Source organism: Streptomyces longisporus, assembly GCF_039532765.1.
GTDB lineage: Bacteria > Actinomycetota > Actinomycetes > Streptomycetales > Streptomycetaceae > Streptomyces > Streptomyces longisporus.
Map to the genome: position 1 here is coordinate 1 of NZ_BAAASG010000004.1, position 55,684 is coordinate 55,684.

General features: G+C 71.0%; 55 protein-coding genes and 4 pseudogenes (1 of these 59 cut by a window edge). 33 read left to right on the forward strand and 26 right to left on the reverse strand.

Annotation, left to right across the window (positions count from 1 at the left end):
* Positions 1–57: 57 nt before the first annotated feature.
* Both ABD355_RS06750 and ABD355_RS06755 read right to left on the reverse strand, forming a co-directional pair.
* A pseudogene (locus tag ABD355_RS06750) lies at positions 58–180 on the reverse strand (DUF5999 family protein); the annotation flags it as partial.
* A gap of 385 nt (positions 181–565) precedes the next feature.
* Positions 566–1,150 (reverse strand): hypothetical protein, encoded by a 585-nt coding sequence (locus ABD355_RS06755; protein ID WP_344399170.1) that lies wholly within the window; start codon positions 1,148–1,150, stop codon positions 566–568.
* A gap of 553 nt (positions 1,151–1,703) precedes the next feature.
* Between ABD355_RS06755 and ABD355_RS06760 the strand changes: the two genes are divergently transcribed.
* Positions 1,704–3,221 (forward strand): glutamate-cysteine ligase family protein, encoded by a 1,518-nt coding sequence (locus tag ABD355_RS06760; protein WP_344399171.1) that lies wholly within the window; start codon positions 1,704–1,706, stop codon positions 3,219–3,221.
* A 113-nt stretch (positions 3,222–3,334) separates the two neighbouring features.
* Here the strand turns inward: ABD355_RS06760 and ABD355_RS06765 are convergent.
* Positions 3,335–3,949, reverse strand: a pseudogene (locus ABD355_RS06765) (VWA domain-containing protein); the annotation flags it as partial.
* A gap of 314 nt (positions 3,950–4,263) precedes the next feature.
* Here ABD355_RS06765 and ABD355_RS06770 point away from each other — a divergent pair.
* Positions 4,264–5,064, forward strand: a complete 801-nt coding sequence (locus ABD355_RS06770; RefSeq protein ID WP_344399172.1) for a CPBP family intramembrane glutamic endopeptidase — start codon at positions 4,264–4,266, stop codon at positions 5,062–5,064.
* Positions 5,065–5,083: 19 nt separating this feature from the next.
* On the opposite strand, the gene ABD355_RS06775 is transcribed toward ABD355_RS06770, so the two are convergent.
* Positions 5,084–5,893 (reverse strand): PhzF family phenazine biosynthesis protein, encoded by an 810-nt coding sequence (locus ABD355_RS06775; RefSeq protein WP_344399173.1) that lies wholly within the window; start codon positions 5,891–5,893, stop codon positions 5,084–5,086.
* 144 nt (positions 5,894–6,037) lie between these two features.
* Here ABD355_RS06775 and ABD355_RS06780 point away from each other — a divergent pair, with 144 nt between their 5' ends.
* Positions 6,038–6,823 carry a cyclase family protein gene (locus ABD355_RS06780; protein WP_344399174.1) on the forward strand — a complete coding sequence of 262 codons (786 nt, stop codon included), beginning with the start codon at positions 6,038–6,040 and terminating at the stop codon, positions 6,821–6,823.
* Positions 6,820–8,460, forward strand: coding sequence for a thiamine pyrophosphate-binding protein (locus ABD355_RS06785; protein ID WP_344399175.1), 1,641 nt, complete (start codon positions 6,820–6,822; stop codon positions 8,458–8,460). The genes ABD355_RS06780 and ABD355_RS06785 overlap by 4 nt, the downstream gene beginning before the upstream one ends.
* A gap of 59 nt (positions 8,461–8,519) precedes the next feature.
* On the opposite strand, the gene ABD355_RS06790 is transcribed toward ABD355_RS06785, so the two are convergent.
* Positions 8,520–9,416 carry an aminoglycoside phosphotransferase family protein gene (locus ABD355_RS06790; protein WP_344399176.1) on the reverse strand — a complete coding sequence of 299 codons (897 nt, stop codon included), beginning with the start codon at positions 9,414–9,416 and terminating at the stop codon, positions 8,520–8,522.
* Positions 9,417–9,561: 145 nt separating this feature from the next.
* Here ABD355_RS06790 and ABD355_RS06795 point away from each other — a divergent pair, with 145 nt between their 5' ends.
* On the forward strand, positions 9,562–10,197 hold the full coding sequence (locus ABD355_RS06795) for a PadR family transcriptional regulator (protein WP_344399177.1): 636 nt from the start codon (positions 9,562–9,564) through the stop codon (positions 10,195–10,197).
* Positions 10,198–10,278: 81 nt separating this feature from the next.
* Here the strand turns inward: ABD355_RS06795 and ABD355_RS06800 are convergent, their stop codons facing one another.
* Together ABD355_RS06800 and ABD355_RS06805 are read right to left on the reverse strand one after the other, a co-directional pair.
* Positions 10,279–10,707, reverse strand: coding sequence for a type II toxin-antitoxin system Rv0910 family toxin (locus ABD355_RS06800; protein ID WP_344399178.1), 429 nt, complete (start codon positions 10,705–10,707; stop codon positions 10,279–10,281).
* A gap of 116 nt (positions 10,708–10,823) precedes the next feature.
* Complete coding sequence (locus ABD355_RS06805; protein ID WP_344399179.1) at positions 10,824–11,012, reverse strand: hypothetical protein; 189 nt, start codon at positions 11,010–11,012, stop codon at positions 10,824–10,826.
* A gap of 198 nt (positions 11,013–11,210) precedes the next feature.
* Between ABD355_RS06805 and ABD355_RS06810 the strand changes: the two genes are divergently transcribed.
* From ABD355_RS06810 to ABD355_RS06820, 3 genes and pseudogenes are all read left to right on the forward strand, one after another.
* Complete coding sequence (locus ABD355_RS06810) at positions 11,211–11,756, forward strand: Clp protease N-terminal domain-containing protein (RefSeq protein ID WP_344399180.1); 546 nt, start codon at positions 11,211–11,213, stop codon at positions 11,754–11,756.
* Between the two features lie 52 nt (positions 11,757–11,808).
* Positions 11,809–12,808: pseudogene (locus tag ABD355_RS06815) on the forward strand (EamA family transporter).
* Between the two features lie 169 nt (positions 12,809–12,977).
* Positions 12,978–13,925, forward strand: a complete 948-nt coding sequence (locus ABD355_RS06820) for a DMT family transporter (RefSeq protein ID WP_344399181.1) — start codon at positions 12,978–12,980, stop codon at positions 13,923–13,925.
* A 60-nt stretch (positions 13,926–13,985) separates the two neighbouring features.
* Here ABD355_RS06820 and ABD355_RS06825 read toward each other — a convergent pair whose 3' ends face one another.
* Complete coding sequence (locus tag ABD355_RS06825) at positions 13,986–14,633, reverse strand: FMN-binding negative transcriptional regulator (protein ID WP_344399182.1); 648 nt, start codon at positions 14,631–14,633, stop codon at positions 13,986–13,988.
* Positions 14,633–15,319, reverse strand: coding sequence for a pyridoxamine 5'-phosphate oxidase family protein (locus tag ABD355_RS06830; protein WP_344399434.1), 687 nt, complete (start codon positions 15,317–15,319; stop codon positions 14,633–14,635). Before ABD355_RS06830 ends, ABD355_RS06825 begins: the two co-directional genes overlap by 1 nt.
* Before the next feature lie 35 nt (positions 15,320–15,354).
* Here ABD355_RS06830 and ABD355_RS06835 point away from each other — a divergent pair, with 35 nt between their 5' ends.
* A complete protein-coding gene (locus ABD355_RS06835) occupies positions 15,355–16,686 on the forward strand; it encodes an aminotransferase class I/II-fold pyridoxal phosphate-dependent enzyme (RefSeq protein ID WP_344399183.1) in 1,332 nt (443 codons plus the stop codon).
* Positions 16,687–16,708: 22 nt separating this feature from the next.
* Here ABD355_RS06835 and ABD355_RS06840 read toward each other — a convergent pair whose 3' ends face one another.
* Entirely contained in the window at positions 16,709–17,692 is a 984-nt protein-coding gene (locus ABD355_RS06840) for a DMT family transporter (protein ID WP_344399184.1), read from the reverse strand.
* A 74-nt stretch (positions 17,693–17,766) separates the two neighbouring features.
* Between ABD355_RS06840 and ABD355_RS06845 the strand changes: the two genes are divergently transcribed.
* The gene (locus tag ABD355_RS06845; RefSeq protein ID WP_344399185.1) at positions 17,767–18,669 is read left to right on the forward strand and encodes a LysR family transcriptional regulator; all 903 of its coding nucleotides are present in this window, start codon (positions 17,767–17,769) and stop codon (positions 18,667–18,669) included.
* On the opposite strand, the gene ABD355_RS06850 is transcribed toward ABD355_RS06845, so the two are convergent.
* Positions 18,666–19,133: a pyridoxamine 5'-phosphate oxidase family protein gene (locus ABD355_RS06850; RefSeq protein WP_344399186.1), complete on the reverse strand. Its 468-nt coding sequence runs from the start codon at positions 19,131–19,133 to the stop codon at positions 18,666–18,668. The genes ABD355_RS06845 and ABD355_RS06850 overlap by 4 nt on opposite strands.
* Before the next feature lie 143 nt (positions 19,134–19,276).
* On the opposite strand from ABD355_RS06850, the gene ABD355_RS06855 reads away from it, so the two are divergent.
* Entirely contained in the window at positions 19,277–19,933 is a 657-nt protein-coding gene (locus ABD355_RS06855; RefSeq protein ID WP_344399187.1) for a cysteine hydrolase family protein, read from the forward strand.
* Here ABD355_RS06855 and ABD355_RS06860 read toward each other — a convergent pair.
* Complete coding sequence (locus ABD355_RS06860) at positions 19,920–20,402, reverse strand: Rieske (2Fe-2S) protein (RefSeq protein WP_344399188.1); 483 nt, start codon at positions 20,400–20,402, stop codon at positions 19,920–19,922. The genes ABD355_RS06855 and ABD355_RS06860 overlap by 14 nt on opposite strands.
* 155 nt (positions 20,403–20,557) lie before the next feature.
* Here ABD355_RS06860 and ABD355_RS06865 point away from each other — a divergent pair, with 155 nt between their 5' ends.
* The 7 genes from ABD355_RS06865 to ABD355_RS06895 all read left to right on the forward strand — a co-directional run bounded on the left by ABD355_RS06865 (position 20,558) and on the right by ABD355_RS06895 (position 26,689).
* Complete coding sequence (locus ABD355_RS06865) at positions 20,558–21,322, forward strand: HipA family kinase (RefSeq protein WP_344399189.1); 765 nt, start codon at positions 20,558–20,560, stop codon at positions 21,320–21,322.
* Positions 21,319–21,768, forward strand: a complete 450-nt coding sequence (locus ABD355_RS06870; RefSeq protein WP_344399190.1) for a DUF3037 domain-containing protein — start codon at positions 21,319–21,321, stop codon at positions 21,766–21,768. The genes ABD355_RS06865 and ABD355_RS06870 overlap by 4 nt, the downstream gene beginning before the upstream one ends.
* Before the next feature lie 156 nt (positions 21,769–21,924).
* Positions 21,925–22,686 (forward strand): 3-oxoacyl-ACP reductase FabG, encoded by a 762-nt coding sequence (gene fabG / locus ABD355_RS06875; protein ID WP_344399191.1) that lies wholly within the window; start codon positions 21,925–21,927, stop codon positions 22,684–22,686.
* Positions 22,687–22,699: 13 nt separating this feature from the next.
* On the forward strand, positions 22,700–23,461 hold the full coding sequence (locus tag ABD355_RS06880; protein ID WP_344399192.1) for an SDR family oxidoreductase: 762 nt from the start codon (positions 22,700–22,702) through the stop codon (positions 23,459–23,461).
* 212 nt (positions 23,462–23,673) lie between these two features.
* On the forward strand, positions 23,674–25,257 hold the full coding sequence (locus ABD355_RS06885) for an ABC transporter substrate-binding protein (protein WP_344399193.1): 1,584 nt from the start codon (positions 23,674–23,676) through the stop codon (positions 25,255–25,257).
* 104 nt (positions 25,258–25,361) lie between these two features.
* Complete coding sequence (gene ung / locus ABD355_RS06890; RefSeq protein ID WP_344399194.1) at positions 25,362–26,045, forward strand: uracil-DNA glycosylase; 684 nt, start codon at positions 25,362–25,364, stop codon at positions 26,043–26,045.
* Positions 26,046–26,167: 122 nt separating this feature from the next.
* Positions 26,168–26,689 (forward strand): hypothetical protein, encoded by a 522-nt coding sequence (locus ABD355_RS06895; protein ID WP_344399195.1) that lies wholly within the window; start codon positions 26,168–26,170, stop codon positions 26,687–26,689.
* A gap of 27 nt (positions 26,690–26,716) precedes the next feature.
* Here the strand turns inward: ABD355_RS06895 and ABD355_RS06900 are convergent, their stop codons facing one another.
* On the reverse strand, positions 26,717–27,190 hold the full coding sequence (locus ABD355_RS06900; RefSeq protein ID WP_344399196.1) for a hypothetical protein: 474 nt from the start codon (positions 27,188–27,190) through the stop codon (positions 26,717–26,719).
* A gap of 112 nt (positions 27,191–27,302) precedes the next feature.
* The gene (locus ABD355_RS06905; RefSeq protein WP_344399197.1) at positions 27,303–27,815 is read right to left on the reverse strand and encodes a DinB family protein; all 513 of its coding nucleotides are present in this window, start codon (positions 27,813–27,815) and stop codon (positions 27,303–27,305) included.
* A gap of 252 nt (positions 27,816–28,067) precedes the next feature.
* Here ABD355_RS06905 and ABD355_RS06910 point away from each other — a divergent pair, with 252 nt between their 5' ends.
* Positions 28,068–28,973 (forward strand): Gfo/Idh/MocA family protein, encoded by a 906-nt coding sequence (locus ABD355_RS06910; RefSeq protein WP_344399199.1) that lies wholly within the window; start codon positions 28,068–28,070, stop codon positions 28,971–28,973.
* On the opposite strand, the gene lnt is transcribed toward ABD355_RS06910, so the two are convergent.
* Together lnt and ABD355_RS06920 are read right to left on the reverse strand one after the other, a co-directional pair.
* The gene (lnt, locus tag ABD355_RS06915) at positions 28,897–30,486 is read right to left on the reverse strand and encodes an apolipoprotein N-acyltransferase (protein WP_344399201.1); all 1,590 of its coding nucleotides are present in this window, start codon (positions 30,484–30,486) and stop codon (positions 28,897–28,899) included. The two genes, ABD355_RS06910 and lnt, sit on opposite strands and share 77 nt — an antisense overlap.
* 70 nt (positions 30,487–30,556) lie before the next feature.
* The gene (locus ABD355_RS06920; protein WP_344399202.1) at positions 30,557–31,042 is read right to left on the reverse strand and encodes a nuclear transport factor 2 family protein; all 486 of its coding nucleotides are present in this window, start codon (positions 31,040–31,042) and stop codon (positions 30,557–30,559) included.
* 152 nt (positions 31,043–31,194) lie between these two features.
* Between ABD355_RS06920 and ABD355_RS06925 the strand changes: the two genes are divergently transcribed.
* Complete coding sequence (locus ABD355_RS06925) at positions 31,195–32,175, forward strand: LLM class flavin-dependent oxidoreductase (protein WP_344399203.1); 981 nt, start codon at positions 31,195–31,197, stop codon at positions 32,173–32,175.
* A 24-nt stretch (positions 32,176–32,199) separates the two neighbouring features.
* Here the strand turns inward: ABD355_RS06925 and ABD355_RS06930 are convergent, their stop codons facing one another.
* The gene (locus ABD355_RS06930; RefSeq protein ID WP_232655352.1) at positions 32,200–32,379 is read right to left on the reverse strand and encodes a hypothetical protein; all 180 of its coding nucleotides are present in this window, start codon (positions 32,377–32,379) and stop codon (positions 32,200–32,202) included.
* 160 nt (positions 32,380–32,539) lie between these two features.
* On the reverse strand, positions 32,540–33,415 hold the full coding sequence (locus ABD355_RS06935; RefSeq protein WP_344399204.1) for an undecaprenyl-diphosphate phosphatase: 876 nt from the start codon (positions 33,413–33,415) through the stop codon (positions 32,540–32,542).
* 264 nt (positions 33,416–33,679) lie between these two features.
* On the opposite strand from ABD355_RS06935, the gene ABD355_RS06940 reads away from it, so the two are divergent.
* The 3 genes from ABD355_RS06940 to ABD355_RS06950 are packed head-to-tail and all read left to right on the forward strand — an operon-like array spanning position 33,680 to position 36,503.
* A complete protein-coding gene (locus ABD355_RS06940; protein ID WP_344399205.1) occupies positions 33,680–34,867 on the forward strand; it encodes a Gfo/Idh/MocA family protein in 1,188 nt (395 codons plus the stop codon).
* Positions 34,864–35,790 (forward strand): DUF6807 domain-containing protein, encoded by a 927-nt coding sequence (locus tag ABD355_RS06945; RefSeq protein ID WP_344399206.1) that lies wholly within the window; start codon positions 34,864–34,866, stop codon positions 35,788–35,790. Before ABD355_RS06940 ends, ABD355_RS06945 begins: the two co-directional genes overlap by 4 nt.
* Complete coding sequence (locus tag ABD355_RS06950; RefSeq protein WP_344399207.1) at positions 35,784–36,503, forward strand: cupin domain-containing protein; 720 nt, start codon at positions 35,784–35,786, stop codon at positions 36,501–36,503. The genes ABD355_RS06945 and ABD355_RS06950 overlap by 7 nt, the downstream gene beginning before the upstream one ends.
* Before the next feature lie 19 nt (positions 36,504–36,522).
* Here ABD355_RS06950 and ABD355_RS06955 read toward each other — a convergent pair whose 3' ends face one another.
* Entirely contained in the window at positions 36,523–37,107 is a 585-nt protein-coding gene (locus ABD355_RS06955; protein ID WP_344399208.1) for a DUF4328 domain-containing protein, read from the reverse strand.
* A 193-nt stretch (positions 37,108–37,300) separates the two neighbouring features.
* Entirely contained in the window at positions 37,301–37,771 is a 471-nt protein-coding gene (locus ABD355_RS06960; RefSeq protein WP_344399209.1) for a winged helix-turn-helix transcriptional regulator, read from the reverse strand.
* 107 nt (positions 37,772–37,878) lie between these two features.
* On the opposite strand from ABD355_RS06960, the gene ABD355_RS06965 reads away from it, so the two are divergent.
* Positions 37,879–39,048 (forward strand): thiolase family protein, encoded by a 1,170-nt coding sequence (locus ABD355_RS06965; RefSeq protein WP_344399210.1) that lies wholly within the window; start codon positions 37,879–37,881, stop codon positions 39,046–39,048.
* A 57-nt stretch (positions 39,049–39,105) separates the two neighbouring features.
* Here ABD355_RS06965 and ABD355_RS06970 read toward each other — a convergent pair.
* Positions 39,106–40,135, reverse strand: a pseudogene (locus tag ABD355_RS06970) (RNA-guided endonuclease InsQ/TnpB family protein).
* Between the two features lie 111 nt (positions 40,136–40,246).
* On the reverse strand, positions 40,247–41,017 hold the full coding sequence (locus ABD355_RS06975) for a TVP38/TMEM64 family protein (protein ID WP_344399211.1): 771 nt from the start codon (positions 41,015–41,017) through the stop codon (positions 40,247–40,249).
* Positions 41,018–41,066: 49 nt separating this feature from the next.
* Between ABD355_RS06975 and ABD355_RS06980 the strand changes: the two genes are divergently transcribed.
* The 5 genes from ABD355_RS06980 (at position 41,067) to ABD355_RS07000 (ending at position 45,947) form a co-directional block, all read left to right on the forward strand.
* Positions 41,067–41,789 (forward strand): DNA alkylation repair protein, encoded by a 723-nt coding sequence (locus tag ABD355_RS06980; RefSeq protein WP_344399212.1) that lies wholly within the window; start codon positions 41,067–41,069, stop codon positions 41,787–41,789.
* A 272-nt stretch (positions 41,790–42,061) separates the two neighbouring features.
* Positions 42,062–43,231, forward strand: a complete 1,170-nt coding sequence (tuf, locus tag ABD355_RS06985; protein WP_344399213.1) for an elongation factor Tu — start codon at positions 42,062–42,064, stop codon at positions 43,229–43,231.
* A 127-nt stretch (positions 43,232–43,358) separates the two neighbouring features.
* On the forward strand, positions 43,359–44,198 hold the full coding sequence (locus tag ABD355_RS06990) for a patatin-like phospholipase family protein (RefSeq protein WP_344399214.1): 840 nt from the start codon (positions 43,359–43,361) through the stop codon (positions 44,196–44,198).
* Positions 44,199–44,252: 54 nt separating this feature from the next.
* Positions 44,253–45,098 (forward strand): spermidine synthase, encoded by an 846-nt coding sequence (locus ABD355_RS06995; protein ID WP_344399215.1) that lies wholly within the window; start codon positions 44,253–44,255, stop codon positions 45,096–45,098.
* A 396-nt stretch (positions 45,099–45,494) separates the two neighbouring features.
* Positions 45,495–45,947, forward strand: a complete 453-nt coding sequence (locus ABD355_RS07000; RefSeq protein ID WP_344399216.1) for a DUF4442 domain-containing protein — start codon at positions 45,495–45,497, stop codon at positions 45,945–45,947.
* Positions 45,948–46,058: 111 nt separating this feature from the next.
* On the opposite strand, the gene galU is transcribed toward ABD355_RS07000, so the two are convergent.
* Positions 46,059–46,997 carry a UTP--glucose-1-phosphate uridylyltransferase GalU gene (gene galU / locus ABD355_RS07005; RefSeq protein WP_344399217.1) on the reverse strand — a complete coding sequence of 313 codons (939 nt, stop codon included), beginning with the start codon at positions 46,995–46,997 and terminating at the stop codon, positions 46,059–46,061.
* 361 nt (positions 46,998–47,358) lie between these two features.
* Between galU and ABD355_RS07010 the strand changes: the two genes are divergently transcribed.
* The 4 genes from ABD355_RS07010 (at position 47,359) to ABD355_RS07025 (ending at position 54,172) form a co-directional block, all read left to right on the forward strand.
* Positions 47,359–49,143 carry a ricin-type beta-trefoil lectin domain protein gene (locus tag ABD355_RS07010; protein ID WP_344399218.1) on the forward strand — a complete coding sequence of 595 codons (1,785 nt, stop codon included), beginning with the start codon at positions 47,359–47,361 and terminating at the stop codon, positions 49,141–49,143.
* Positions 49,144–49,422: 279 nt separating this feature from the next.
* The gene (locus ABD355_RS07015) at positions 49,423–51,888 is read left to right on the forward strand and encodes a beta-glucosidase family protein (RefSeq protein WP_344399219.1); all 2,466 of its coding nucleotides are present in this window, start codon (positions 49,423–49,425) and stop codon (positions 51,886–51,888) included.
* A complete protein-coding gene (locus tag ABD355_RS07020) occupies positions 51,885–53,441 on the forward strand; it encodes a carboxylesterase/lipase family protein (RefSeq protein WP_344399220.1) in 1,557 nt (518 codons plus the stop codon). The genes ABD355_RS07015 and ABD355_RS07020 overlap by 4 nt, the downstream gene beginning before the upstream one ends.
* Before the next feature lie 86 nt (positions 53,442–53,527).
* Positions 53,528–54,172 (forward strand): DedA family protein, encoded by a 645-nt coding sequence (locus tag ABD355_RS07025; protein WP_344399221.1) that lies wholly within the window; start codon positions 53,528–53,530, stop codon positions 54,170–54,172.
* A 23-nt stretch (positions 54,173–54,195) separates the two neighbouring features.
* Here ABD355_RS07025 and ABD355_RS07030 read toward each other — a convergent pair whose 3' ends face one another.
* The 3 genes from ABD355_RS07030 to ABD355_RS07040 form a co-directional block, all read right to left on the reverse strand.
* The gene (locus ABD355_RS07030; RefSeq protein ID WP_344399222.1) at positions 54,196–54,726 is read right to left on the reverse strand and encodes a gamma carbonic anhydrase family protein; all 531 of its coding nucleotides are present in this window, start codon (positions 54,724–54,726) and stop codon (positions 54,196–54,198) included.
* Between the two features lie 115 nt (positions 54,727–54,841).
* Complete coding sequence (locus ABD355_RS07035; protein ID WP_344399223.1) at positions 54,842–55,285, reverse strand: RDD family protein; 444 nt, start codon at positions 55,283–55,285, stop codon at positions 54,842–54,844.
* On the reverse strand, positions 55,282–55,684 hold the 3' portion of the coding sequence (locus ABD355_RS07040; protein WP_344399225.1) for a hypothetical protein. Its footprint extends 209 nt past the window's final position; 403 of the gene's 612 nt are visible here — the last part of the coding sequence; its start codon lies off the right edge, out of view; the stop codon is at positions 55,282–55,284. Before ABD355_RS07040 ends, ABD355_RS07035 begins: the two co-directional genes overlap by 4 nt.

The window sequence follows — 55,684 nt, forward strand, 5'->3', positions numbered from 1 at the left end:
TCCATCTCGTGAACTACCAGCTCACAGGTGCCGAGAGGCATCAGAGATCGACATAACGTCGAAGAGCAGAACGCCGTTGCACAGCAGGCTCCATCCCTGCTCCGGGTGGTGCGCCACGAGTCGGGCGGATTCCCGGTCGGCGGAGTGGGCTGTCGGACACGGTGGCTGGTGCTGGCACATTGATGGGATCTTTCGCTCTGTCGTGATGTGTGAGATGGCTGTCTTGTCTGTCCCGCGGCTTGAAGCTCCGTTCATGGCCGCCCCCCGTAGTGATAAGTCGGTCCAGTCCCAGTGTTGCCCTACGGACGTCAATCCGCAGGGATTTCGCAGCACCGCTTCTCACAGGTTGAGGACGCATCCCCCGCGTGGACGGTTCAGTCCAACTGCACTGTCACTTCGGGTGGTTCTCGGTGGCCGGATGGGGCTAGTCCTTCCAGGTCGGGCGCCCTTCATGGCTCGTACGAGCAATTTGCTGCTCGTACGAGCGAATTGCCGGACGGAAAAGCGTCGTACCCCGCCCCGGAATTCCGGGGCGGGGTACGAGGGGTGGGGCGACGGGAGGCGGTCAGGCGGGCGAGCCCAAGAGCGGGACGGGAGTCACCCGATGGGTCAGCACCGGGAGCAGTTCGGCGACGCGGTGCGGGCGGTGGGCGGCGATGCCGGGTGGCGCCGGCGCCAGCGGGACCAGCAGGTCCGTGGCGGCGGGGTGGCCGGTGGCGCCGTCCGCGGTGCAGTCGCCGTGCAGCCACAGTGTGAGCATGTACAGGCTGGGTACCGAGAGGAGGCGTGGCTGGTAGGGCTGGCTCATCGTCTCGGCCTGGCGCAGGGCGCGCTCGGTGGAGGCGATGTAGGGGCCCTCGAAGAAGTGCGAGAAGGCCCAGCCGTCGGGGGTCAGCATGGTGTCGGCGGCGGCCACCGAGCGCTCGCCGCAGCGGATCAGGAAGCGCCACCCGGCCAGCCTGGTGGCGGACACGCCCGCGGGGCTGAGTTCATCGAGTACGTGTACGGGCAGCGGGAGTTCGGGGGTGGCGGGGCCCTGGGAGCGCAGCAGGGAGGGAGTTCGGGCCTCGCGGACCGCGGTGGGGGAACCGAGCGCGGTCAGGACGGTACGAAGGGCGGGCGCGGGAGCCGGGGGGACATGCAGCGGCATGGTGGGTCGCCTCTCATTCGACAGGCACGGTGGCGCGAGGGCGGGGGCGGACGGCGCTGTCTGCTCACGGGGCCAGAGGGGCGGGGGCCGGGGCCTGGGAACGAGGAGTGTGGCTGAGGCCTGCCGCACGTCACCTCGACGGCAGGTTCCATGGCCGCGGGCGCCGACTCTCTGTCTTGTTCGCGGAGTTTATACGACATGTGTTCAGACCGTGTTTCATCTAGCCGTTTCCGGTGCACTCGGCAAGGGTGTATCCGGTCGGCGATACGCAGGAATCATCCCGATTCCGCTCCCACCTTACGCCGGTGACCTCGGGAAATAGCTGGGGAGCGGTCGGCCAATTCTCGTCGGCGTTTTTCACGAGTTCGTCGCCGACCCGAAACTGCGCTGTGCCCCATGCCCGGTGAATGTGCCAACGGTCACGCGCATCAGAGTAGCGGGCGACGTCCGTGCACGGGGACGTTATCGATCGTCGCGGCTGGGCATCATCCCACGTGACCCCGACACCGGGCGGCCGGATCTTCGGGCCGCCCACGCGAGGAGGGACGCTTCGATGGGGGAGAAGGTCGTGGCAGGCCGGTTCGACCTGTCCGATCGGCAGCACTACCGCGACAAGCTCCGCAGGTGTCTGGCGGGGCTGGAGCGGCTCCTGGACGAGAAGCGGTTCGATCGCCCGAAGAACCTCATGGGGCTGGAGATCGAACTGAATCTTGCCGGTGGCGACGGCATGCCGAAAATGCTCAATGCGCAGGTTCTCGAGCGGATCGCAAGCCGTGATTTCCAAACAGAACTCGCCATGTTCAATCTGGAAGTCAACATTGCCCCACATCGATTGGGCGGGCGGGTATTCGACCGGCTCGCCGAGGAACTCACAACCTCGCTGGCATATGCCCACCGAAAAGCGGGGGAGCTCGACGCCGGAATCGTGATGATCGGCATTCTGCCGACCCTCGACCGGGACGACCTGGTCTCCTCCAACCTCTCCGACGTCGACCGCTATGCCCTGCTCAACGAGCAGATCGTGGCCGCCCGCGGCGAGGACTTCGTCCTCGACATCGACGGCGTGGAGCGCCTCACCTGCACCTCGAAGTCGATAGCGCCGGAGGCCGCGTGCACCTCCGTGCAACTGCACCTCCAGGTCACCCCGGGCCGCTTCGCCGACGTCTGGAACGCCGCGCAGGCCGTCGCCGCCGCGCAGATCGCCGTCGGTGCCAACTCGCCCTTCCTGTTCGGCCGCGAACTGTGGCGCGAGTCCAGGCCCCCGCTGTTCCAGCAGTCCACCGACACCCGGCCGCCGGAGCTGCAGGCGCAGGGCGTTCGCCCGCGCACCTGGTTCGGGGAGCGCTGGATCTCCTCGGCGTACGACCTGTTCGAGGAGAACGTGCGGTTCTTCCCGGCCCTGCTGCCGATCTCGGACGAGGAGGACCCGCTGCAGGTCCTCGACGAAGGCGGCGTTCCCAAGCTCGCCGAACTCGTCCTGCACAACGGCACGGTGTACCGCTGGAACCGCCCGGTCTACGGCATCGCCGACGGCGTCCCGCATCTGCGCGTCGAGAACCGCGTCCTGCCCGCCGGGCCCACCGTCACCGACGTCATCGCCAACGCGGCCTTCTACTACGGCCTGGTCCGCGCCCTCGCCGAGGAGTCGCGGCCCGTGTGGACCCGGCTGCCCTTCGAGGCGGCCGCCGCGAACTTCGACGCCGCCTGCAAGCACGGCATCGACGCGCGCCTGGAGTGGCCGCGGCGGGGCCGGTACGGCGGCACCGTGCAGGTCGACGCGGTGAGCCTCGTACGCGACGAGCTGCTGCCGCTCGCCGAGGCGGGGCTGGACGCCTGGGGGGTCGAACGCGCCGACCGGGAGCGCTACCTGGGCGTCATCGACGAGCGCTGCCGACGCCGGGTGAACGGTGCGACGTGGCAGGCGGCGACCTTCCATCGGGCCCTGGAGGCGGGGCTGTCGCGGGATGCCGCGCTGGCGGCGACGACTCGGAGGTACAGCGAGCTGATGCGGGTGGGGGAGCCGGTGCATACCTGGCCCGTGGGGCTGCCGGAGCCTGTGCCGCTGGGCTGAGCTACCGCTCGGGTTGCGTCGTTTTCCGGGTGCGGCGCCGTCGTGGTTGGTCGCGCAGTTCCCCGCGCCCCTTTCGGGCGCAGCGGCACCGCACCGCATTTTTGCGACGCCTGCTAGTCGTCCCCTCGGGACCCCGCCGCCACGATCGCCTTCAGCATGACCGACTGGATCTGTGACGGGTTGCTGACCGACTGGCCGGAGCCGCCCGTCGCCTCCGCTATCTGTTCGGCCTCCTGGCGGTCGGCGTCGGGGCCCACGGCGATCATGATGAGTGGTACCGGGCGGGCGGGGTCGGTGAGCTTCTGGAGTTGGGTGAGGAGTTCGGAGCGGGAGATGCTGCCGGGGTCCTGGTTGACGCCGTCGGTCAGGACGACCAGCGCGTTGAACTTTCCCCTGGCGTAGGACGAGGTCGCCGCCTTGTATGCGGCGAGCGTGGTGTCGTAGAGGCCGGTCGCCCCGTGCGGGACCGGTTCGAGGGCGTTGAAGGCCGCCGAGAGGCGGTCCCGCTGGGTGCCGCCGGCCTTCTGGTCGCCGAGGCGCTCGGTCGGCACCAGGATGCGGTAGTCCTTGGCGCCGTCCAGCTTCGTGGAGAACTCCCACAGGCCGATCTCGTCCTCGGGCGTGAAGGTGGCGAGGGCCCGCAGCAGGGAGCCCTTGGTGACGTCCATGCGGGACTGCCCGGTCCCGGGCACCGGCTCCGCCATGGACGAGGAGGCGTCCACGACCGCGCCCGCCGCGCCGCCCGCGACGGCGAGGACGAGTACCGTCGCCACGGCCACCGTGCGGAGCCGTGCCCGTGGACGGGGGGCGCTGGCGCCCGCCCCATACTGATCGGGCAAGCTGTGACGTCCCATGACGGTGGTGCCCCTCCCTGTTGAACCTCGTGCCGGACCGCGGCCGTATGGCAGGGAAAAGGGGGAGGTACGCCCCGTACGGCGTCCGTCCCCCCCTGACGGCCCAGCGCACGATCCTCGTAAGTTCTTTCGAGACCCTAGCGGGGTGGCGGTGGGGCTGAGGCTGGATTACTCAACTGGAGGCAGGTGTGCAGGCAGAGGCGGGCCCGGTGGCCGATTCCTTTCCGCCGGAACGGCCCTCGCGACGGATTCTCCGTGACGAGACGCTGCTCGTTCTGGGGCTTTCACTCGGTGCGAGTGGTGTGTCCGCCCTGATCAGCTTTGTGGGATCGGTCACGAAACCGGGAGGGCTCAAGGAGCAGGCGGCCACCCTCAACGCCTCGGCCGCGCCGGGCCGCCCCTGGCTGGATCTGGCCTGGCAGCTGTTCGGGATCACCACGGCCCTGGTGCCCGTCGCGCTGGTCGCGCACCTCCTGCTGCGCGAGGGCAAGAGCCTGCGCACCCTCGGCTTCGACCGCACCCGGCCGTGGCCCGACCTCGGCCGCGGCGCCGGGATCGCGGCGGTGATCGGCAGCACCGGAATCGCCTTCTACCTGGCCGCACGCGGGCTCGGCTTCAACCTCACGGTGGTGCCGGAGGCGCTGCCCGACGTGTGGTGGAAGTACCCCGTGCTGGTCCTGTCGGCGATGCAGAACGCGATCCTCGAAGAGGTCATCGTCGTCGGCTATCTGCTGCGGCGGCTCGGGCAGTTGGGCTGGACACCGGGGACCGCGCTGGTGGCCAGTTCCGTACTGCGCGGCTCGTACCACCTCTACCAGGGCATCGGCGGCTTCGTCGGCAACATGGTGATGGGCGTGGTGTTCGTGTATCTGTACCGGCGCTGGGGGCGGGTGGGCCCCCTGGTGGTGGCGCATTCCCTGCTCGACATCGGGGCGTTCGTGGGATACGCGCTGCTGGCCGGGAAGGTGGGCTGGCTGCCGACGGCGTGAGCGCCGGCAGCCCGGCCCGTTACGCGAGCAGCTCGCCCTCGATGACCGTGACCGCGCGTCCGCTGAGCAGCGTGCGGTCGCCGCGCAGCTGCGTCCGGACCCGGCCGGAGCGGGGCGAGGCCTGCAGGCCGGTGAGGTCGGTGCTGCCGAGCCGCTCGGACCAGAACGGCGCGAGGGCGGTGTGGGCGCTGCCGGTGACCGGGTCCTCGTCGATGCCGGCGTTGGGGAAGAAGCAGCGGGAGACGAAGTCGTAGCCCCGGGTGGGGTCCTCGGCGCGGGCGGTGGCGATGATGCCGCGCTCGGAGTAGGCGCCGAGCGCCTTGTGGTCCGGGGCGAGGGCGTGGACCGTCTTCTCGTCGGCGAGTGCGAGGAGCAGGTCGCCGACGTTCGGGCCGGTGTCGAAGGCGGAGCGCGGCTCCGCGCCGAGCGCTTCGGCGACACCGTCCGGGACCTCGACCGGTGTGAGCGGCGCCGTCGGGAAGTCCAGGGTGATCGAGCCGTCCTCCTGGGGTGTGGCGATGAGGACGCCGCTGCGGGTGGCGAACCGCACCGTACCTTCGTGGGCGCCGGTCGAGTGCAGCACATGGGCCGTGGCCAGCGTCGCGTGCCCGCACATGGTGACCTCGGTCGCGGGTGTGAACCAGCGCAGCGCCCAGTCGGCGTCCCCGCCCTCGGGCAGCCGGTGTGCGAACGCGGTCTCGGCGTGGTTGACCTCCAGGGCGATCTTCTGGAGCCGGTCGTCGTCGGGGAAGTCGTCGAGAAGCAGGACGCCGGCGGGGTTGCCGGCGAAGGGGCGGTCGGTGAAGGCGTCGACGATTCGGATGCGCATGGCTTCGACGCTAGGGGGGAGTGGAGCCTTCCACCAAGGCCAATCCGGGGCCGGTGGACCGATTTCCGGGCCGCGTGCCTTAGCGAAGCGGCCCTCGGCTGACACCCTGTCGTTGACCGTCCAGCCCGTGCCCAGGAGGCCGTCATGTCACAGCCGTCCGTGCTCGCCGCCCTGCTCGCCGGGGTGCAGGGGGGATCGATCGAAGTCGTCGACCTCACCTCGCCGCTGTCGTCGACCACACCGGTGATCCAGCTGCCGCCCCAGTTCGGCCAGACCCAGGTCTTCGAGCTGGAGGAGATCAGCCGGTACGACGACCGGGGACCGGCCTGGTACTGGAACAACTTCCGCAGTGGTGAGCACACCGGCACCCACTTCGACGCACCCGTCCACTGGGTCACCGGGAAGGACCTCGCCGATGTCGCCTCGGTACCGGTGGACCGGCTGATCGCCCCCGCGGTCGTGCTCGACTTCTCCGAGCACGCCGCCAAGGACCCCGACTTCCTGGTCGAGGTGGACCACATCAAGGCCTGGGAGGCCGACAACGGGCCCTTGCCCCAAGGGGGTTGGCTGTTGCTGCGCACCGGCTGGGACGCCCGCTCGCAGTCGCAGGAGGCGTTCCTCAACGCCGACGAGAACGGCCCGCACACCCCCGGCCTGTCCGCGGAGTGCGCCCGCTGGGTCGCCGAGGAGTCACCGGTGCTCGGCCTCGGCACGGAGACGGTGGGCACGGACGCGGGACGGGCGCACTCCTTCGACCCGGCCTTCCCCTGTCACTCCTACCTCCTGGGCGCCGACAAGTACGGGCTGACCCAACTGCAGAACCTCGGCTCCCTGCCCCCGACCGGCGCCGTCGTCATCGCGGGACCGCTGCCGATCGTGTCGGGCTCCGGATCACCCGCACGCGTCCTCGCCCTGGTGGAGGGGTCGTGAAGGTCGCCGAAGCCGTCGGGCGGGCCCTGGTGGCGTCGGGGATCGACCATGTCTTCGGCGTGGTCGGCTCGGGCAACTTCCATCTGACCAACGCCATGGTGGCGGCGGGCGCGCGGTTCGTCGCCGCACGGCACGAGGGCGGCGCGGCGACCATGGCCGACGCGTACGCCCGCACGAGCGGGACGGTCGCCGCGCTCAGCGTCCACCAGGGCCCCGGCCTGACCAACGCCCTGACCGGCATCACCGAGGCCGCCAAGAGCCGTACCCCGCTGCTGGTGCTGGCCGCCGAGGCGACCGCGCAGCGCTCCAACTTCCGTATCGACCAGGCCGTGTTGGCGCACTCCGTCGGTGCCGTCACCGCGCGTGTGACGACCGCGCACGACGCCGTCGAGCAGGCCCGCGCGGCCCTCCGGAGGGCCCGGCACGAGCGGCGCACGGTCCTGTTGAACCTGCCGCTGGAGGTGCAGGCGCTCGACGTGCCCGACGCGGCCCTCCTGGACGCCCGCCCCATGCCCGTACGGGAACCGGTCGAGCCGTCCGAGACCGGGGTGGCGGAGCTGGTACGGGCCCTGGAAGGGGCCCGGCGGCCGGTCTTCGTCGCCGGCCGGGGCGCGCGCACCACCGGCAGCCGCGACGCGCTCCGCGCCCTGGCCGACCGGTACGGCGCTCTCCTGGCGACCTCGGCCGTGGCCCGCGGCCTGTTCCACGAGAGCCCGTTCTCGCTGGACGTCTCCGGCGGCTTCGCCTCGCCCCTCGCGGTAGAACTGATCCAGGGCGCCGACCTGATCGTCGGCTGGGGCTGCGCGCTGAACATGTGGACCATGCGGCACGGCAGTCTGATCGGCCCGGACGCGACCGTCGTCCAGGTCGACGACGACCCGGAGGCGCTCGGAGCGCACAGGGAGATCGCCCTGGGCGTCACCGGCGACGTGGAACGCACGGCCCGACGGGCACTGGAGGCCCGCGGCGAGAGCCGCACCGGCTACCGGACGCCCGACGTCACCGAGGCCCTCGCCGCACGGGTCCGGTGGCGGGATGTGCCCTACGAGGACGAGGGCACCCGGGAGCGGATCGACCCGCGCACGCTGAGCATCGCGCTCGACGACATCCTCCCCGCCGAGCGGGTCGTCGGCGTCGACTCCGGCAACTTCATGGGCCACCCGAGCGCGTATCTCTCGGTGCCGGACCACAACGGGTTCTGCTTCACCCAGGCCTTCCAGTCCATCGGCCTGGGGCTCGCGACCACGATCGGCGCGGCCCTCGCCCAGCCGGGCCGGCTCCCCGTGGCCGCTCTCGGCGACGGAGGCGCGCTGATGAGCGCCGTGGAACTCGACACCGTGCGCCGGCTCGGGCTGCCGATGGTGGTCGTCGTCTACAACGACGAGGCCTACGGAGCGGAGGTGCACCACTTCGGCCCCGACGGCTTCCCGCTGGACACGGTCACCTTTCCGGAGACCGACATCGCCGCCGTGGCCCGCGGCTACGGCTTCGAGGCGGTCACCGTCCGCACGCCCGCCGACCTCAAGGCCGTACAGGACTGGGTCGCCGGACCGCGCTCGGCACCCCTGCTGATCGACGCCAAGGTGACCCGCGAGCACGGTTCCTGGTGGCTGGAGGAGGCGTTCCGCGGCCACTGAGCGCCGTATGGTTCCGCACGGGCCCGCCCTGACCTGGGGCCGGGCGTACGACTGGGGTGTCAGTCCATCGACTCCAGAATGCGGTCGAGCGTCCGGCGCCCCAGTCTGCTCATCGCCGGATTGCTCTCGGCGTAGTACCAGACCAGACCCATCGCCTGTTCGAACGCCCATGCCTTGCCGCGCTCCCACTCCAGGTCGTCACAGCCCAGTGTCCGCCGCAGCACTTCCCGCGGACCCGGCTGCAACAGGTGCCAGGCACTGACCAGATCCAGTGCGGGGTCGGCGGGGCCGAAGCCGCCGGTGTCGAGTACGCCGCTGAGCCGGTTTCCCGCGACCAGTACATTGCCGGGGATCAGGTCACCGTGGCTCATCACGTCCGCACCCGTGCGTGGCAACTCCCGAAAGTGTCTCCACACCTTGCGCAGCCGGGGCACGTTGAGCAGCCCCTCACTCTCCTCGAAGCACGTCGCCATCCACTCGTCGTGGTGAGCGAGAACGCCGCCGCGATTGTCGCCGCTGAAGAGCCGCCCCCGCGTGTCGGCCTTCCGCAGGGTCGCGATGAAGGCCGCGAGATCCTCGGCAAAAGCGTCCGACCCACTCGGGTCGGCATCGGAGGCGACCGTTCCCGGCAACCAGGTCTGGACCGACCACGGCATGGGGTAACCCGCTCCGGGCTTCCCCAGGGCGACGGGCTCCGGGGCGGGGAACCGGGACACCCGCGCCAGCTCCGCGCTCGCCCGGGCTTCCTGTTCCAGAACCGCCAGCGCCTCGGCGGCATCCGCCACCCGCAGGGGGAAACGCGCAGAGAGATCGTTCCCGATGCGGAAGATGGCGTTGACCGTCCCCGTCGACGACAGGGGCTGGACCACCTCGCCACTCCACTGAGGGAACTGTTCGCGGACCAAGGCCGCCACGATGTCGGTGGTCACGTCGACCTGGTCGGCATGCATGGTCATGCCGGCCAGTCTCCGGACGCCAGGGTCCCCAGATCAACTGAGATTCGCGTCGGCCCAAGGTTGTCCGACGGGTCTTGCCATGCGAAGGATTCCGATATATCGTTGACGCATCGCGACAGATCAACGATGGAATGGAGTGATTGCGATGCGTTCCCATGGATTCGAACGTGGACACGGTGGACCCGGCCCTCGCGGGCGGGGTGGTTTCGAGGGCCGGCGCGGTGCCTTCGGCCCCTTCGGGCCGGGTGGACCCGGCGGCGGCCCGGGCGGCTTCGGCTTCGGCGGACCCGGCTTCGGTCCGGGCCCCTGGGGGCCACGAGGGCGCGGCGGACCGAGGGGCAGGGCACGGCGAGGTGACGTACGGGCATCGATCCTGGCCCTGCTGAAGGACCGGCCCATGCACGGTTACGAGATGATCCAGGAGATCGCCGAGCGCAGCGGCGGGGCGTGGAAGCCTAGCCCCGGCTCGGTGTACCCCACCCTCCAACTGCTGGAGGACGAGGGCCTGATCACCAGCGCGAGCGAGGGCGGCAAGAAGCTCTTCTCGCTCACCGAGTCCGGCCGCGCCGCGGCCGACGAGGGCCCGGACGCACCCTGGGAGGAAGCCTCCCGCGGCATCGACTTCGAGGCGCTCGGTGAGATCCGGCAGGCCGGCTTCGGTCTGATGGAGGCCTTCGGCCAGGTCTGGAAGACCGGCAACAAGGAGCAGCGCGAGAAAGCGCTGACGGTCATCAACGAAGCCCGCAAGAAGCTGTACCTGATCCTCGCCGACGAGGACTGACACCGGCGAGGACTGACAGTTCCTGCGGCGACGAAGGCGCCCCGCGGAGTGGTCCGCGGGGCGCCTTCCCGTGTCCGGCGGTCAGGACACCAGCCCGGCGAGCTTGCGCAGCGACTCGTTCAACGCGGCGGTCCCCGAGTCCTTCAGCCTGCCCGCCATCAAAGTGACCGCGGCGCCCGTGAACTCGCCGTCGATGCGGACCTTCGTGGCCTCGCCCTCAGGCGTCAGGGTGTAGCGCGTGGCGACGTTCACCGCCATCGGGCCCTTGCCCTTGATGGCGAAGACCCGGGCCGGTTCGAGTTCCGAGATGGTCCATTCGACCTCGGCCGGGAACCCCATCAGCTTCATGTTCTCCTGGAAGGTCCCGCCCACTTCGAGCGCCGCCGGGCCGCCCTGCGGGAAGCTGGTGTGGGTGGCGTTCCACTCGCCGTACGCGGGCCAGTCCATCAGCTGTGCCCACACCTTCTCGGCCGGCGCCGCGATCCGTGCCTCCGCGTTGATTTCGGGCATGCGACCACCTCTTCATGTCGGGCTGTGGTGTCGCGGAACGTAGCCGCAGGGCCTGGAACATTCAATACTGATGAACCGTCAGAAAATGTGGGCGTTTCCCGATGCGCCCCCAGCGGTCAGCCGACCCGGCGGATCACCGCGGCGTCGAAGAGATCCCAGGCACGCGGAAGGGCGCTCTCGTCGTGGCAGTGCCAGGCGTCCCAGAACAGATCGGCGGGCAGCGCGTCCTCCGGGGCGTCCACCCGGTACACGTACTGCTTGCCGTCGACGGCCGGCAGGGAAACCAGCCAGCACCCGCTCTCCACGCACCTCCTGGACGTGCGACGGGGCGCTGTGGTTGCACGCCGGGCGCATGGCAAGGCGGCGCGCGCCCCTGGGGGCAGAACGGCCAGATCTCATCCGTAAGGAGGAGATTCCTGCCCGCCGGGTCCACTCTCCGTGGGACGCGAAAATGCTCCCCCTCGGGGATGACCGGCGGCGAGGAGATTGATGGGGTAGGGGTTGTGCAACCCCGTATCCCACGGCAGTCGGTCGGCGAACAGGCCGTCGGTCCCCACGTGGACAACGATGCCAGGCTCAGTGCCGAACTTGCAGCGGTGGTCTCCGGTGCCCGCCGCCGGGCGGTGCGCGACGGGGACCGGCAGATCGACACGGCCCATCTGCTGCACTCGCTACTGGAGCAGGACCCCGAGGTGCGGGCCGTCTTCGACGACGGACCCGAGATCGCCCGGCTGCTCGGCTACCTGGTGCAGCGCAGCATCGGTTACGGCCTGCGCTGGCAGGGCTCGGTCGAGGACTCCGGCGCCGTACCCGTGGTCGCGGAGGCCGAGGGCTTCTCGCCGCTGGCCGCGGGCGCGATGGACCGGGCCCGGGAGCGGGCCGCCGCCCGCGGCGCCGGACCGGCCCGCGGGATCGACCTCCTTGCGGCGATCGTCGTCGACCCGCAGGCACGGGCCGTGGAGGTACTCGACCGGGCCGGCATCGAAACGGCCACCGTGCTCGCCCGCATCCAGAACCGGCTGGCGCAGCCGAGGTGGTCCAGCCGCTGAGACAGGTGTCATCTCGTGTGACGCTCATGTCCTCGCCTGTCATCATGGGCCCGTGCACACCTCTGAAAGCAGCCAGGCCGGCCCCGGCAAACGTGTCGGACTCGGACTCGCCCTCGGCTCCGCGGTCGCCTTCGGAGGATCCGGGGTCGCGGCGAAACCTCTGATCGAGGCGGGACTCGACCCGCTTCACGTGGTGTGGCTGCGCGTGGCGGGCGCCGCCTTGGTGATGCTGCCGGTCGCCGTGCGCCACCGCCCGCTGCTGCGCCGCCGCCCGGCACTGCTCGCCGGCTTCGGACTGCTCGCGGTGGCCGGTGTGCAGGCCTGCTACTTCGGCGCGCTCTCCCGCATACCCGTCGGCGTCGCACTGCTCATCGAGTACCTCGCGCCCGCCCTCATTCTGGGCTGGGTGCGGTTCGTGCAGCGGCGGCCGGTGACCCGCGCCGCCGTGTTCGGCGTGGTCCTCGCGGTCGGCGGGCTCGCCTGTGTGGTCGAGGTCTGGTCGGGGCTGAGCTTCGACGCCCTCGGCCTGCTGCTCGCACTCGGCGCCGCCTGCTGTCAGGTCGGCTACTTCGTCCTGTCCGACCAGGGCAGCGACGCCGGCGACGACGCGCCCGACCCGCTCGGCGTCATCGCCTACGGCCTGCTGATCGGCGCGCTCGTCCTGAGCGTCCTGGTCCGCCCCTGGACCATGCACTGGTCCGTGCTGACCGGCACCGCGCGGATGAACGGCACCCCGGTCGCCGCTCTCGCCCTGCTGGCCTGGATCGTCCTGATCTCCACCGTCCTCGCCTATGTGACCGGCGTGGTGTCGGTGCGCCTGCTCTCCCCGCAGGTCGCGGGCGTCGTGGCCTCTCTCGAAGCGGTCGTCGCCACGGTCCTGGCCTGGGTGCTGCTGGGCGAGCACCTGTCCGTACCGCAGATCATCGGCGGTGCGGTCGTCCTGGTGGGCGCGTTCATCGCCCAGTCGTCGACGCCTGCCAGGAGGTCCCCGGCAGCCGGTGGCGAGCGGCGGCCCGAAAAGGGAGTTGTCCTCTCGCGAAAGCGCCGCCTAGGGTGATGATCATGCATTCGAACGCACTCGTTCTTCCGCCTCCGGCCGCCTGAGGCGGGCCCTCCGGAAACCACGCCCGGCCCCGTGCCGGGCGGAACGGTGCTGCCCGCAGAAGAAGTCCACGGCCCGGTCGATGCCGGGTACTTTCCGAAACTTCTGCGGAGACCTTCGTGTCGTCGAATGCTGCTTGCGGCCTGCCCGTCGGGCGAGGCCTGTTGTATCTGATCGTCGCCGGTGCCGCCTGGGGCACCGCGGGCGCGGCCGCCTCCCTGGTCTACCGGGCCAGTGACATGGGCTGTGCCGCGCTGTCCTTCTGGCGCTGTGCGGCCGGCCTCGTCCTGCTGCTCGCCGCCCGCCTGGTCCGTCCGCGCGGACGGACCACCGTGTGCGAACCGCTCCGCCGCAGGGCGCTTCGGGCCGGTGTCTCCGGCGTCGGGCTCGCCGTGTTCCAGACCGCCTACTTCGCGGCCGTGGCCGCCACCGGACTCGCCGTCGCCACGGTCGTCACCCTCGGCACCGGCCCTGTGCTCGTCGCACTGGGCGCCCGGCTGACGATGGGGGAGCGGCTGGGCCGCGGTGGCCCGACCGCCGTCGCCGGGGCGCTCGCGGGGCTGGGCGTGCTCGTCCTCGGTGGGGGCGGAGCGACCGTACGCCTGTCGGGTGTGCTGTTCGCCCTGCTGTCCGCGGTCGGGTACAGCGTGCTGACCCTGTTCACACGCTGGTGGGGCAGGGGCGGTGAGGTCGACGCGTCCAGTACGTCGGTGGGGGCGTTCGCGGTCACCAGCCTCTGTCTGCTGCCGTTCGCCCTGGCCGAGGGGATCGTCCCGCACACCGCCCATCCGGCCCGGACCGTGTGGCTGCTGGCCTACCTCGCCAGCGTCCCCACAGCCCTCGCCTACGGCCTCTACTTCGCCGGCGCGGCCGCCGTCCGGTCGGCCACGGTGTCCGTGATCATGCTCCTGGAACCGGTCGGCGCGGCGGTGCTGGCGGTCGCGCTGCTCGGCGAACGGCTCACTCCGGCAACCCTGGTGGGCACACTGCTGATGCTGGTCTCGGTGGCGGGCCTGGCACTGGCGGAGGCACGCGGCACGGTGGCGGAGGATCCGGTGCGGGTGTGAGGCCGAGGGGCGGGCCGGAGACCGGATCCCGCCCCCGTCCACGGTCATCGAGCAGGCGCGTCACCGTGCCCCCGACCACACCCCTCGTCGTCGCAGCTGGTGCTCCCGGGCCGCCGCGTCCCGGGAGCCGCCCCGCGCGGCGAGCTCCGCCACCAGCCGGTCCTGGACCTGCTCCGGCTTGTGACTCGCGTACTTGAACTTCGCCCGTACCTCGACCACTTCGAGCCGCAGACCGCGGATGCCGGAGAGGAACCTGCCGTACGGCTCCTCGCCCACCGCCGCCGACGCGGAACCGCCCTCGGGCTGGAAGTGGCCGACCTGGCGGTTGAGCAGGGCGGCCTTCTCGGCCGGATCATCCACGACATGGGCGGTGCAGCGGAGTTGGACCGCGGTGTAGAAACTCGTCGGAACACCGTGCTCGGGCGGGGCGTCCGGCGGAGCCTGCCAGGGTCCGGGGACGTACACGTAGTCGTCGACCACGCTCAGCAGGACGTCCGGTTCCGCCTCCAGTGCCGGCCACAGGGGGTTGGGACGGGCGAGGTGCGTGACGGCCTCGCCGCGCTCGGCGTCGTACGCGAAGTGCAGCGGCTGCACGTGTGGCGGCTCCCCGGGCAGACCGTTGACGGCGAGTTGCCCGAAGTCGTGCGCGCCCAGCCACTGCTGCCACTCGTCGTCGTCACGAGCAGCGTCCCACGGGTGGATCAGCATCACGGCACCGCCAGGTACTCGGGGAGCGTGATGCCCGGGATCAGGTCGGCGTCCGCCACCGGGGTTTCGTACCCCTTCCGCAGCGGGACGACGCCGGCCCAGTGCGGCAGGGCCAGGTCCTCGGGCTCGTCGTTCACCCCGCCCGTGCGGAGCTTGGCGGAGACCTCGTTCAGGTCGAGGCGGATCACGGCGGTGGCGGCCAGCTCCTTCTTGTTCGCGGGCCGGGAGTCGGCCGCCCGGCCCGGTACGACGTGGTCGACCAGCGCGTCCAGGGCGGCCCGCTTCTCCTCGGGGTCGGTCACGTCGTGTGCGATGCCGTGCACCACCACCGACCGGTAGTTGATCGAGTGGTGGAAGGCCGAGCGGGCCAGGATCAGCGCGTCCACGTGCGTGACGGTCAGGCACACGGCCAGCCCGGGGTCCGCCTTGCCGGTCATCCGCAGCGGGCGCGAGCCCGTCGAGCCGTGCACGTAGAGCCGGTCGCCGACCCGCCCGTAGAGCGTGGGCAGCACCACCGGTGCCCCGTCCCGCACGAAGCCCAGATGGCAGACGTAGCCCTCGTCGAGTATCGCGTGCACCAGCTCCTTGTCGTACGACGCCCGGTCCGCGGAGCGGGTGGGGACGGTGCGGTCGGTCGGCGTGTAGGCGGCGGACTGCGACGTCGGCTGGTGCTCGGTCCCCTGCATTGCGATCTCCATTGCACTAGTACATAATTGGCTTTGTGCTAGAAGGATATCGGATCGAAGGGCGACGCGCAGCAGAGATTGCGGCGAGCGTCGAGCGTGCGGTGGGGTCCGGCGAGCTGGAGCCGGGCCAACTGCTGCCGCCCATGCGGGAGTTGGCAGTCGACCTGGGCGTGAACGCGAACACGGTCGCGTCCGCGTACCGGATCCTGCGGGAGCGCGGGGTCATCGAGACGTCCGGGCGGCGCGGCAGCAGGGTGCGGTCCAAGCCGGCCACGACGGGGCGCGACCACGTCCGGATGGATGTGCCCGCGGGCGTGCGGGACGTGGCGAGCGGCAACCCCGACCCGGCGCTGCTGCCCTCGCTGGCCAAGGTGTTCGCGGCCGCGGGCGAGCAGGGCGACCGGGAGCCCGTGCTGTACGGAGACGCCCTCGTGGAACCGGACCTGGAGCGGATCGCGCGCGCGGACCTGGACGCCGACGGCGTGCCGGACGGACCGCTGACGGTCGCGTCCGGCTCACTCGACGCCATCGAGCGCGTGCTCGCGGCGCACCTCAAACCGGGGGACACCGTGGCCGTGGAGGACCCCGGCTGGGGCAGTCTGCTCGACCTCGTCCCGGCGCTCGGCCTGCGCACGGCCCCGGTGGGAGTCGACGACGAGGGCCCCCTCCCCGACGACGTACAAAAAGCCCTGACGGCCGGCGCCCGCGCGCTGATCGTCACGGACCGCGCCCAGAACCCCACCGGCGCCGCGGTGAGCGCCACGCGCGCGCGTGCCCTGCGCGCCGTGCTCCGCGACCACCCGGAAATCCTCCTCGTCGAGGACGACCACGGCCACGGCATCGTCGACCTCCCGCTGCACCCCCTGGCGGGCATCACCCGGCACTGGGCCTTCGTGCGCTCGGTCGCCAAGGCGTACGGCCCCGACCTGCGCCTCGCCGTTCTCACCGGCGACACCACCACCGTCGACCGGGTGAGCGGCCGGCACCGCCTCGGCCCCGGCTGGGTCAGCCACCTCATCCAGCGGGCGGTGGTACGGCTGTGGGCCGACGAAACGCTGGACACCCGTGCGGTCGCGGCGGCCTACCGCACCCGCCGCGACCTCCTGATCGACGCCCTCGCCCAGCGCGGCGTCGAGGCCCACGGCCGCACCGGCCTGAACGTCTGGATCCCCGTCCCCGACGAAACCACCGCGGTGGCAGCCCTCCTCCACGCCGGCTGGGCGGTCGCCCCGGGCGCCCGCTTCCGCATGAGCGCCCCACCGGGCATCCGCATCACGGTGGCGACCCTGGCCCCGGAGGAGGTCGACCTCCTGGCGGACGCAGTCGCGAGGGCCTTGGGCCCATCACCGACCCGAAGCTATGTGTGAGGGGGAGGGCAACCCCCTTTTTTTAGGGGCGCGAGGAACTGCGCGACCGGCCACCGACAACCCGCACACGCACACCCTCCTCAACTCCCACCCCCTTAGGCGCACTTGAACGAGCCCGAACTTGCGTAAGCGCAGCCCCCGCCAGAACAATCACCGCCCCCACCGGGGTGGACCACCGCAGCGACTCCCCGAGAACGGCAACGCCCGCCCCCGTGGCGATCACCGGGATGAAGTACGTGACCATCTGGGCTGTGGTCGGCCCGACTTCGGCAACCAGCCCGTACTGGACGAGAATCGCCAGCCCCGTACCCAGCACCCCCAACGCGGCGACGGCAAGCAGCGGCACCACCGGAAACCGCGCCGGGAACGTGGTGAACAGCGGGGTGACGACACCCAGTTGCACCGCGGCGAGCAGCAACTGGGCCCCGGTCATGGACAGATGGGAGTGGCCGGTCCCGGCCAGCGTACGGCGGACGTAGATCCAGCCGACGGGGTAGCTGAACGAGGCCAGCAGCGCCATCGCCGTGCCGGTGGCGTCCAGCCCGTGGAAGCCCTGCCACACACCGAGGACCGTCAGCACGCCCAGGAAGCCGAGGCCGAGGCCCGCCACCCGCACGCGGGTCGGGCGGTCCTCGGAGAGCGCGACCAGGGAGAGCGCCATGCCCCACAGCGGTGAGGTCGCGTTGCAGATGCCGGCCAGGGTGGACGGGATGGTCAGCTCCGAGTAGGCGAACAGCGAGAACGGCAACGCGTTGAGCAGGAACGCGGCGACCGCCAGATGGCCCCACGTGCGCGCCCCGCGTGGCAGGCGCTCACGCTTCACCGCCATGGCCGCCGCGAGTACCGCCGTACCGAACACCAGCCGTCCGAGCGTGACCTGGAAGGGTGCATAGGCCTCGGTGCCCACCTTGATGAGCAGAAAGCTGAATCCCCAGATCAGCGAGAGGGCGCCGAAGCGCAGACGCCAGTCGAGGGCCGGATGGGTGCGGGGTGCGGTGATGCTCATGGCCGTAACGATGATGCACGCCACCTCGTAGCACAATCGAGAATTTACGTGCGGTACCTCGTAGCATTGCTTACATGTTGAATCTGGAGCGTCTGCGCACCCTCGACGCCCTCGCCCGGCACGGTTCCGTCAGCGGTGCCGCCGAGGGGCTGCATGTCACGACCTCGGCCGTCTCCCAGCAGCTGGCCAAGCTGGAGCGGGAGGTCGGCCAGCCGCTGCTGGCCAAGAACGGGCGGGGCGTGCGGCTCACGGACGCGGGCCGGCTGCTCGCCGAGCACGCGGCCCGCATCCTGTCGCAGGTCGAGCTCGCCCAGTCCGACCTGGAGGCGCACCGCGGGGAGGTGGTGGGGGAGCTGCGGCTGGCGGCGTTCCCGACCGCGGCGCGCGGTCTGTTCCCGACCGCGCTGTCCCAGCTGCGCAAGGCGCATCCCGGGCTGCGCGTCACTTCGCGGGAGACGGAGCCCGAGCCCGCCGTCCTCGCCGTGATGCGCGGCGACTTCGACCTCGCCGTCGTCCTGGACTGGTACAACAGGCCGCTGCCCATGCCCGACGGGCTGGTGAAAGCCGTCATCCTCGACGACACCGCGGACATCGCGATGCCTGTCGATCACCGTTACGCCGAGCGCACCGAGGTCGACCTGGAGGACTTCGCCGACGACGAGTGGATCACCTGGGGGGAGAACGAGTTCTGCCACGAATGGCTGATCCACACCCTGCGCTCCAAGGGCATCGAGCCGCGCGTCGCCCACCGCGCCGAGGAGCACCCCACCCAACTCGCCCTGGTCGGTGCCGGGCTGGGGGTGTGCGTGGCGCCGAGGCTGGGGCGCGGACCGCTCCCGGAGGCAGTGCGCGCCGTGCCCGTGCGGCATTCGGTTCGGCGCCAGATCTACGCCGTCTGGCGTGCGGACGCCGACCGCCGCCCGTCGATCCGGGCGGCGGTGGAGGCGCTTCAGGACGCGGGGCGCGAGGTGGCCTAGGCCGGGCCCAGCTTGCGGAAGTCCCAGGACACGATCTTCTCCGGGGTCAGCCGTACCCAGGCGTGCCGGCCGTCGTGCGGCATCTCCTCCAGGTTGAAGTTCTTGCGGGCGAACAGGGTCTCCGGGACGTCGAGTTCGGCGCACAGTTCCCCGGTGCGCGGGAACTCGCCCACGAACTCCACCGTTCCGGACAGCTCGACGCCGCGCAGCTCGTCGTACTCCTCGCCCGTGTCGACCACGATCGCCACCCGCGGATCGCGCCGCAGGTCGGTCCATCGCTTGCTGCGCACGACGGAGTACAGCCACATCGAGTTGCCGTCCCAGGCGAACCACAGCGTGCTGACGTGCGGCGCTCCACCCGCGGACACCGTGGCGACCCGGCAGGTGCGCTGGGTGGCGAGGAACTCGTCCAGCTCACCGGGCGTCATCATGATCTTCCGGCCCCGACGCTGAGTGACGGTCATGCGGCCCCCTCTTCTCTCACGTCGTGTCAGAGGAACTCCAGTGATCCTCTGACATCACGTCAGAAAAGGATGGGACGTCTTCCGTCCATGCGCAATGGCCGTTACGCTCGCCCGCTCCGGACCGCCGCCGACGAGGGGGAACCGTGCCGTCGTACGAACAGCTCAGCGAACTCCTCGACCCGGCGAGCACCGTGCTGCTGACCGTCGAGTGCCAGCAGGGGGTCGTCGGCCCGGACGGCGCGCTGCCCGAACTCGCCCGCGAGGCACGCTCCTCGGGGGCCCTCACCAACGTCGCCCGGCTGGTGGCGGCCGCGCACGAGAGCGGGATCCAGGTCGTCCACGCCATCGCCGAGCGCCGCCCCGACGGCCGCGGCGCGAGCCGCAACGCCCGTCTCTTCCGCGCCGCCGAACGCCTCCCCGTACAGCAGCTGTGCGGCACGACGGCGGTGCGCGTCGCCGCCCCGATCGAGGTCACCGAGGCGGACCTCGTCGTACGGCGGCTGCACGGACTGTCCCCGGTCCAGGGCACCGACGTCGACGCGCTGCTGCGCAACCTGGGCTGCCGCACCTTGGTCGTGACCGGGGTCTCGGCCAACGTGGCGATCCCGAACGCCGTGTTCGACGCCGTGAACCGCGGCTACACCGCCGTCGTGCCGTCCGACGCCATCGCGGGAGTGCCCTCCGACTACACCCCCGCGATGATCCGCCACACCCTCGCCCTGGTCGCCACGATCGCGACCACGGACGAGGTCCTGGGCTGCTTCGAGCGGCCCCGGCGCAGACGGATCACGCCAGCGTGATCGAGTCCCCGCTCACGGTGATCTTCTCGGCGGGCAGCGGCTGGGTCGCGGGACCCTTCTTGACGCTGCCGTCGGTCACGGAGAACTCGCTCTTGTGGCACGGACAGATGATCACGCCGTTGGAGATCTCGGACACCGCGCAGCCCTGGTGCGTGCACTTCGACGAGAAGGCCTTGTAGGTGCCCGCCGTCGGCTGGGTGACCACCACGCCCTGGTCCTTGAAGATCTTGCCGCCGCCCGCCGGGATGTCGGCCGTCTTGGCCAGCGCGGTGCCGCCGCCGGAGCCGGACGAGGCGCTGGAGCCGCCGCTCGCGTTGGCGCCTGCCTGGGTGTTCGAGGACGAGGAGTCCGAGGACCCGTTGTCCGATCCGCACGCGGTCAGCGCGACGGCGAGCCCCGTCGCGCCCACCGCCGCCACGACAGTACGGCGGCCGGGTGCCGGAACGGGATGGAGCGGTTCGCTGGTCATGCTGACGTTCCCTTCCATGCAAGCTTCGAAGATCTGTCCAGGGGTACGGTCGCCGAGCAAGGGTTGTTCAGACGATGTCGAGAGCTTGACGGGTTCGAGATCAGGGGGAGGTAAGCCAGAGCTGTCGTTTCGCTGTCGGCCAGTAACCTGGGGCGATGCTCAAGGAAGTCATCGCGACCCGCTACATCACGCCCCTGCGGGAGGGCGGATCGCTGCCCGCGCTCGTCGAGGCCGACGACTTCGGGGCCTACGTCCTGAAGTTCACCGGCGCGGGACAGGGCCGCAAGACACTGGTCGCCGAGGTCGTCTGCGGCGAACTCGCCCGCCGGCTCGGCCTGCGGGTGCCCCGGCTCGTGACGGTCGACCTCGACCCGGTGCTGGGGCTCGGCGAACCCGAGCAGCAGGTGCAGGATCTGCTGCGCTCCAGCGGCGGCACCAACCTCGGGATGGACTTCCTCTCCGGCGCCCTCGGCTTCGACCCGCTCGCCTTCACGGTGAGCCCCGAGGAGGCCGGCCGGATCGTCTGGTTCGACGCCCTGGTGAACAACGTCGACCGCTCCTGGCGCAACCCCAACCTGCTGGTGTGGCACGGCGATCTGTGGCTCATCGACCACGGCGCCACCATGATCTGGCACCACAACTGGCCCGGCGCCGAGGCCTCCGCGGGCCGCCCCTACGACGCCTCGGACCACGCCCTCGCCCGCTTCACCCCCGATCTCGCGGGCGCCGCCGCCGAGTTGGCGCCCCGTGTCACCGAGGAACTCCTCGCCGAGGTCACCGCCGAGATCCCGGACGCCTGGCTGGCCGGCGAACCCGGCTTCGACACCCCGGACGACCTCCGGCGGGCCTACGCGCGGCCGCTGCTGGCCCGGGCCGCCGTCGTCCACGAGCGCGTCACCGGAATCGAGGAGGGCAAATGAGCGAGCGCCACATCCACATGGCCGGCTCGGTGGTCGAGCGGCACATCATCCGCGGCGGTCAGAGCGGCGACCGGGACGTCTTCGAGTACGCCCTGCTGCGCGTCGTACCGCGGGTGGAGCGCGGCGAGTGCATCAACGCCGGAGTGCTCGTCTACTGCCGCGCCAAGGCCTACGTCGGCGCCCGCACCCACCTCGACGAGGCGCGGCTGCTGGCCCTCGACCCGGCGTCGGACGTGGCCGGCATCCGGGCCGCCCTCGGGGCCGTCGAGCGCGTGTGCGGGGGCGGGGAGGCGGCCGGGCAGGCCGCGGGCGACGACGCCGGACGACGCTTCAGATGGCTGATTGCGCCGCGTTCCACGGTCCTCCAGCCCGGGCCGGTGCACACTGGGCTCACCGCCGATCCGGTGGCCGAGACGGAGCGCCTGCTCGAGCTGCTGGTGAGGTAATGGATCACACCCGCCCGCATGCCGTTGACACCGAGTGCCAGGCCTTCTAGCGTCACGTCTGCCGAAGGTACTAAGCGGTCGCTCACCGAGCGGGCGTACTGACGACGGACGTATTTTCAAGCGGGCGTACTTTCTCGAGGGCGAGGAGAAGCAGCAATGTCCACCACTGAGCAGCGGGTCGCTGTGGTCACCGGCGGAGCGCGCGGCATCGGCGCCGCCACCGCCGTACGGCTGGCCGCCGAGGGCCGCGCGGTCGCCGTGATCGACCTCGACGAGGCCGCCTGCAAGGACACCGTGGAGAAGATCACCGCGGCGGGCGGCAAGGCCCTCGCGGTCGGCGCGGACGTCTCCGACGAGGCACAGGTCGAGGCCGCGATCGCGCGGGTCGTCGAGGAGCTGGGCGCGCCGACGATCCTGGTCAACAACGCGGGTGTGCTGCGCGACAACCTGCTGTTCAAGATGAGCGTCTCCGACTGGGACACCGTCATGAACGTCCATCTGCGCGGTGCCTTCCTGATGTCGAAGGCCGTCCAGAAGCACATGGTCGACGCGGGCTTCGGCCGGATCGTCAACCTGTCCTCGTCCTCGGCGCTCGGCAACCGCGGCCAGGTGAACTACTCCGCGGCCAAGGCCGGTCTGCAGGGCTTCACCAAGACCCTCGCCAAGGAGCTCGGCAAGTTCGGCATCACCGCCAACGCCGTCGCCCCCGGCTTCATCGCCACCGACATGACCGCTGCCACCGCCGCGCGCGTGGGCATGGGCTTCGAGGACTTCAAGGCCGCGGCCGCCACCCAGATCCCGGTGGCGCGGGTCGGCGAGCCGGATGACATCGCCAACGCCATCGCCTTCTTCACGGGCGAGGCGGCCGGGTTCGTCTCCGGCCAGGTGCTGTACGTCGCCGGCGGACCGCTCGACTAGGAGAACACGGACCATGACTGAACTGCCCGCCCTCTCCGGCAAGGTCGCCCTCGTCACGGGCGCCAGCCGAGGCATCGGCTACGGCGTCGCCGAGGCGCTGGTCGCCCGCGGTGACCGTGTCGCCATCACCGGCCGTAACGAGGACGCCCTCAAGGAGGCCGTGGACAAGCTCGGCGCCGAGCGCGTCATCGGCGTCGCCGGCAAGGCGCACGACCTGGAGCACCAGGCCGAGGCCGTCGAGCGCACCATGGAGGCCTTCGGCCGCGTCGACTACCTGGTCAACAACGCCGGCACCAACCCCGTGTTCGGCCCGATCGCCGACCTCGACCTGAACGTGGCCCGCAAGGTCTTCGAGACCAATGTGATCTCCGCGCTCGGCTTCGCGCAGAAGACCTGGCACGCCTGGCAGAAGGACAACGGCGGCGCGATCGTCAACATCGCCTCCGTCGCGGGCCTCGCGCCCTCGCCCTTCATCGCCGCGTACGGCGTCAGCAAGGCCGCGCTGATCAACCTGACCCAGCAGCTGGCGCACGAGTTCGCGCCCAAGGTGCGGGTCAACGCGATCGCCCCGGCCGTCGTGAAGACCAAGTTCGCGCAGGCGCTGTACGAGGGCCGGGAGGAGGAGGCGGCCGCCGCCTACCCGCTGGCCCGGCTCGGCGTGCCCTCCGACATCGGTGGCGCCGCCGCGTTCCTCACCTCCGAGCAGTCCGCCTGGGTCACCGGCCAGACGCTCGTCGTCGACGGCGGCATCTTCCTCAACGCCGGCGTCGCCTGACGCAAGCGGTTGCAATCGTAACGATCGGGTGCACGAGGGCGCCGTTTCCTTGACGGAAACGGCGCCCTCGTCGTCGTACGGGAGGGGAACGACGCAATGACAACGTCGTCATAAAGAAGCTGATCAAGGCCCCTGTACCGACCGGGTTCAACCCTCGTTGCACTGCGGTATGGTCTGCCGACCCTTGGTACGGCAGATCGAGGAGCGAGCGCGTGTTCAACCGGAACCGAGGCCTGTGGCAGGCGGCGGCCATCGCGTCCATATCGTCGCTGGTGGCGGGATGCGGAGTCCTCTCGGCGGACTCCTCAGGCGGCAAGGGCCCCATCGTGGTCGGGACGACCAGCGCGCCCAGCACACTGGATCCCGCCGCCTCCTGGGACCAGTCCTGGGAACTGTTCCGCAACATTTACCAGACGCTGCTCAGCTACCCCTCCGGAGCGACCACACCGCAGCCGGACGCGGCGGACAGCTGCCGCTTCTCCGACAGCTCGAACACCACGTACACATGTGAGCTGCGCGAGGGCCTGAAGTTCTCCAACGGGCACCCGCTCGACGCCAAGGCCGTCAAGTACTCCATCGACCGGATCCTGAAGATCAACGTCAACGGCGGGCCCGCCGGACTGCTCGGCAGCCTCGCCCGGGTGCAGGCACTGGGTGACCGGGAGATCGTCTTCCACCTCAACAAGCCCGACGCCACCTTCCCGTTCGTGCTCGCCACCCCCGCCATGTCGATCGTCGACCCCGCGGAGTACCCCGAGAGATCCCTGCGCAAGGGCGACACCATCGACGGCTCCGGGCCCTACACCCTCCAGTCGTACGAGGACGGCAAGAAGGCCGAGCTCGTCAAGAACGACACCTACAAGGGCTACGCCGAGCGCAAGAACGACGCGGTGACCATCCGCTACTTCCAGGACTCCTCCACCATGGTCACCGCGCTGAAGGACAAGCAGGTCGACGTCGCCTTCCGCGGCCTCAACGCGAACGACATCGTCGACCTGCAGCGCCATGACGCGAGCGGGAACCTCCAGCTCATCGAGGGCTCCGGCATCGAGATCAACTACCTGGTGTTCAACCCGAAGGACCCCTGGGCGGGCAAGCTCGCCGTCCGCAAGGCGATCGCCCAGCTCGTGGACCGCGGCGCGATCGCACACAAGGTCTACAAGGACACCGTCGAGCCGCTGTACTCCATGGTCCCCAAGGGCCTGACCGGGCACACCACCGACTTCTTCGACGACTTCGGCAACCCCAGCACCTCCAAGGCCCACAAGATCCTCGCGGACGCCGGCATCACCCAGCGCGTCCCGCTCACCCTCTGGTACACCACCGACCGCTACGGCTCCTCCACCAAGCTGGAGTTCGCGGAGATCAAGCAGCAGCTGGAGGACTCCGGCCTGTTCACGATCACCCTGAAGAGCCGCCCCTGGAACACGTACGTGAAGGGCTACCAGAACGGCGAGTACCCGGTGTTCGGACGCGGCTGGTTCCCCGACTTCCCGGACCCCGACAACTTCATCGCGCCGTTCGTCGGCAACCAGAACGCGCTCGGCACGCCCTATCCGGCGCCCGAGATCACCGGGAAGCTGCTGCCGCGCTCCCGCAGCGAGAGCGACCGCGCCAACGTGGTCTCCGACTTCGAGCAGGCCCAGCAGATCCTGGTCAACGACGCCAGGCTGCTGCCGCTGTGGCAGGGCAAGCAGTACGTGGCCGCGAGCGACGACATCTCCGGCGCGGAGCAGGCGCTGGACCCGTCGACGATCATGCTGATGGGCGAGCTGTCCCGCAAGACCAGCTGGTAGGCGGTGCACTTCAAGGAGGGCGGGGCCGTTGTCAGTGGTCGCCTGTAGGTTCTGACCCTGGAAGCGACCGCACCCGGTTTACCGCAGATCGTAAGGAAGTTGACGTGACCGACATCGCCATGCTGCCCGAGTCCTGGCGCGGGGTCCTGGGCGAGGAACTGCAGCAGCCCTACTTCAAGGAGCTCACGGAGTTCGTCGAGGAGGAGCGGGCGAAGGGTCCCGTGTACCCGCCGCGCGAGGAGGTCTTCGCCGCGCTGGACGCCACACCGTACGACCAGGTGAAGGTCCTGGTCCTCGGCCAGGACCCGTACCACGGCGAGGGACAGGGCCACGGCCTGTGCTTCTCGGTCCGCCCCGGCGTCAGGACCCCGCCGTCGCTGCGCAACATCTACAAGGAGATGAAGGAGGAGCTCGGCCTGCCGGTCCCGGACAACGGCTATCTGATGCCATGGGCCCAGCAGGGCGTGCTGCTGCTCAACGCGGTACTCACGGTGCGCGGCGGCGAGGCCAACTCGCACAAGGGCCGCGGCTGGGAGAGGTTCACCGACGCCGTGATCCGCGCGGTCGCCGACCGGCCCGACCCGGCGGTCTTCGTGCTGTGGGGCAACTACGCGCAGAAGAAGCTCCCGCTGATCGACGAGACCCGTCACGTGGTGGTCAAGGGCGCCCACCCCTCCCCGCTGTCGGCGAAGAAGTTCTTCGGCTCCCGCCCGTTCACGCAGATCAACGAGGCCGTGGCCCTCCAGGGGCACCAGCCGATCGACTGGACCATCCCGAATCTGGGCTGATGACCCCGCCGGGCCGGTTCCGCACCGGATCGGCCCGGTGCCGCCTGACCGGGATTGCCGCGGGCGGCGGTTAGCGTCGGTCGGGACAGCCGACCAGCCGGCGAGTGTGTGCGGAGGACGCGGTGGCCAACGGACAGGAGCAGGCGGCGACGGACGCCGTGATGACGCGGATCGGACAGGTCGTCATGCTGCATCACGCGGGCGACCGCGAGGAGGCCCGGCACCGCTTCCTCCAGCTCTGGGCGGAGATCGGTGAGCACGGAGACGCGCTGCACCGCTGCACGCTGGCCCACTACATGGCCGACACCCAGGACGACCCCGCGGACGAACTGGCATGGGACCTCCGGGCGTTGACCGCGGCCGAGGAACTCACGGACGACCGCCTCGCCGAACACGAGGAAACCCTGGCGGTGCGCGCCCTCTACCCCTCGCTGCATCTGAACCTGGCGGCCGACTATGTGAAGCTCGACCGCAGCGGCGCCGCCCGCACCCATCTGCGCCAGGCCCGCAGCGCGGCCGAGGCGCTGGCGGACGACAGCTACGGGGACGGGGTGCGGGCGGCGATCGGGCGACTGGAACTGCGGCTGGGGGAGCGGGGCCCGGACGGCGAGGGACGGTGGGGGCCGCCACGGCAGCGGCCGTAGCGCCTCTCCGCAGCGGCTACGGCCGCCTCAGTGCCCGTACGCCTGTCTGCAGATGACCGCCTCCGGGCTGTCGGGCCGCCAGCCCCCGTACGTCCGGCCGAGGGCGCACACGTCCGTCTGCTTCGGGACCGGCCTGGGCACGTCGGGGAGCTCGACGCGCGGCCGCCCAGGGTGCCCGGGCTGCGGGTGCGGCGGCCGGGGACGGGGCCGCGGGTGTGGGTGAGGTGCGGGGTGAGGCGCCGCCGGCTGCGCGGCCGGCGGTCCCTGCCGCTCGGGCGGCTTGCGCTCCGGCCGCCCGGACGGGGCGGTCCCCTCCAGCGCCTCATGGACCGGAGCCTGCACGATCTGCTCAGTCCCCTGGTCGTCGGGATACGGCGCCGACGGCGGGGACGCGGCCGGCGGCGGGCCTGACGCGGGCGGACGCTGGATCGTCACACAGCCGGCGAGGGCCGTGACGGCCACGGTGACCAGGAGCGTTGCGGTGGTCGTCGTTCGATGCACCCGCGCAACGATGTCGGGTCGCAAGGCTCCGGGGGCGGCGTCTGAGCGAAGGATGCCCCGCGCGGGTGATCTCCCGCCCCGTACGGGGGCCGGGGGTGCGCTCCGGGTGACGTCAGTCGCCGGTGCTGCCGTCGAGGCGTTCGCGGAGCAGGTCGGCGTGGCCGTTGTGGCGGGCGTACTCCTCGATCATGTGGGTGTGGATCCAGCGCAGGTTGAAGTGCTCGCCGGTGCGCCGGTGCCTGCCCTTGGAGGTGTCGTCCAGGGCGAAGCGGGCCGCGTTGCGCCGTGCGGCCTCGATCTCGGCCTGCCAGGTGGCATACGCCTCCGCCCAGGTGTCCGCCTCGGTGAGGTGGAACTCGCCGTCCGGGTCCTCGTCGCTGTGGTAGATCGGGCCCGCGTCCTCGTCCGCGAGGACCCGGCGGTACCAGGACCGCTCCACCTCGGCCATGTGTCGCACCAGCCCCATCAAGGACAGTGTGGACGGCTCCACGGCGGCGGTCCTGAGCTGCTCGTCGGTCAGGCCCTCGCACTTCCATGCCAGGGTCTGGCGGTGATAGTCCAGCCAGCCGTCCAGCATGGTGCGTTCATCGGCGGTGGTCGCGGGTTCACGGCGCTCGGTCGTCATGACCGCATCCTTTCCCAACGGATCCGAACCGGCCACGAGATTTCAGCGGCCCGGTCGTGGCCGCTGCCGGTATCCACCCCGCTGTACGTCGCTGCCGCTTTCGCGCCGGCCGGTGAGCGGACGCCCGGCCACGAGGGGGAGCCGCCGGTGCTCCCCCCCCGCAGCTTCGTTTCCGTCGCCGGCCGGTGGCCGCCGCAGCAGCCGTATGCTTCCGGCAGGACCCGGCAGGCAACCGCTAGAGGAGACCACCCCGTGAAGGTCGGCTGCATCGGACTCGGTGACATCGCGCAGAAGGCCTACCTTCCGGTGCTCGCGGGCCTGCCCGGGATCGAACTGCAGCTGCACACACGTACGCCCGCGACGCTCGACCGGGTCGGCGACAGCCTGCACCTCCCGGTCGACCACCGGCACGCCACCCTGGACGCGTTGCTCGCCCAGGACCTCGACGCCGCCTTCGTGCACGCGCCCACCCTCACCCACCCGGAGATCGTGACCCGGCTGCTGGAGGCGGGCGTGCCCACCTACGTCGACAAGCCACTCGCCTACGAACTCGCCGAATCAGAGCGGCTGGTGGCGCTCGCCGAGGAGCGTGACGTCTCGCTCGCGGTCGGCTTCAACCGGCGCTTCGCACCCGGGTACACGCAGTGCGCCGAGCACCCGCGCGAGCTGATCCTCATGCAGAAGAACCGCATCGGGCTGCCGGAGGAGCCGCGCCCGATGATCCTCGACGACTTCATCCATGTCGTGGACACGCTGCGCTTCCTGGTGCCGGGGCCCGTCGACGACGTGACGGTACGCGCGCGCGTGCAGGGCGGTCTGCTGCACCATGTGGTGCTGCAGCTGGCCGGGGACGGGTTCACCGCGCTGGGGGTGATGAACCGGCTCAGCGGTTCGGCGGAGGAGATCCTCGAGGTGTCCGGACAGGACACCAAGCGGCAGGTACTCAACCTCGCCGAAGTGATCGACCACAAGGGCCAGCCGACCGTGCGGCGGCGCGGCGACTGGGTGCCGGTGGCCCGGCAGCGCGGTATCGAACAGGCGGTGCTGGCCTTCCTCGACGCCGTACGGGCGGGGAAGGTGCTCAGCGCCCGGGACGCACTGGCGACTCACGAACTGTGCGAGCGGGTGGTACGTGCGGTTGAGGACCGGGCCGCCTGAGCCGGACCGCCCGTGCGCCCTCGGTCGCGCACCATACGGCGAGGATCAGCAGGGCGCCGTGCACCGGCCAGTCGCCGTAGCGGACGTACGGGGTGGTGCCGTGGGCCAGTGGAATGTCGTATACCGCTGCCCCGCTGGAGCTCGTCCCCATCCAGGATCCCAGCCGCTGCCCGCTCGCTCCGTACACGGCCGACACCCCTGTCAGCGTCGCGTGCACCATCGGCCGCCCGGTCTCCGCGGCACGCAGTGCGGCCAGCGAGGCGTGCTGCTCGGGCGCCCAGCTCTGCTGGAACGTCGACGTCGCCGACTGCGCTATCAGCACCTCGGCGCCGTCCTGCGCGAGATGGCGGCTCATGTCGGGGAACGCCGACTCGAAGCAGACCATCGGACCGATGCGCAGCCCGTGCCCCACGTCCATGAGGACCTGCTCCGAGCCGCGCCTGCGGTCCTCGCCGGCCGCCTTGCCGACGGAGGTCGCCCAGCCCAGCACCGAACGGAAGGGGATGTACTCGCCGAAGGGCACGAGCCGCATCTTGTCGTAGCGGTCGCCGGTCAGCCCGTCCGGGCCGACGAGCACGGAACTCTTGTAGATGCCGGGTTTGTCGGAGCGCCGGGCATCCACGTTGACCAGGATGTCGGATCCCGTCTCGCGCGACAGGGCCGCGATGCGTTTCGCCAGGTCGGGGCGTTGGCCGAGGTCGAATCCGACGCTGCTCTCGCCCCACACGATCAGGTTGGGGTGCTGCCCGGCGAGTTGGCGGGTGAGCTGTTCCTCGCGGTCGAAGCGCTTGTCGGGGCCGTCGATGACGCCCGGCTGCACGACCGCGATCCGCGTTCGGCCGTCGACGTCCGGACGCGGTGACCACACCCAGGCCGCCGTGGTCGCGGCTGCGGTCGCGACCAGGCCCGCCATGGCCGGAACCCAGACCACGGTGGCAGGTGACATCCCACTGACCCACGGCCACACCAGCCCGGCTACGGCGACATTGACGGCCACCACCAGGAAGCTGAGCAGCCACACCCCGCCGACCGAGGCGAGCCGCAGCGCGGGTTCCACCTGCCACTGACTGGAGCCGAGCACGCCCCACGGGCCGCCCAGCCCCTGCCAGGAACGCACGAGTTCGACCATCAGCCAGGCCGACGGCAGCACGAGGAGAGCTGCCAGGCCGGGCCCGGTCCCGCGCGTCCCGCCCAGGAAGCGCCGCACCAGCCAGCCCCACGGCGCCCACAGCGCGCCCAGCAGCGCGGCGATGAGGAAGATGAACACATTCAGGCTCGGCAGCAGCCAGTGGTGCACGGCCACCATGTAGCCGAACCCGCCGCACCAGCCGTCGTAGGCAGCCCGTTTCCCGGTGGGCGCGGAGCGGACCAGCACGATCCAGGGGACCAGGGCGACATAGGCGAACCACCACAGCGAAGGGGCGGGGAACGCGAACACGGGCAGGGCCCCCGCCAAGGCGGCGATCGCCGAGCGCCGCCACGGGGAAGCGAGCCATTGACCAAAGGTCTTCATACGGCTCCTCCCTACCCGGTGGTGGCTCCAGTGTGCGTGCTTTCGCCGAGCGTGGACAGACGGCCCCGGATCACTCGGCCGCGGGTGCCACACGCGGCTCGGGAAGGCGCCGCCACTTCTCCTCCACGACGACCTCGCGCAGCCGCCAGCCGTCGTGCGTGCGCAGCAACCCGAAGGCGTACCGGCCGCCGCACACGAAGTCGGGAGCGGCCGCCCCCTCCCCGTCCGCCGCGAACCGCATCGGATTGACGTAGTCGGCGCGCACGCGCGCGGTGTCGCCGATGTCCTGCTCCAGCATCCCGAACCGCACCCGCCGGTTGACGATCAGATGCTGCCGCATCGGAAACAGCAGCATGCTCTCGGCAAGCCACACGGCGACCTGCCCGGCACCTCCCTCGATGCCGCCGGCCGAGCGGTAGTCCGCGCGCCCGTCGGGCGTGAACAGCCCCCGGTACGCCTTCCAGTCACCGTCGTCCACGGCCGCCGCGTAGTCGGTGACGACTTCGTCGACGGCCAGCCGGTCCATCACGTTCGCGAGCTCCACGCGCTGCGTCATCGGCTCAGTGTTGGGCATGGGACGTGCCGGGCCAAGGGGGTGTGCGGCGACGACACAACTTCGTTGTCAGCGCCGTCCAACTTCCTTGCCCGCGCACGCCGTTCGTGGTCCGGCGCGTCCGCATGCCGACCGGCGATTCCTATACTGACCGAATGATCACCATTCCGATCGGCGCGCTCGAAGTGGCCATGGTCCAGTCCGGCGCCCGAGTCGCGGACACGTTGGGGGACACCGCCGAGTTCGCCAGGCGCGTCGAAGACCTCGGCTACCGGCGCCTCTGGTACGCCGAGCACCACCACTCCCCGGCCATAGGGGCGTTCCCGCCCGTCGTGCTCACCGCGCACGCGGCCGCGCTGACCTCGTCCATACGCCTGGGGTCCGGGGGTGTGCTGGCCCCGAACCACGCCCCGATCATGCTGGCGGAGCAGTTCGGCACGCTCGCCGCGCTGCACCCCGGCCGGATCGACCTGGGCATCGGCCGCGGCCCGGGCACGTTCGACGAGCCGACGGCGCGGGCCCTGCGGCGCGGGGCCGGGCCGACGACGGACGACGAGTACCGCGACGACGTGGCGGCGACCCTGCGTTTCCTGGTGGACGAGGTCGCGCTCGGCCCGCTCCCGGAGCCGTGGCTGCTTGCGTCGAGCACGGCCGGCGCGGCGCTTGCCGCGGAACTCGGACTGCCCCTCGCCTTCGCCCACCACATCCGCCCGGACAACACCCTCGCCGCGCTCGATCGCTACCGGGCGCAGTTCTCCCCGTCCCGCTGGTGCGAGCGTCCCCGGGTACTGGTCTGCGTGGAAACGGTGTGCGCCGAGACGCAGCAGGAGGCGGCCCGGCTGGCGGGCCCGATGGATGTCGTCAAGGCCGGACTGCTCAAGGGGCGGGGAGACATCCCCTTCCCCACTCCCGAAGAGGCGGCCGCCCACTCGTTCACCGCGGAGGAAGAGCGGGCACTGGCGGGCTTCCGCGCCCAACAGGCCCACGGCTCACCCGACTTCGTCGCCAAGCAGTTGGCGGACCTGGTGGAGGTGACCCGCGCGGACGAACTCATGCTGGTCACACCGGTCTACGCGCTGGCCGCACGCCTGCGCTCGTACGAACTCGTCAGGCGGCACGCCGCCCCGGCCGTGTGAGGCCCGGAGGAGGACGCCTCCCGGTCAGGCCGCCTCGATGACGTCGCTCTGGATCGCCGCCGCCCACTCGACCACCAACAGCTCGTACTCCGCGCGCTCCTGGGCCGACAGGGAGCCGCCCGCGCGCATCCACAGCGCTCGGATCTGCTCGTTGACCTCGGCGGCGGAGCGCACGGAACCAGGGGTTAAGGAATGGGGGGACATGCGCACAAGCCTAGGGGCAAGCACTGACACTGCGCTACCGGACGGCTACCCATGACGTATGTCATTGGTCACGGATTTTCGCGGCACCGCCCGGAGCTGCAACTTCCGTATCGCCGCTGAGCGTTGAGGTCCGCGCCACCGCCGGCGCGCCTCGCCCTGGTCAGCCCGCCGACTCGGCCGCATGGGGGCTCAGTACGCCCGCGGTGACCAGGGCGATGATGACGATGCCCAGCGCGATGCGGTACCAGACGAAGGGCATGAAGCTCTTCGTCGAGATGAACTTCATGAACCAGGCGATCACGGCGTACCCGGACGCGAAGGCGATCACCGTCGCGAACAGCGTCGGGCCCCAGGAGACATGGCCGCCCTCCAGGGCGTCCTTGGTCTCGAACAGGCCGGAGGCCAGCACCGCGGGAATGGCGAGGAGGAAGGAGTAGCGGGCCGCGGCCTCGCGCCGGTAGCCCATGAACAGGCCGCCGCTGATGGTGGCTCCGGAGCGGGAGACGCCCGGGACGAGCGCTGCCGACTGGCACAGACCGTAGACGAGGCCGTCCTTCACGCCCAGGTTCTCGAGCGTCTTGCGCTGCTTGGGCGCCCGGTGCCGGCCGCCCGTCTCGTCGCGTGCCGCGAGCCGGTCGGCGATGCCGATCACCACACCGACGACGATCAGCATCGTCGCGGTGATCCGCAGATCGCGGAACGGGCCCTCGATCTGGTCCTTGAACAACAGCCCGAGCACACCGATCGGGATCGAGCCGACGATCACCAGCCAGCCCATCTGCGCATCGTGGTCGCGGCGCATCTCCTTGTCCACCAGCGAGCGCGCCCAGGCCGAGACGATCCGCCCGATGTCCCTGCGGAAGTAGATCAGCACGGCGGCCTCCGTGCCGATCTGCGTGATCGCCGTGAAGGCCGCGCCGGGGTCCTTCCAGCCGGAGAAGGCGGCGGTCAGCCGCAGATGCGCGCTGGAGGAGACGGGGAGGAACTCGGTCAGCCCCTGGACGAGTCCGAGGACGAGGGATTCAAACCAAGACATGGATGTACGGCGTCCAAGTGCTGATCGTGGCAGGCGCGACGGGACGTCACGCCGGCGGGCGTCGTGATCACGGGTGTGCAGGGCAGCCTAACCTCCGGCGCCGACGGGACCCGCACAGGGGTTTCGGGGGCAGCCGGCGGCCTTGGGTGATGGGTGGTTGACCAGGTGTGGGGGCGGAGCTTACGTTTCTGGGAGGAGAAAGCGCTTGCTGACGCTGCTCCTCCTCGTAGCTTGTCGTTTCCCGGAGGAGTGCTGATCAGGTCCATGTCCACGTCCGAGACCCATCCCGGGACGTCCCAGGCCCCCGCCGCCCCGCTCGTCGGCCGGCGCATCCGGGCCGCCGTCATCGGCACCGGCGCCATCGGGCGGGGCTCGCACCTGCCCGCCCTGGCCAGGCTCGCCGAGGAGGGCGAGACGGAGGTCGTCGCCGCCGTCGACATCGATGCCACCGCGGTCGGGGAGTTCTGCCGGGCCACCGGGATCCCGCACGCCTACACCGACCTGGAGCAGATGCTGCACGAGCAGCGCCCCCACCTGGTGAGCATCTGCACCCCGCCGACGCTGCACCGCGAGCAGACCATCGCCGCCCTGCGTGCCGGTGCGTGGGTGTGGTGCGAGAAGCCGCCGGTGCCGACGCTCGCCGACTACGACGCGGTGGAGGCCGAGGAGGGCAAGGACGGCGGCCCGTACGCGTCGATCGTCTTCCAGCACCGCTTCGGCTCCGCATCCCGGCACGTACGGCGGCTGCTCGCCGAGCAGGCCATGGGCCGACCGCTGGTCGCGCACTGCCAGACCACCTGGTACCGCGACACCGCCTACTACGCCGTGCCCTGGCGCGGCCGTTGGGCGACCGAGGGCGGCGGCCCCGCCATGGGCCACGGCATCCACCAGATGGACCTTCTGCTGGACCTGCTCGGCCCGTGGCGCGAGGTGCGCGCGATGGCCGGGCGCCTGGTGCACGACGTGGAGACCGAGGACGTCTCCACCGCCCTGATCCGCTTCGAGAACGGCGCGATGGCGACGGTCGTCAACAGTGTCCTGAGCCCCGACGAGGTCAGCCGCATCCGCATCGACTGCGAGCGCGCCACCGTCGAACTCACCCACCTCTACGGCCACTCCAACGCGAACTGGCGCATCACCCCGGCCCCCGGCGTGCCCGGCGACGAGGCCGCCGCCTGGCAGGACTTCGGCGCGGACGTGCCCAGCTCGCACCTGGAGCAGCTGCGGGAGCTGGTCGCGAGCATGCGCGCGGGGGAGCGCCCGCGCAGCAGCGGCGCCGACGGGCGCACCAGCCTGGAGCTGATCGCCGCCATCTACAAGGCGGCCTTCACGGACACCACGGTCAAGGCCGGCGAGATCGGCCCCGGCGACCCGTTCCACGCGGCGATGCACGGCGGAGCGCCCGGCTGGGCGCCCGTCGCTCCTGTGGCGGCCGAGGAGGTGTCCGCATGACCGGGCTGCGTGTCGTGCACGCCCACGGCGACCGCATCACGATCACCGAACGGGCCGGTGGCGTCGAGCTGTTGAGCTATGTCTACGCCCCGGAAGCGGCCTGGGAGTCCCCGAAGCCGTACATCCACCCCCTGCGCACCCTGGCGGGCGAGGTCGTCACGGACTACCGGCCCAACGACCACCGCTGGCACAAGGGCCTGCAGCTGACGGCCTCGCACCTGTCGGGCGCCAACCTCTGGGGCGGCAACTCCTACGTGCGCGGCGAGGGCTACCTCGAACTGCCCGAACGCGTCGGCTCGATGGCGCATGTCGCCTTCGACGAGGTGGCGGTTCACGGCGACCGCGCAGTGATCACTGAACGGCTGACCTGGCACCCGTACAGCGGGGAGCTGTGGGCCGACGAGGAGCGTCGTATCGAGATCCACGACGTCGACGCGGAGTCCGGCTCCTGGGCGCTGACCTGGACCAGCGCCGTCACCAACCGCCGCGACGAGTCGCTGTGCTTCGGCAGCCCGACCACCGCGGGGCGTGAGATGGCCGGCTACACCGGCCTGTTCTGGCGCGGTCCGCGCGCCTTCCGCGCCGGCCGGATCATCGGCCCCGACGCAGAGGGCCCCGGCCTGATGGGCGAGCAGGCGCCGTGGCTCGCCTTCTCCGGCGAACACGACGGCAGCGACGGCCACGCGACCCTCGTCTTCGCCCACTCCCCCGAGAACGACCACCTGGGCCAGCGCGGCACGCACCCCGCCCACTGGTTCGTACGCAACGAGCCGTTCGCCGCCGTCGCCCCGTCCTGGTCGTTCTACGACGAACTGGAACTCGCTCCCGGTGACACCCTCACCCGCCGCTACCGGATCGTGGTGGCCGACGGATCGTGGGAGCGGGAGGAGATCACCAAGTACCTGGAGGCGCATCCGTGGTGAGCACAGGGGAGTTCACGGGACTGCCGGGCTCAGTCGCCGTCTCGCACCTGTCCGTCTACGACTGGCCGGCCGTCGACGGCGTCTGCGGCGGGACTCCCCATATGCATCTGACCTGTTCGGAGGCGTATGTCGTCACCGGCGGCCGGGGCGCGGTGCAGACCCTCACGACGTCCGGGTACGAGGTCACGCCCCTCGTACCCGGCACGGTCGCCTGGTTCACGCCGGGCACCATCCACCGCCTGGTCAACGAGGACGACCTGCGCATCACGGTGCTGATGCAGAACAGCGGCCTGCCGGAGGCCGGCGACGCGGTCCTGACGCTGCCGCCGCGGTACCTGAGCGACGCGGAGACGTACGCCGCCGCGACCAGGATTCCGACGGATGCGCCGCAGGAGGAGCAGGAGCGGTTCGCCCGCGCCCGCCGGGACCTCGCCCTGGAGGGCTACCGGGCCCTGCGCGAGGCGGACGGCCCGGAGGCGCTGGCCGCCTTCCACCGCGCCGCCGCTGCACTGGTACGCCCCCGGCTCGCCGAGTGGCGCGAACGCTGGCGGCGGGGTGCGGAGGCGGCCGCCGCAGCCACGGGGGAGCAGCTCGACCGCCTGGAAAAGGGTGACGTCGGCCATCTCGCGGAGGCCGTCGTCAGAGCCGAACTGCCCGCGGCTCACGGGAAGTTCGGGATGTGCGGGCGGTTGGACGTGTACCGGGCCGACTAGGCCCTGCCGCCTTGGAGCCTCACGGCGTTGCAACAGGCGTGGGTGATGCGGCACGCAGCGCTGCGCTCTGCAGTCCCGTGACGCGCTGGATCACGAACATCGCGAGCACGGCCGCGGCCAGGTTGAGCGCCTCCGTCACCACCAGCAGGGGCCAGGACCCGCCCCCGAACCGGGATGCCATGGCGATCACGGTGTGCCCGGCCCAGGCTGCCCACCAGACGTTCACCAGGAGCTCGTCGCGGCCCTTCTCCGTCGTCCCGGGGCTGCTCGCACGGTGGACCTCCAGGACGAGCCCGCGCGGAACCCACAGGTTGACCACCGGTATCAGCCAGGCCACGACGGCCCACAGGCCGGGTTGCGAGGCGGCACCCGGAGAAAGCACCCGCGCGTTTCGCCGGCAGCGGCTGAACCACACCAGGAAGACCACGGCCGCCGCGGTCAGGAGGTTCACGAACACCATCGATCTGAAACCGAACTCGTTCAGTGACGCGTTCGTGGGGTGCAGATAACGAGCTCTGAGGGCCAGTGCCCGGAGGACGTCCGCGACGGCTGTCGCGGCGATCGCGGCCTGCGCGAAGCGGGCGAGGAGCCATGGTGCGTTCATGACAGGGTGGTTCGTGTCAGCTGCGCTGTTCACAGGGGGAGACCTACTTCTCGTGGGCGGCCCGCACTGCGGCGGCGCGGCGGAGGGAACGGGCGCCTCGGATCATAGATCGCTCCCGGCTCTCGTGAGCCGGGAGCGCTGCGAGATCGGCAGCCGTGGGGCGGGGGTGCCTGCTGATCCCGTTTGCTCCGGGTCAGGCCGCCGAAGGCCCCTTCACCGTCCATCCCTCGGCCTGCGGATGGGCGGTGAGGTCCTCGTGGTGCACCGGATCGCCGCAGGCCGCGCAGGTGACGACCGGGACGAGTTCGTTGCCGCAGATGTGCTCGACCACCATGGGGAGGTCGACGCCGTTGCGGAGGTGGCGGTCGCCCCACTCCTTGAGGGTCATCAGGACCGGCTCCAGTTCGAGCCCCGCCTGGGTGGGCCGGTACTCGAAGCGCTGCGGCCGCTCGCTGTAGGCGCGCTTCGTCAGGATCCCGGCGTCCACCAGGCGGCGCAGCCGGGCGGCCAGGACGTCGCGCGGGGCGCCGATGTTGCGCACCAACTGGTCGAAGCGCCCGTTGCCCAGGCACACCTCGCGCACGACGAGCAGGGAGTACTTCTCGCCCACCAGCGCCAGGGTGTCGGCGATGGAGCAGGGACGCGGGTCTTTGGTGGCGGCCATGACGCCCAGTCTAGGGGAGGGTTTGTTTTTCCAACCTTCGGGGCTATGGTGAGTTTGGATTTCCTACTCACGAGTAGTTCCCGTCGATCCGCCGTGGAGGCATGCACATGCGTGACGCAGTCATCGTCGAAGCCGTACGCACCCCGATCGGCAAGGGCAAGCCGGGCGGCTCCCTCGCGCACGTCCACCCCGTGGAGCTCCTCGCCCACACCCTGCGCACCCTCGTCGACCGCTCCGGCGTCGACCCGGCACTGATCGACGACGTCATCGGCGGCACCGTCGACCAGGTCGGCGAGCAGGCCATGAACACCACCCGCTACGCCGTGCTGTCGGCGGGCTTCCCGGAGACCGTCCCGGCGACCACGGTGGACCGCCAGTGCGGCTCCTCCCAGCAGGCCGTGCACTTCGCCGCGCAGGGCGTCATCTCGGGCGCCTACGACCTCGTCGTCGCCTGTGGCGTGGAGTCGATGAGCCGGGTGCCGATGTGGTCGAACGTACCGCCCGGCAAGGACCCCTTCGGCCCCGGCGTCGCCGAGCGCTACCCGGAGGGCCTGGTCCCCCAGGGCATCAGCGCCGAACTCATCGCCGCCAAGTGGTCGATCACCCGCGACCGGATGGACGCCTTCGCGGTCTCCTCGCACCACAAGGCCGCTCAGTCCTGGGCCAACGGGCTCTTCGACAGCGAGGTCGCGCCCCTGGAGGGCGTCACGCGCGACGAGTGCGTACGGCCGGACAGCACCACGGAGATCCTCGCCGGCCTCCGGCCCGCCTACCACGACCCGGCCTTCGCCGAGCGTTTCCCGCAGATCGAGTGGAACGTCACCGCGGGCAACGCCAGCCCCATCAACGACGGCGCCTCCGCCGTGCTGATCACCTCCAGCGAGACCGCGGCCCGCCTCGGCCTGCGCCCGCTCGCCCGGCTGCACAGCTTCGCGGTCACCGGCTCCGACCCGCTGCTGATGCTCACGGGCGTCATACCGGCGACCGAGAAGGTGCTGCGCAGGGCCGGCCTGACCCTCGACGACATCGACCTGTTCGAGGTCAACGAGGCGTTCTCCAGCGTCGTCCTGGCCTGGCAGCAGGAGACCGGCGCCGACCTCGCCAAGGTCAACGTGCACGGCGGCGCGATCGCCATCGGTCACCCGCTCGGTGCCAGCGGCACCCGTCTGACGACCACCCTCGTGCACGCCATGCGCGCGCGAGGCGCACGCTACGCCCTGCAGACGATGTGCGAGGCGGGCGGACTGGCCAACGCGATGATCCTGGAAGGCGTTTGACATGCTCCTCGTCCCGAAGGACGAGGATTCTGGCCTTCTCGACCGGTTGCTGTGCCGCTACGCGGCACGGTTTCCGGTCGGGAGTCCGTGGCTTCCTGTTTCTTCGCGCTGTGCCGGGATCGCTCCCGGTCTTACCGGCGCTCCGCAGGCCGTCACCGCCAGTCCGGCGGCCGTCTTCACGTTGATCGCGGCATTGGTGTCCCGGTCATGGACGGTGCCGCAGGCGGCACAGGTCCATTCCCGGACGTTCAGGGGTATGGGTCCGTCCACGATGCCGCAGGTGGAGCAGGTCTGGGAGGTCGGCTCGAACCGGCCGATCTTGACCAGGGTGCGACCGTACCGTTCCGCTTCTCGGAGATCAGCTTCGTGGAGAGCTGGTGGCGGAACTCCCGGCGCGCGTCAGCGACCTTGGCATGGGCGCGGGCGACCTTGAAACGGGCCTTGGCCCGGTTCTTGGATCCCTTCTGCTTGCGGGACAGCTCCCGCTGGGCCTTCTTCAGCTTCTTCTCCGCGCGCCGGAGGAAGCGCGCATCCGCGCTTGGTCGGCGGCGGGGTCGGTGTCGATGACGAAGGAGGCGAAGTACCGTGCGGCCGCGTCCTTGATGACGGTGACGGAGGTGGGGGCGGCGGCCAGGGTGCGGGACCACTTCACCTTCACCGCGCCGATCTTCGGCAGGTTCAGACGGCGAGCATCGGTGATGCTCCAACGGGCGTTGGCCGTGAACCGGATCGACTGCCGGGCGTCCTTGCGTGACTTGAACCGGGGCGCGCCCAGTTTCGGTCCCTTCCGGGTGCCCTTGAGGGAGGCGAAGAAGTTCTTGTAGGCGGTCTCGGCGTCCCGCAGAGACTGCTGGAGGACGACGGCCGACACCTCACCCAGCCAGGCTCGTTCCGCAGTCCGTTTCGCTTCCGTGATCAGGCGTGTGGACAGTTGTCCGGCCGTCGGGAGCGGCTCCCCGGCCTTACGGGCGTCCTCGCGGGCGCGCACGGCGTCGTTGAACACGACGCGTGCGCACCCGAACGCCCTGGCCAGCGCGGCCGGCTGAGCGGCGTCGGGGTACGACCTGAAGGCGTACCGGAGCTGCAGGGTCCGGCTCCGCCGGAACGAGACCGCGACGCTCCGCGTCGCAGCCACAAGATTCGCTTCGCCCCCGGCCTGAAGGCCGGAACACCGCGAATGATCTCCGGTAGCGGACCGTCAGCGTCCGCGCAGTTGGTGCCGCTTGCGCCAGGCCAGCACCGCGGCCACCAGAGCCGGTACGGCGATACAGGCCATGGCGATCAGGAAGGCGGGGGAGGTCGGTGCGGAGGCGCGGGCACCGGCGACGGCGTACGCGGCGGTGTTGGGCACCGAGCCGAGCGCCGTCGCGAGCACGAAGGGCACCCAGCCCATGCGGGAGACGGCGGCGCAGTAGTTCGCAGCCCAGAACGGCACCCCGGGGAACAGCCGGGCCGCCATCATCGAACGGAACCCGTGCCGGCTCAGCTGCCCGTCCGCCGCCTTCAGCAGTCGGCCCCGCAGCAGCGGGCGCAGCGCGTCCTGGCCCAGCATCCGGCCCAGGCCGAAGGCGACCCCGGCGCCGAGCACGGTGCCCGCCAGGGCCGTCCCGGTCCCCAGTTGAGAGCCGAAGAGCGCGCCCGCCCCGAGGTTCAGCAGCGGCCGCGGCACGAACGCCACGGTGCACAGACCGTACGCCGCCGCGAACACCATGGCCGCCGCTGCCCCGCCGAGCTGCGGCGGCCAGCCGTTCGCCAGCATCCGCTGCGGCTGGAAGAGCAGCACGGCACCGGCGGCACTCGCGAGCAGGACGACGAGCAGGGACAACCGCGACCACGGCGAGAGCAGCACGCGCGTGCAGCGTGCGCCGAGGCTCGGCGGTGGTACGGGTGCGGCGACGGCGAGCTCCGTGGCGGCGGCCCGGGGAGAGGCCGTGGCGGTGCCCCCAGAGCGGGTGGTGGCATCGAGCATCCGGTGACACTAACCGACAAATGTGTGTGATCGCCGTATGGTTCGTCCCATGAGCGTCACAGGTGAGGTCACACCGCATGTGCCGTTCAGCACACTCGCCGACACCGTGCTGGAGCGGCTCACCGCCACCTACGCCGCCGCGGCCGACCCGGAGCGCGCCGAGTCCATGCGCGCGTACATGAAGGACGTGGCCCCCTTCCTGGGCCTCACCACGCCCGTGCGCCGGACCCTGTCCCGCACCGTCGTGGCGGGCCTGCCGCGCCCCGACGAAGGCGACTGCACGGCGATCGCCCTGCGCTGCTGGCAGTTGCCCGAGCGCGAATACCAGTACTTCGCCGTCGACTATCTGCGCCGCCACGCGCGCGTGTGCACCTCCGGCTTCCTGCCGGTGGCCCGGCACCTCGTCGCCACCGTCTCCTGGTGGGACACCGTCGACGCGCTCGCCGCCCATGTCGTGGGTGCGCTGGTCGCGGCCGACCGCCGGCTCGCAGCGGACATGGACACCTGGATCGCGGACGACGACCTGTGGATCGCCCGCACCGCCCTGCTCCACCAGCTGCGCTACAAGGAACACACCGACACCGAGCGGCTCTTCGCCTACTGCCTGCGCCAGTCCGGACACCCCGACTTCTTCATCCGCAAGGCCATCGGCTGGTGCCTGCGCGAGTACGCCAAGACCGACCCGGAGGCCGTACGGGCCTTCCTGATCAGGGAGCGCGGCCGGTTCGCGCCGCTGTCGGTCCGGGAGGCACTGAAGAACATCGGGGCCTGAACCGTTTCGGCGCCCGAACCCCCATGACCTGAAAAATCATTCGACGCCGGGCAGAGCGTCGGCAATGATCGGCGTCATGTTCCGGTACGCCTTCCACCTCGCAGCATCCGCAGTCGCGGATGCCCCGAAGGCTGCCGTTCCCACTTTTGTCGCCGCAGTCGACGGCGCCCGAAGCTGACCCTCTCCGGATCGTCCGGCGGACCCCGCAGGGGGAGGGTCGGCGAGTCCTTGGGGTCCCCATCTCACCTACGAAGAGGCTTCGAGGTATCGCCATGCCCAAGACGGCATACGTGCGCACCAAACCGCATCTCAACATCGGCACCATGGGCCACGTCGACCACGGCAAGACCACCCTGACCGCCGCCATCACCAAGGTGCTGGCCGAGCGCGGCACCGGCACTTTCGTGCCGTTCGACCGCATCGACCGCGCCCCGGAGGAGGCCGCCCGCGGCATCACCATCAACATCGCGCACGTCGAGTACGAGACCGACACCCGCCACTACGCGCACGTGGACATGCCGGGCCACGCCGACTACGTCAAGAACATGGTCACCGGCGCCGCGCAGCTCGACGGGGCGATCCTCGTCGTCTCCGCGCTCGACGGGATCATGCCGCAGACCGCCGAGCACGTCCTGCTCGCCCGGCAGGTGGGCGTCGACCACATCGTCGTCGCCCTCAACAAGGCCGACGCGGGTGACGAGGAGCTCACCGACCTCGTCGAACTGGAGGTCCGTGAACTGCTCAGCGCGCAGGGCTACGGCGGCGACGCCGTGCCCGTCGTACGGGTCTCGGGGCTGAAGGCCCTGGAGGGCGACCCGCGGTGGACGGCGTCCATCGAGGCGCTGCTCGACGCCGTGGACACGTATGTGCCCATGCCCGAGCGGTACTTGGACGCGCCGTTCCTGATGCCCGTCGAGAACGTCCTCACCATCACCGGCCGTGGCACGGTGGTGACGGGCGCGGTCGAGCGCGGTGTCGTCCGCCTGGGCGACCGGGTCGAAGTGCTCGGCGCCGGGCTGGAGAGCGTCGTCACCGGCCTGGAGACCTTCGGCAAGCCCATGGAGGAGGCGCAGGCCGGCGACAACGTGGCGCTGCTGCTGCGCGGGGTCCCGCGGGACGCGGTCCGGCGCGGACACGTCGTGGCGGCGCCCGGCAGCGTGGCACCGAACCGCCGCTTCTCCGCGCGCGTGTACGTCCTGTCCACGCGCGAGGGCGGACGTTCGACCCCGGTGTCGAGCGGCTACCGGCCGCAGTTCTACATCCGCACCGCGGACGTGGTCGGCGACGTCGACCTCGGCGAGACGGCCCTCGCCCGGCCCGGCGACACCGTGACCATGACGGTCGAGCTCGGCCGTGACGTGCCGCTGGAGCCGGGGCTCGGCTTCGCGATCCGCGAGGGCGGCCGCACGGTCGGCGCGGGCACGGTGACGTCGGTCGGCTGAGCCTGTGCGGCGCCCGCCTCCCCATGGGCGGGCGCCGCACATCCGACCCTCCGCAGCCGATTGTCAGTGCCGTGCGCAAGACTTGATCGCACACGCAGTCGTGGGTCGTGGAGAGACGGGGGAGACCATGGCGGGCAAGGCGTTGGTTCTCGGCGGCGGTGGCGTCGGCGGCATCGGCTGGCTGGCCGGGATGGTGTACGGGCTGTCCGAGGCGGGCGTCGATCTCGGGGACGCCGACGTGGTGTTCGGCACGTCGGCAGGATCGGCGGTGGCGGCCCAGCTCCTGGCGCTGCGCACACCCCGGGAGCTGTACGAGCGTCAACTGGCCGAACCCGAGGGCGAGCTGTCCGCCCGCATGGGCCCTGGTGTGATCGCCCGCTTCGTCTGGGCCGCCCTCACCTCACGCACACCCGAGGCCTACGGCCGCAAGCTCGGCCGGATGGCGCTGCGCGCGCGGACCCCCTCCGAAGCGGCCCGCCGGGCAGCGATCGAGAGCCGGCTGGTGTCTCCCGGGTGGCCGGACGGTCCGCTGCGGATCACCGCCGTCGATACGGCGACCGGGACGCTCCGGGTCTTCGACAAGGACAGCGGCGTGCCGTTGGCGGACGCCGTCGCCGCGAGCTGCGCGGTACCGGGTGTGTGGCCGACCTGGCCCATCGAGGGCCGCCGCTGGACGGACGGCGGGGTGTACTCACCGGCCAACGCCCACCTGGCGAGCGGATACGAACGCGTCGTCGTCCTGGCCCCCATCGCCTCGGGCGGCGGCCCCCTCGCCTCGGCGGCCGACCAGGGCAGACGGCTCACCGAGCAGGGCGCCCGGGTCGTCGTCGTGACACCCTCGGCGGCCGCGAAGGACGCGATCGGCCCCAATGCTCTGGACCCTGCGGTCCGTGCGGCCTCGGCACGGGCGGGACGCGCACAGGCGAAGGAGCACGCGAGACAGGTGGCGCAGGTCTGGGGAACCTGAACCCACGAGCCCGGACCGCACGCCCGCGGCTCCCGCTCCCGGCAGAATGGACCCGTGGACGAGCCGATACCCGTGACCCGAGACGTCGATCACGGCACCGCCAAGCTGATGCCCGACGTCGACCGGAAGCGGGCCTGGCTGCTGACGGTCGACGGGGCGCCGCAGTCGTACGTGGACCTGGACGAGCCGGCGCACCTGGAGTTCGAGTACGCACGACGGCTCGGGCACGTCCTGGACACCGTCGCCGAACCGGGCAGCCCGCTGGACGTGCTGCACCTCGGCGGGGGCGCGCTCACCCTGCCCCGGTACCTGGCCGCCACCCGGCCCGGCTCACGACAGGACGTCGTCGAGGCGGACCGCGCCCTGCTGGAACTGGTCCTGGAGCACCTGCCGCTCCCGGACGGCTCGGCCGTCGCCCTGCACACCGCCGACGCCCGCACCTGGCTGGAGGCGGCTTCCTCGGACTCGGCGGACGTGATCGTCGCCGATGTCTTCGGCGGCTCCCGCGTCCCGGCACACCTCACCTCCGTCGCCTACGCTCGCGAGGCCGCCCGGGTGCTGCGCGACGGGGGCGTCTACCTGGCCAACCTCGCCGACGCCGCGCCCTTCGCCTTTCTCCGTTCCCAACTCGCCACCTTTGCCACCCAGTTCGAGGAGCTGGCGATGATCGCCGAACCGGCCGTCCTGCGCGGGCGGCGCTTCGGCAACGCCGTACTCGTCGCCGCGCACCACCCCGTCGACACGGCCGCCCTGACCCGGCTCACGGCAGCCGACGCCTTTCCGGCACGGGTCGAGTACGGGCCCGCAATCCGCGAGTTCATCGCGGGCGCGCGCCCGGTGCGGGACGAGGACGCCGTGCCGTCTCCCGAGCCGCCCGCTGGGGCGTTCGGAATCGGCTGAGCCGTCCTGGGTGCTCGGTGGCGCCGTCACCACGGGTCTGGTGTGTCGCTGCGGGGTGTGCAGGTCCGGTACGCGTGCCATCGCGGGTGCGTGCCCGGTGCGGGAGGAGGATGCCGTGTCGTCTCCGTAGCCGCCCGCTGGGGCGTTCGGAATCGGTTGAGCCGTCCTGGGTGCTCGGTGGCGCCGTCACCACGGGTCTGGTGTGTCGCCGCGAGGTGCGCGGGTCCGGTACGCGTGCCATCGCGGGCGCGCGCCCGGTGCGGGAGGAGGATGCCGTGCCGTCTCCGGAGCCGCCCGCCGGGGCGTTCGGAATCGGCTGAGCGTCCGGCACGCGGGCCACCGCCTCCGAAACAGCCCTCTGGCCAGCGAAGGCTACTCGTGGGTAACATACTGGTCATGAGCGCAGACCAGATGTCGATCGGCGAGATGCTCGCCGCGACGGTGCCGATGGCCCGGACCCTGAACCTCCAGTTCCTGGAGACCACGCCCGAGAAGGCCGTGGTGAGCCTGCCGGACCAGGGCGAGTACCACAACCACGTCGGCGGGCCGCACGCCGGCGCGATGTTCACCCTCGGCGAGACCGCGAGCGGGTCGATCGTGCTGGCCGCCTTCGGGGAGCAGCTCGCGCGGGCCGTGCCGCTGGCCGTGCGCGCCGAGATCGCGTACAAGAAGCTGGCGATGGGAGCCGTCACCGCCACCGCGACCCTCGGTCGCCCGGTGGCCGAGGTCGTCGCGGAGCTGGATGCCGGGGAGCGGCCGGAGTTCCCGGTGTCGATCGAGATCCGGCGCGCGGACGGTGCCGTCACCGGCGAGATGACCGTCGTGTGGACCTTGCGTCCCAACGGCTGAGCACTGCCTGCACGCCGGGCCCGGAGGCGCCTAGTCTCCGGGCCCAGCGTGCTTTCGTGTGCCCCCCCGCGGCGAGACGGCTGAGGTCACAGCCCGAGAAGGAGCGCAGTTTCAGGCGGCCAGCGGACGGCGTCCGGGACCGGTGCCCTCTTCCAGCCCGGCGACGAACTCCTTCAGCCAGGCGGTGAATTCGGGGCCGAGGTCGTCGCGCTCGCAGGCGAGGCGGACCACGGTCCGCAGATAGTCGGCCTTGTCGCCGGTGTCGTAGCGCAGACCGTCGAAGACGACGCCGTGCACCGTGCCGCCCGCGGCCAGTTCCTGAAGGGCGTCGGTTAGCTGGATCTCGCCGCCGCGGCCGGGCGGGGTGCGCTCCAGGGCGTCGAAGACGGCCGGGTCGAGGACATAGCGGCCGATGACCGCGTAGCTGCTGGGCGCGTCCATGCGGGACGGCTTCTCGACCAGGCCGGTGACGCGGACCACGCCGTCCTCGCCGGACGCCTCGACCGCTGCGCAGCCGTAGAGGTGGATCTGCTCCGGCGGGACCTCCATGAGGGCGATGACGCTGCCCGCGTGCCGGTCCCGTACGTCGAGCATGCGGCTGAGGAGGGTCTCGCGGGGGTCGATCAGGTCGTCGCCGAGCAGCACGGCGAAGGGCTGGTCGCCGACGTGGCGGCGGGCGCACAGGACGGCATGGCCGAGGCCGAGCGGCTCGCCCTGGCGGATGTGGTGGATGTTGGCCAGGCGGGCGGGATCGCGCACGGCGTCCAGACGTATCGCGTCGCCCTTGGCGGCAAGGGCCTGTTCCAGTTCGAAGGCATTGTCGAAGTGGTCCTCGATGGCGCGCTTGTGGCGTCCGGTGACCATCAGGACGTCGTCGAGCCCGGCCGCGGCGGCCTCCTCGACGACGTACTGGATGGCCGGCTTGTCGACGACCGGCAGCATCTCCTTCGGGGTCGCCTTGGTCGCGGGCAGGAAGCGGGTGCCGAGGCCGGCGGCGGGAACCACGGCCTTGGTGACCGCACGGGGGGAAGTGGCGTGGGGGACGATCATGCGGCCCATGCTGGCGCACGCGGATGAGAGCCCGCACAGAGAAACGTGGGATCCCGCTGTGGGTCCGCCCGGCAGTGGAGGTTTCGTGTACCAAGCGCCCGGGGGTGTGCACAACTCGGCAACCGCCCTACGGTGGTTTCGAATGCGGGTGCGGATACCGTCGGTAACTTATTTGAAGTTGCCGCGTTTTGAACTTTCGTCACTCGAACTCCTTGTTTCCTGTGCGTCAATTGTGCGAAAGTGAGCGGCCCTGTAGCGGTCCCAGAACCTGACCCGACATAGGTATGCACCAAAGAGGCGCCTGCTTTCCGATGGACGCGAAATACGCCTACCGTCCTGCGGCTTGGAAGGAAATGGTTCAGTGCAATCCCCCTACCCCCCACGACCGCCGTACCCGCCCCGTCCCGGATCGGGGCCTGCCGAGTCCGACCGCAATCTCATCGCACAGCTCGGCCCGGGTGCCGCGGGCGCCCGTGCGGGCGCGCTGCTGCTGGCCAGGCACTGGCGGGCCACGTACGACTACGCAGTCATATGTCTTGCCTCCGGGGAGAGTCCGGCATCCATGGCCGCGGCCGCCGCGTTCCACCGGGTGCTGGGCCGGCCGGGTGCCGGCGCCCTGCGACCCCAACTCCTCATGGCCGTACGGGACACCGTCAAGGAGTGGGCCGCGGATGACGGTATTTCCGCTCTTCTGCCGGAACTCCGCAAACCGACCGGCGGGCGCGGACTGCGTGCCGCGCGGTCCGCGACGCCCGAAAGGCGGCACATCGCCGAGCGGGCATTCAGGGCCCTTCCGGGAGCCTCGCAATGCCTGCTGTGGCACTCGGAGGTCGAGGCCGAACCCATAACCGTACCGGCTGGTCTGTTGGGGGTGGATGCGCCCACCGCGTCGGCCGCTCTGGAGCAGGCGCGCGAGCAATTCCGGGTGGGCTGTGTACGCGCTCACCGGGAACTCGCACCCGGTAAGGAATGCCGCTTCTACAACCGGCTCCTCGACGTCCCGATCCGCCGCGGTGGTGCCCTGCTCCCGGATGTCCAGCAGCATCTGATGGAGTGCCAGTACTGCCGTCACGCCGCCGAACAGCTCAGTCATTTCGAGGACGGCCTTGAGGTGCTGCTCGCGGAGACCGTGCTCGGCTGGGGCGCCCGGCGCTATCTCGACTCCCGCCCCGGCCGCGGCGGAGACCTGGCGTTCAGGCCCGGGCGCGGCAGCGCGCGTCCCGGCAGCGGACGGCATCGGCCCGACTCGTCGCGCAAACACACCAAGGCCGTCGTCGTGGGGGTCGGTCTGACGACGCTCGTCCTGCTCGCCACGGTGCTCGTCAGCAAGGGCTGGTCCGACGACAACGCTGTCCGCGACTCCGGCGGCACCTGGGGAGCGCCCAGCAGCAGCACCCTGCACCCCTCTCCCCGCGCGGGCGACACCTCGTCGGTGGGTTCCGCGTCCCCCGCCTCCGCGGGGCAGCCCGTCGAGGTCGGACGTGGCAGGCTCCGCAACCCGAAGGCCGGACTCTGCCTCGACGTCCAGGGCGGCAGGCCCAGGCCCGGTGCCGCGGCCGTACTCGCGGCCTGCTCCGCGGCCCGGTCGCAGCAGTGGTCGTACCAGGACGACGGTCTGCTGCGCAGCGACGCCGACCCCACCCTGTGCCTCGACTCCGACGCCGACAGGAACTCGGTGACCCTGGCCGACTGCGTGGCGCACGCGGGCGAGGTGCGCTACGACCTCACGGTCCGCGGGGAGCTCCTGTTGCGCGGCGGCAAGGGACTGCTCGTGGCACCGGGCAAGCGGACGGACGTCCTCGTCACCGCACGCGACGGTTCGGGCGGGCAGCGGTGGACGCTTGAAGTCGGCCTCGACGGCCGCACGGAGAAGCAGGGCGGATCGCAGGACAGCGGTCGCCCCGCGGGCCAGGGCTCTCCCGGCGGCGTGACGAAGCCGCCCGGCTCCAAGGCACCTGAGCCGAAGCCCGGGGGCGAGCCCTACGACGGGCAGTACGAGGAGCGGCTCACCCAGGTGGGCAACGAAACCGGGCCGTCCGGCCCGCCGCTGCCCCTTGACCGGGTGCGCACGCTCCCGGCCGAGGCGCTGGGCACGGTCACCTCCGTCGCGGGCAGGGCCGCGACGCTCGGGACCGCCCTGCACTGATCAACGCAGACACGCTGGGCGCAGGGACATACAACACATCTGGGGCCGCCCCTTCGGAGCGGCCCCAGCTTCGTTTCTTGTCGACATCAGAGTGTTTCTTGTTCGCTTCATTGACACGAGTCACTGACGGTCATAGTTTTCCCGCCGCGCCCACGGTGCCCTACGGGGCGTCAGGTCGGTCCTGAAGCAGACTGCGTTCAGATGCCGAACGCAGTCCGGGCCGCCGGGCGTGCCTGCGGTTCACATCGTCGTGCCCGCACACCGAAGGAGTGACGGCCCATGACCGACACTGTCTCGCGGAGATCCGCACTGCGTCTGCTCGGCGGCGCGATCGCCGTCGCCGCGGCGGCCACCAGTGGTCTCACGCCCCCCGCGCACGCACTGGACAGACCCGAGACGGGGGCCGGCTCCCGCGTCGAAGGCCTGATCGGCAAGCTCACCCACGACGAGAAGATCTCCCTCCTGCACGGCGCCACCGACGCGAAGTCGCTCGGCCAGGCGGGCTACGTCCCCGCCGTCGCCCGCCTCGGCATCCCCGCGCTCCGTCTGGCCGACGGCCCCGCCGGCGTCCGCGTCACCCGGCACGCCACCGCCCTGCCCGCCCCCGTCCTGCTGGCCTCCGCCTTCGACCCGGACCTGGCCCGACGCTACGGACAGGTCATCGGACGCGAGGGCCGCGCCCTCGGCCAGGACGTCCTGCTCTCCCCGATGGTCAACCTGATCCGCACCCCGTACGCGGGCCGCAACTTCGAGACCTTCAGCGAGGACCCGCTGCTCGCCTCCGGCATGGTCGCCGCCGAGATCGGGGGCATCCAGGGCGAGGGCCTCATCGCCACCGTCAAGCACTACGCGCTGAACAACCAGGAGAAGGACCGCATGTCGATCGACGTGCGTGTCGACGAGCAGACCATGCACGAGATCGAACTGCGCGGCTTCGAGGCGGCCGTCGGCGCCGGAGTCGGCGCGGTGATGGGCGCCTACAACAAGGTCAACGGCACGTTCTCGTGCGAGAACAAGACCCTGCTCACGGACATCCTGCGCGACCGGTGGGGTTTCGACGGCTGGGTGATGACCGACTGGTTCGCCGCGCACAGCACCGTCGCGGCGATCACCGCCGGCCTCGACATGGAGATGCCCGACGGCACCTACTTCGGTACGGCGCTCAAGTCGGCCGTGCAAAGCGGCAGTGTCCCCGAGCGCTACGTCGACCGTTCCGTACGCCGCATCCTCACCGTCATGGACCGCTTCGGCCTCCTCGACGGCAGTGCCCCGCCGCGCCCGAACCGCGACGCAGCGGCGGGCGCCGCCGTGGCCCTGGAGGTCGCCAAGGCCGGCGCGACCCTCCTGCGCAACGAGCGCCACACGCTGCCCCTGGCCCGCGGCGGCACCGTCGCGGTGATCGGCCCGACCGGCACCCTGCCCTTCGTCAGCGGCGGCGGCAGCGCACACGTCGTGCCGGACCACGCCGACAGCCCCCTGGACGCCATCAAGTCCCGCGCGGGAAAGGCCACTTACGCCCTCGGCGAGGATCTGTTCGGCAAGCCGGTCCCGGCGTCCGCACTGAGCCCCGCCTTCGACAGCGAGGGGCAGGGGGTCGACGCCGGAAAGGTCTGGACGTACGACGGGACGCTCACCGTCCCCGAGGACGACGAGTGGACCTTCGTCCTGCACTTCTCCTCCGCGCCCACGGCCCGCCCCAAGGTCCTCCTCGACGGCACGGAACTCTTCCCGCAGGCCTCCGGCTACGGCGAGTTCTTCACCGGCGGTCTGGTCTCGGCCGCCCCCGACGGGCTGTCCGTGCGCCGCAAGACCCTCACCCTCGCCAAGGGCGCCCACACCCTGAAGATCACCGCGCAGGGAGGAGCCGACGGGCTGCTGTTCCGGCTGCGGCGCAGCACCGGCGCGACCCGTGCACAGGACGTCGCCGAGGCCGTCAAGGCCGCCCGCGCCGCCCGGGACGTCGTCCTCTTCGCCTACGAGGACGCCACCGAGGGCCAGGACCGCACCACGATCGCCCTCCCCGGCCACCAGCAGCAGCTGATCGAGGCCGTCGCCGCGGCCAACCCGCGCACCACGGTCGTCCTCAACACCTCGTCCTCGACCTCGATGCCCTGGCTGCGGCGCACCGGCGCCGTGCTCCAGATGTACTACCCGGGCCAGGAGGGCGCCGCCGCGACCGCCGCCGTCCTGTACGGCGAGTGCGACCCCGGCGGCCGCCTCACCCAGTCCTTCCCGGTCGACGACGAGCACCACCCGGTCGCCGGGGACCCCCGCCGCTACCCGGGCGTGGACGGCACCCAGGAGTACTCCGAAGGCATCCACATCGGCTACCGGTGGTACGACGCCGAAGGAGTGCGGCCGCTGTTCCCCTTCGGGCACGGACTGTCGTACACCTCCTTCTCGTACGAGGACCTGCGGGCCCGCCGGACGCGAGGCGGCGTCGAGGTGTCCTTCACCGTCGGCAACACCGGCCGGCGCGACGGCGTCGCCGTGCCGCAGGTGTACGTAGGGCCCTCGCCGGACCTCCGACTCGACCAGGCGGTACGGGTGTTGGGCGGCTACCGGCGGCTGACCCTGCGGGCGGGGGAGCGACGGCGGGTCGCTGTGGAAGTCACCGCGCGCACACTGTCCTCATGGGACCCGAAGCGTCACGATTGGGTGCTCGGGACCGGCCGGCGCACCCTGTGGGTCGGGGCGTCCTCGCGTGATCTCCGGTTGCGTACGAACGTGGAGGTGGGCACGTGATACGACGCATCGTCATCGGCCTGACGGCCCTCGCGGCGGTCCTCGTCGCACCCTTCCCGGCGCAGGCCGCACCCTCGGGCGGCGACCCGGTCGTCCGTACCGACGCGGGTCTGGTGCGCGGCGAAAACACCGCTGAGGGACGGCAGTTCCTCGGCATCCCGTACGCCGAGCCGCCGGTCGGCAGGCTCCGCTGGCGTGAACCGCACGCCGTACAGCCCTGGAAAGGGGTGCGTTCCGCACAGGACTTCGGCAACAAGTGTGTCCAGACGTCGAGTTGGGACCCGGGCTACGAGCACCCCTCGTACACCGAGGACTGTCTCGACCTCAATGTGTACGTCCCCCAAGGCTTTGCCGGACGGTCGGTCCTGGTCTGGTTCCACGGCGGCGGACTGACCGCCGGAGCCGGCCAGGACGTCGTCCCCGACACCTTCGCACGGCAGACCGGAACGGTCGTCGTGACCGTCAACTACCGCCTCGGCGCGATGGGTTTCCTCGCCACGTCCGGTCTCGACGGCGAGACGCACGACGGGGTCTCCGGCAACTTCGGCATGCTCGACCAGCAGGCCGCGCTGCGCTGGGTGCGTGCCAACATCGGCCGCTTCGGCGGCGACCCGGGCCGTGTCACCATCGCGGGAGAGTCGGCGGGCGGCCGCTCGGTCTGCACCCAGCTGGCCTCACCCACGGCCCGGGGCCTGTTCCGCGGCGCGATCATCGAGAGCGGTGCCTACGACGACTGCGGCGCCCGTACGCACCAGGACGCGGTGGCGCAGGGGGCCGCCTTCCTGAAGAAGCTGGGCTGCGCCGACGTGACGTGTCTGCGCGGCAAGCCGGCGCGCGACATCCTCGAGGCCCAGGGCGGCTTCGACTGGGGTCCGGTGGTCGGGGGAGCCTTCCTGCCCGTACAGCCCGAACAGGCCGTCGCGAAGGGGACCGCGGCGCGGGTGCCCGTGATCAACGGCTCGAACAAGGACGAGGGCCGGCTGTTCGCCTTCTCCAGCTTCGACCTGAACGGCACACCGCTCACCGCCGAGCAGTACCCGCAGGTCATGCGGAACGACTTCGGCGAGCAGGCACTGCAGCGCTATCCGCTGTCGTCCTACCCGACGCCGACCGTCGCCTACGCCACCGCACTGGGCGACGTCCTGTTCAGCTGCCCGGCGCTACGGCTCGACGGGCTGCTCGCCACCCGCGGCCCGGTCTACTCGTACGAGTTCGCCGACCGCACCTCCCCGCCCTTCGCCTCCCTGCGCAACCTGCACACGGACTTCGACTTCGGTGCGACGCACGTCAACGAGGTCCAGTACCTCTTCAAGCACTTCGGACTGGAGAGCCCGCTGAACGCCGAGCAGAAGGCGTTGTCGCGGCAGATGGTCCAGTACTGGGGATCCTTCGTACGGGACGGTGTGCCGCGGGCCGCGGGGCAGCCCCCGATGCCCACGGGCCATGGCGTGGTCCTCTCCCTGAAGACCGCGTCCAAGGGCGGAAACACCCTGAGCACCACTGTCCATCAGGAACACCAGTGCGATCTGTGGGACGGCGCCTCGGCAGGCTGACCCGGTAGGCTTCCCGGCGTGCGCCCCCGTGCGGCGCACGCCGGGAACACAGGAACCAAAGGGTTACGAATCGGGAGGAACCGGCGTTGCACGTCCAGGAGTGGCTCGACACGGTGCCCGCGGCAGCCGTCTACGCCGTGGTGGCACTGGTCATCGGTCTGGAGAGCCTGGGCATCCCGCTGCCGGGCGAGATCGTCCTGGTCTCGGCCGCCCTGCTCTCCTCCCAGCACTCCGGCATCAACCCGATCGTGCTCGGCGCGTGCGCGACCGCCGGAGCCGTCGTCGGAGACTCCATCGGCTACGCCATCGGCCGCAAGGGCGGCCGCCCCCTGCTCGCCTGGCTCGGCAGGAAGTTCCCGAAACACTTCAGCGAGGGGCATGTCGCCACCGCCGAGAAGTCCTTCGAGAAGTGGGGCATGTGGGCGGTCTTCTTCGGTCGCTTCGTCGCCCTCCTGCGCATCTTCGCCGGCCCCCTCGCGGGCGTCCTGCACATGCCGTACTGGAAGTTCCTGACCGCCAACGTCCTCGGCGGCATCTGCTGGGCGGGCGGCACGACGGCGGTCGTCTACTACGTGGGCGTGGTCGCCGAGGGCTGGCTGAAGAGGTTCTCCTATCTGGGACTGGTGATCGCGGTGCTCATCGGTCTTACGTCGATGCTGGTCATCAGGCGCAAGGCGAAGAAGGCGCAGGCGGCTCAGCAGGAGCCGGAACCTGTGCCCGCCGGAGACTGAAGCGCCGCCGCGACCGGCCCGCGTCATGACTGGTGGATCTCCCTGTGCGACTTGGCGAGCTCTGCATACAAGGTGCCGTTCAGAGTGACGCCCTCACGCTCCTCCGCGCTCAGCTCCCGCTTCACCTTCGCCGGCACCCCCGCCACCAGCGACCCCGGCGGCACCTGCATCCCCTGCGGCACCAGTGCCTGCGCGGCCACCAGCGACCCGGCCCCGATCACGGCCCCGTTCAGCACGGTCGCCCCCATGCCGATCAAACAGTCGTCCCCGACGGTCGCCCCGTGCACCACCGCGTTGTGCCCCACGGACACCCGCGCACCGATGCTGACGGGAAACCCCGGATCGGCATGAAGCGTGCTGTTGTCCTGGATATTGGCCTGAGCACCGACAGAGATCCGCTCGACATCCCCCCGCAGCACCGCCCCGTACCACACGCTCGCCCCGGCCCCCAGCGTCACGTCCCCGATCACGGAAGCGGTCGGCGCGACGAAGGCCTCTCCGTCGATCTTCGGTTCCCTGCCGCCGATTCCCGTGATCAACGCTTTGTGCGTCATCGCCCTCTCCTCCTCGTCGACACAGCACGCACGGTAGGCGATGACCGCCCGGTGCCAGGCGCCGGGGCCGCGTGTCAGGAGCTGCGCCCCCTCGCCCGACGGCACGGTGCAGGCGTCAGAACCGGTGGTACCGCACGGCGCTGGCCATCACGACGTCCTGGACCGAGGCATGGCGTCGGCTGAAGGGAATCCAGAGCAGGCCCACGGGGAGAGCGATGCACAGCACGGCCCGGAGCAGCGCGCGGGGGATGCCGAGCAGCCGCCCGGTGCGGCCGGTGACCCGCAGGCCGAGCAACCAGTCGCCGAGGGTGCCGCCGGTCGATGCCCAGCTCACGCCCAGATAGAGCACGGCGACAGCCCAGCCGAGCACCCCCGCCCGCCAGCCGGACAGGTCAGGCATGCGGAACGGCGGCCCGTCCACGAGCAGCCTCAGACCGCCGTACGCGAACTGCACGGCGAGCCCGATGGCCGCCACCACGATCACGTCGACCAGCGCCGCCAGGGACCGCGACACCACTCCCGCGGTGTCGGTCCCGGAGCCAGGGTCCCCCTGTGTCACGGTGGCTGCCCCTGCCCGTCGGACTGCGCCGGAGCCACGCCCGGTCTGTGCAGCAGCCGGTCGGCGACGCGGTTCACCATCCGGTCCGCCCGCATGCTGCGCACCCGCAGCGCGTCCATCGTCTCCTCGGCCATCCCGCCGCTGGTGTCCCGGACGATCCGACCCAGGTCGATCTCCTCCAGCACCGCCCTGGTGAGCGAGACCAGGTCGATCCTGGCGATCACGGCGTCGACATCGAGCCGGCCCGCGATCCGGTCGACATCGATGCGTGCCGCGATCCGGTCCATGTCCAGCCGGGCCGCGATCTCGTCCGCATCCACCCGGGCCGCCACCCGGTTCACATCCAAGCGCTCGGCGATGCGGTCCACGTCGACACGGTCCGCGATCAGGTCGATGTCG

Bases quoted from the DNA above. Each gene is read 5' to 3' on its own strand.
- ABD355_RS06755 (WP_344399170.1), bottom strand. From the start codon at position 1,150: ATGCCGCTGCATGTCCCCCCGGCTCCCGCGCCCGCCCTTCGTACCGTC.
- ABD355_RS06760 (WP_344399171.1), top strand. From the start codon at position 1,704: ATGGGGGAGAAGGTCGTGGCAGGCCGGTTCGACCTGTCCGATCGGCAG.
- ABD355_RS06775 (WP_344399173.1), bottom strand. From the start codon at position 5,893: ATGCGCATCCGAATCGTCGACGCCTTCACCGACCGCCCCTTCGCCGGC.
- ABD355_RS06780 (WP_344399174.1), top strand. From the start codon at position 6,038: ATGTCACAGCCGTCCGTGCTCGCCGCCCTGCTCGCCGGGGTGCAGGGG.
- ABD355_RS06790 (WP_344399176.1), bottom strand. From the start codon at position 9,416: ATGACCATGCATGCCGACCAGGTCGACGTGACCACCGACATCGTGGCG.
- ABD355_RS06795 (WP_344399177.1), top strand. From the start codon at position 9,562: ATGCGTTCCCATGGATTCGAACGTGGACACGGTGGACCCGGCCCTCGC.
- ABD355_RS06800 (WP_344399178.1), bottom strand. From the start codon at position 10,707: ATGCCCGAAATCAACGCGGAGGCACGGATCGCGGCGCCGGCCGAGAAG.
- ABD355_RS06825 (WP_344399182.1), bottom strand. From the start codon at position 14,633: ATGCTGATCCACCCGTGGGACGCTGCTCGTGACGACGACGAGTGGCAG.
- ABD355_RS06830 (WP_344399434.1), bottom strand. From the start codon at position 15,319: ATGCAGGGGACCGAGCACCAGCCGACGTCGCAGTCCGCCGCCTACACG.
- ABD355_RS06840 (WP_344399184.1), bottom strand. From the start codon at position 17,692: ATGAGCATCACCGCACCCCGCACCCATCCGGCCCTCGACTGGCGTCTG.
- ABD355_RS06845 (WP_344399185.1), top strand. From the start codon at position 17,767: ATGTTGAATCTGGAGCGTCTGCGCACCCTCGACGCCCTCGCCCGGCAC.
- ABD355_RS06850 (WP_344399186.1), bottom strand. From the start codon at position 19,133: ATGACCGTCACTCAGCGTCGGGGCCGGAAGATCATGATGACGCCCGGT.
- ABD355_RS06860 (WP_344399188.1), bottom strand. From the start codon at position 20,402: ATGACCAGCGAACCGCTCCATCCCGTTCCGGCACCCGGCCGCCGTACT.
- ABD355_RS06865 (WP_344399189.1), top strand. From the start codon at position 20,558: ATGCTCAAGGAAGTCATCGCGACCCGCTACATCACGCCCCTGCGGGAG.
- ABD355_RS06870 (WP_344399190.1), top strand. From the start codon at position 21,319: ATGAGCGAGCGCCACATCCACATGGCCGGCTCGGTGGTCGAGCGGCAC.
- fabG (WP_344399191.1), top strand. From the start codon at position 21,925: ATGTCCACCACTGAGCAGCGGGTCGCTGTGGTCACCGGCGGAGCGCGC.
- ABD355_RS06880 (WP_344399192.1), top strand. From the start codon at position 22,700: ATGACTGAACTGCCCGCCCTCTCCGGCAAGGTCGCCCTCGTCACGGGC.
- ABD355_RS06905 (WP_344399197.1), bottom strand. From the start codon at position 27,815: ATGACGACCGAGCGCCGTGAACCCGCGACCACCGCCGATGAACGCACC.
- lnt (WP_344399201.1), bottom strand. From the start codon at position 30,486: ATGAAGACCTTTGGTCAATGGCTCGCTTCCCCGTGGCGGCGCTCGGCG.
- ABD355_RS06920 (WP_344399202.1), bottom strand. From the start codon at position 31,042: ATGACGCAGCGCGTGGAGCTCGCGAACGTGATGGACCGGCTGGCCGTC.
- ABD355_RS06925 (WP_344399203.1), top strand. From the start codon at position 31,195: ATGATCACCATTCCGATCGGCGCGCTCGAAGTGGCCATGGTCCAGTCC.
- ABD355_RS06930 (WP_232655352.1), bottom strand. From the start codon at position 32,379: ATGTCCCCCCATTCCTTAACCCCTGGTTCCGTGCGCTCCGCCGCCGAG.
- ABD355_RS06935 (WP_344399204.1), bottom strand. From the start codon at position 33,415: ATGTCTTGGTTTGAATCCCTCGTCCTCGGACTCGTCCAGGGGCTGACC.
- ABD355_RS06940 (WP_344399205.1), top strand. From the start codon at position 33,680: ATGTCCACGTCCGAGACCCATCCCGGGACGTCCCAGGCCCCCGCCGCC.
- ABD355_RS06945 (WP_344399206.1), top strand. From the start codon at position 34,864: ATGACCGGGCTGCGTGTCGTGCACGCCCACGGCGACCGCATCACGATC.
- ABD355_RS06955 (WP_344399208.1), bottom strand. From the start codon at position 37,107: ATGAACGCACCATGGCTCCTCGCCCGCTTCGCGCAGGCCGCGATCGCC.
- ABD355_RS06960 (WP_344399209.1), bottom strand. From the start codon at position 37,771: ATGGCCGCCACCAAAGACCCGCGTCCCTGCTCCATCGCCGACACCCTG.
- ABD355_RS06965 (WP_344399210.1), top strand. From the start codon at position 37,879: ATGCGTGACGCAGTCATCGTCGAAGCCGTACGCACCCCGATCGGCAAG.
- ABD355_RS06975 (WP_344399211.1), bottom strand. From the start codon at position 41,017: ATGCTCGATGCCACCACCCGCTCTGGGGGCACCGCCACGGCCTCTCCC.
- ABD355_RS06980 (WP_344399212.1), top strand. From the start codon at position 41,067: ATGAGCGTCACAGGTGAGGTCACACCGCATGTGCCGTTCAGCACACTC.
- tuf (WP_344399213.1), top strand. From the start codon at position 42,062: ATGCCCAAGACGGCATACGTGCGCACCAAACCGCATCTCAACATCGGC.
- ABD355_RS06990 (WP_344399214.1), top strand. From the start codon at position 43,359: ATGGCGGGCAAGGCGTTGGTTCTCGGCGGCGGTGGCGTCGGCGGCATC.
- ABD355_RS07000 (WP_344399216.1), top strand. From the start codon at position 45,495: ATGAGCGCAGACCAGATGTCGATCGGCGAGATGCTCGCCGCGACGGTG.
- galU (WP_344399217.1), bottom strand. From the start codon at position 46,997: ATGATCGTCCCCCACGCCACTTCCCCCCGTGCGGTCACCAAGGCCGTG.
- ABD355_RS07015 (WP_344399219.1), top strand. From the start codon at position 49,423: ATGACCGACACTGTCTCGCGGAGATCCGCACTGCGTCTGCTCGGCGGC.
- ABD355_RS07030 (WP_344399222.1), bottom strand. From the start codon at position 54,726: ATGACGCACAAAGCGTTGATCACGGGAATCGGCGGCAGGGAACCGAAG.